46 protein-coding genes (1 of these 46 running past the window's edge) are annotated in these 57,671 nt (G+C 63.4%); 26 read left to right on the forward strand and 20 right to left on the reverse strand.

The window, feature by feature from the left end; genetic code table 11:
- Positions 1–67: 67 nt before the first annotated feature.
- The 6 genes from FS665_RS19785 to FS665_RS19810 all read right to left on the reverse strand — a co-directional run bounded on the left by FS665_RS19785 (position 68) and on the right by FS665_RS19810 (position 8,850).
- Complete coding sequence (locus FS665_RS19785) at positions 68–997, reverse strand: hypothetical protein (protein ID WP_145192359.1); 930 nt, start codon at positions 995–997, stop codon at positions 68–70.
- The gene (locus FS665_RS19790; protein ID WP_145192362.1) at positions 994–3,078 is read right to left on the reverse strand and encodes a type VI secretion system Vgr family protein; all 2,085 of its coding nucleotides are present in this window, start codon (positions 3,076–3,078) and stop codon (positions 994–996) included. Before FS665_RS19790 ends, FS665_RS19785 begins: the two co-directional genes overlap by 4 nt.
- Before the next feature lie 103 nt (positions 3,079–3,181).
- On the reverse strand, positions 3,182–3,826 hold the full coding sequence (gene alkB / locus FS665_RS19795) for a DNA oxidative demethylase AlkB (RefSeq protein WP_145192365.1): 645 nt from the start codon (positions 3,824–3,826) through the stop codon (positions 3,182–3,184).
- A gap of 82 nt (positions 3,827–3,908) precedes the next feature.
- Positions 3,909–4,484, reverse strand: a complete 576-nt coding sequence (gene mobA / locus FS665_RS19800; RefSeq protein WP_145192368.1) for a molybdenum cofactor guanylyltransferase MobA — start codon at positions 4,482–4,484, stop codon at positions 3,909–3,911.
- A gap of 62 nt (positions 4,485–4,546) precedes the next feature.
- On the reverse strand, positions 4,547–7,669 hold the full coding sequence (locus FS665_RS19805; protein ID WP_145192371.1) for an efflux RND transporter permease subunit: 3,123 nt from the start codon (positions 7,667–7,669) through the stop codon (positions 4,547–4,549).
- A gap of 11 nt (positions 7,670–7,680) precedes the next feature.
- Positions 7,681–8,850, reverse strand: coding sequence for an efflux RND transporter periplasmic adaptor subunit (locus tag FS665_RS19810; RefSeq protein ID WP_145192373.1), 1,170 nt, complete (start codon positions 8,848–8,850; stop codon positions 7,681–7,683).
- Between the two features lie 160 nt (positions 8,851–9,010).
- Between FS665_RS19810 and FS665_RS19815 the strand changes: the two genes are divergently transcribed.
- Positions 9,011–9,712 (forward strand): response regulator transcription factor, encoded by a 702-nt coding sequence (locus FS665_RS19815; RefSeq protein ID WP_145192376.1) that lies wholly within the window; start codon positions 9,011–9,013, stop codon positions 9,710–9,712.
- 6 nt (positions 9,713–9,718) lie between these two features.
- Entirely contained in the window at positions 9,719–11,020 is a 1,302-nt protein-coding gene (locus FS665_RS19820; RefSeq protein WP_145192379.1) for an ATP-binding protein, read from the forward strand.
- Between the two features lie 35 nt (positions 11,021–11,055).
- Here FS665_RS19820 and FS665_RS19825 read toward each other — a convergent pair whose 3' ends face one another.
- Genes FS665_RS19825 through wecB form a run of 5 tightly spaced genes read right to left on the reverse strand, consistent with a single transcriptional unit; the run spans position 11,056 to position 19,320 of the window.
- Positions 11,056–12,135, reverse strand: coding sequence for a diguanylate cyclase (locus FS665_RS19825; protein WP_145192382.1), 1,080 nt, complete (start codon positions 12,133–12,135; stop codon positions 11,056–11,058).
- Between the two features lie 30 nt (positions 12,136–12,165).
- Positions 12,166–13,005 carry a DUF4434 family protein gene (locus FS665_RS19830; RefSeq protein ID WP_145192385.1) on the reverse strand — a complete coding sequence of 280 codons (840 nt, stop codon included), beginning with the start codon at positions 13,003–13,005 and terminating at the stop codon, positions 12,166–12,168.
- Positions 13,005–15,998, reverse strand: a complete 2,994-nt coding sequence (locus FS665_RS19835) for a phage receptor (protein ID WP_145192388.1) — start codon at positions 15,996–15,998, stop codon at positions 13,005–13,007. The genes FS665_RS19830 and FS665_RS19835 overlap by 1 nt, the downstream gene beginning before the upstream one ends.
- Complete coding sequence (nrfB, locus tag FS665_RS19840) at positions 15,995–18,169, reverse strand: cyclic di-3',5'-guanylate-activated glycosyltransferase NrfB (protein ID WP_145192391.1); 2,175 nt, start codon at positions 18,167–18,169, stop codon at positions 15,995–15,997. The genes FS665_RS19835 and nrfB overlap by 4 nt, the downstream gene beginning before the upstream one ends.
- Complete coding sequence (gene wecB / locus FS665_RS19845; protein ID WP_145192394.1) at positions 18,166–19,320, reverse strand: non-hydrolyzing UDP-N-acetylglucosamine 2-epimerase; 1,155 nt, start codon at positions 19,318–19,320, stop codon at positions 18,166–18,168. The genes nrfB and wecB overlap by 4 nt, the downstream gene beginning before the upstream one ends.
- A gap of 161 nt (positions 19,321–19,481) precedes the next feature.
- On the opposite strand from wecB, the gene FS665_RS19850 reads away from it, so the two are divergent.
- From FS665_RS19850 to yiaY, 3 genes are all read left to right on the forward strand, one after another.
- A complete protein-coding gene (locus FS665_RS19850; RefSeq protein ID WP_145192397.1) occupies positions 19,482–19,913 on the forward strand; it encodes a PACE efflux transporter in 432 nt (143 codons plus the stop codon).
- A 184-nt stretch (positions 19,914–20,097) separates the two neighbouring features.
- A complete protein-coding gene (gene ilvA / locus FS665_RS19855; protein ID WP_145192400.1) occupies positions 20,098–21,660 on the forward strand; it encodes a threonine ammonia-lyase, biosynthetic in 1,563 nt (520 codons plus the stop codon).
- Positions 21,661–21,737: 77 nt separating this feature from the next.
- Positions 21,738–22,886 carry an L-threonine dehydrogenase gene (gene yiaY, locus FS665_RS19860; RefSeq protein WP_145192404.1) on the forward strand — a complete coding sequence of 383 codons (1,149 nt, stop codon included), beginning with the start codon at positions 21,738–21,740 and terminating at the stop codon, positions 22,884–22,886.
- Positions 22,887–22,900: 14 nt separating this feature from the next.
- On the opposite strand, the gene FS665_RS19865 is transcribed toward yiaY, so the two are convergent.
- The gene (locus tag FS665_RS19865; protein ID WP_145192407.1) at positions 22,901–24,088 is read right to left on the reverse strand and encodes a hypothetical protein; all 1,188 of its coding nucleotides are present in this window, start codon (positions 24,086–24,088) and stop codon (positions 22,901–22,903) included.
- Between the two features lie 98 nt (positions 24,089–24,186).
- Positions 24,187–25,806, reverse strand: a complete 1,620-nt coding sequence (locus FS665_RS19870) for an NADP-dependent glyceraldehyde-3-phosphate dehydrogenase (protein ID WP_145192410.1) — start codon at positions 25,804–25,806, stop codon at positions 24,187–24,189.
- 138 nt (positions 25,807–25,944) lie between these two features.
- Between FS665_RS19870 and FS665_RS19875 the strand changes: the two genes are divergently transcribed.
- The 8 genes from FS665_RS19875 (at position 25,945) to FS665_RS19905 (ending at position 34,836) form a co-directional block, all read left to right on the forward strand.
- Positions 25,945–27,546, forward strand: a complete 1,602-nt coding sequence (locus FS665_RS19875; RefSeq protein ID WP_145192412.1) for a bifunctional diguanylate cyclase/phosphodiesterase — start codon at positions 25,945–25,947, stop codon at positions 27,544–27,546.
- A gap of 263 nt (positions 27,547–27,809) precedes the next feature.
- The gene (locus FS665_RS19880; protein ID WP_145192415.1) at positions 27,810–28,964 is read left to right on the forward strand and encodes a hypothetical protein; all 1,155 of its coding nucleotides are present in this window, start codon (positions 27,810–27,812) and stop codon (positions 28,962–28,964) included.
- Between the two features lie 53 nt (positions 28,965–29,017).
- Complete coding sequence (locus tag FS665_RS19885; RefSeq protein ID WP_371921303.1) at positions 29,018–30,124, forward strand: glycosyltransferase 61 family protein; 1,107 nt, start codon at positions 29,018–29,020, stop codon at positions 30,122–30,124.
- Between the two features lie 172 nt (positions 30,125–30,296).
- On the forward strand, positions 30,297–30,473 hold the full coding sequence (gene eppA, locus FS665_RS23445; RefSeq protein WP_178108378.1) for an EPS-associated small membrane protein EppA: 177 nt from the start codon (positions 30,297–30,299) through the stop codon (positions 30,471–30,473).
- A gap of 283 nt (positions 30,474–30,756) precedes the next feature.
- On the forward strand, positions 30,757–31,299 hold the full coding sequence (locus tag FS665_RS19890) for a polysaccharide biosynthesis/export family protein (RefSeq protein WP_145192421.1): 543 nt from the start codon (positions 30,757–30,759) through the stop codon (positions 31,297–31,299).
- 20 nt (positions 31,300–31,319) lie between these two features.
- Complete coding sequence (locus FS665_RS19895) at positions 31,320–32,438, forward strand: hypothetical protein (RefSeq protein ID WP_145192424.1); 1,119 nt, start codon at positions 31,320–31,322, stop codon at positions 32,436–32,438.
- 20 nt (positions 32,439–32,458) lie between these two features.
- Positions 32,459–34,021 carry a Wzz/FepE/Etk N-terminal domain-containing protein gene (locus FS665_RS19900; RefSeq protein ID WP_145192427.1) on the forward strand — a complete coding sequence of 521 codons (1,563 nt, stop codon included), beginning with the start codon at positions 32,459–32,461 and terminating at the stop codon, positions 34,019–34,021.
- Positions 34,022–34,032: 11 nt separating this feature from the next.
- Entirely contained in the window at positions 34,033–34,836 is an 804-nt protein-coding gene (locus tag FS665_RS19905; RefSeq protein WP_145192430.1) for a CpsD/CapB family tyrosine-protein kinase, read from the forward strand.
- 61 nt (positions 34,837–34,897) lie between these two features.
- Here the strand turns inward: FS665_RS19905 and galE are convergent, their stop codons facing one another.
- The 3 genes from galE to FS665_RS19920 all read right to left on the reverse strand — a co-directional run bounded on the left by galE (position 34,898) and on the right by FS665_RS19920 (position 40,070).
- Complete coding sequence (gene galE / locus FS665_RS19910) at positions 34,898–35,863, reverse strand: UDP-glucose 4-epimerase GalE (protein ID WP_145192433.1); 966 nt, start codon at positions 35,861–35,863, stop codon at positions 34,898–34,900.
- Positions 35,864–35,938: 75 nt separating this feature from the next.
- Positions 35,939–38,539 (reverse strand): glycosyl hydrolase family 5, encoded by a 2,601-nt coding sequence (locus FS665_RS19915; RefSeq protein ID WP_145192436.1) that lies wholly within the window; start codon positions 38,537–38,539, stop codon positions 35,939–35,941.
- Positions 38,540–38,543: 4 nt separating this feature from the next.
- Entirely contained in the window at positions 38,544–40,070 is a 1,527-nt protein-coding gene (locus FS665_RS19920) for an O-antigen ligase (RefSeq protein ID WP_145192438.1), read from the reverse strand.
- Between the two features lie 340 nt (positions 40,071–40,410).
- Between FS665_RS19920 and FS665_RS19925 the strand changes: the two genes are divergently transcribed.
- The 11 genes from FS665_RS19925 to FS665_RS19975 all read left to right on the forward strand — a co-directional run bounded on the left by FS665_RS19925 (position 40,411) and on the right by FS665_RS19975 (position 50,954).
- Entirely contained in the window at positions 40,411–40,557 is a 147-nt protein-coding gene (locus FS665_RS19925; RefSeq protein WP_256675115.1) for a hypothetical protein, read from the forward strand.
- Positions 40,554–42,020 carry an FAD-dependent oxidoreductase gene (locus FS665_RS19930; protein WP_145192444.1) on the forward strand — a complete coding sequence of 489 codons (1,467 nt, stop codon included), beginning with the start codon at positions 40,554–40,556 and terminating at the stop codon, positions 42,018–42,020. Before FS665_RS19925 ends, FS665_RS19930 begins: the two co-directional genes overlap by 4 nt.
- Before the next feature lie 120 nt (positions 42,021–42,140).
- A complete protein-coding gene (locus FS665_RS19935; protein ID WP_145192446.1) occupies positions 42,141–42,758 on the forward strand; it encodes an acyltransferase in 618 nt (205 codons plus the stop codon).
- Entirely contained in the window at positions 42,751–43,707 is a 957-nt protein-coding gene (locus FS665_RS19940) for a glycosyltransferase family 2 protein (RefSeq protein ID WP_145192449.1), read from the forward strand. Before FS665_RS19935 ends, FS665_RS19940 begins: the two co-directional genes overlap by 8 nt.
- An 8-nt stretch (positions 43,708–43,715) precedes the next feature.
- Entirely contained in the window at positions 43,716–44,261 is a 546-nt protein-coding gene (locus tag FS665_RS19945) for a serine O-acetyltransferase (RefSeq protein ID WP_145192453.1), read from the forward strand.
- 5 nt (positions 44,262–44,266) lie between these two features.
- The gene (locus tag FS665_RS19950; protein WP_145192455.1) at positions 44,267–45,244 is read left to right on the forward strand and encodes a glycosyltransferase family 2 protein; all 978 of its coding nucleotides are present in this window, start codon (positions 44,267–44,269) and stop codon (positions 45,242–45,244) included.
- Positions 45,245–45,251: 7 nt separating this feature from the next.
- A complete protein-coding gene (locus tag FS665_RS19955; RefSeq protein WP_145192609.1) occupies positions 45,252–46,199 on the forward strand; it encodes a DUF535 family protein in 948 nt (315 codons plus the stop codon).
- A gap of 22 nt (positions 46,200–46,221) precedes the next feature.
- The gene (locus FS665_RS19960; protein WP_145192458.1) at positions 46,222–47,424 is read left to right on the forward strand and encodes a glycosyltransferase; all 1,203 of its coding nucleotides are present in this window, start codon (positions 46,222–46,224) and stop codon (positions 47,422–47,424) included.
- Positions 47,421–48,608, forward strand: coding sequence for a glycosyltransferase family 2 protein (locus FS665_RS19965; protein WP_145192460.1), 1,188 nt, complete (start codon positions 47,421–47,423; stop codon positions 48,606–48,608). Before FS665_RS19960 ends, FS665_RS19965 begins: the two co-directional genes overlap by 4 nt.
- On the forward strand, positions 48,608–49,357 hold the full coding sequence (locus FS665_RS19970; RefSeq protein WP_145192463.1) for a WecB/TagA/CpsF family glycosyltransferase: 750 nt from the start codon (positions 48,608–48,610) through the stop codon (positions 49,355–49,357). The genes FS665_RS19965 and FS665_RS19970 overlap by 1 nt, the downstream gene beginning before the upstream one ends.
- Before the next feature lie 193 nt (positions 49,358–49,550).
- Positions 49,551–50,954 (forward strand): undecaprenyl-phosphate glucose phosphotransferase, encoded by a 1,404-nt coding sequence (locus FS665_RS19975; RefSeq protein WP_145192466.1) that lies wholly within the window; start codon positions 49,551–49,553, stop codon positions 50,952–50,954.
- Between the two features lie 21 nt (positions 50,955–50,975).
- Here FS665_RS19975 and FS665_RS19980 read toward each other — a convergent pair whose 3' ends face one another.
- Positions 50,976–51,896: a LysR substrate-binding domain-containing protein gene (locus FS665_RS19980; RefSeq protein ID WP_145192611.1), complete on the reverse strand. Its 921-nt coding sequence runs from the start codon at positions 51,894–51,896 to the stop codon at positions 50,976–50,978.
- Between the two features lie 168 nt (positions 51,897–52,064).
- On the opposite strand from FS665_RS19980, the gene FS665_RS19985 reads away from it, so the two are divergent.
- On the forward strand, positions 52,065–53,441 hold the full coding sequence (locus FS665_RS19985; protein WP_145192469.1) for an L-serine ammonia-lyase: 1,377 nt from the start codon (positions 52,065–52,067) through the stop codon (positions 53,439–53,441).
- Between the two features lie 24 nt (positions 53,442–53,465).
- Here the strand turns inward: FS665_RS19985 and FS665_RS19990 are convergent, their stop codons facing one another.
- The 3 genes from FS665_RS19990 to FS665_RS20000 all read right to left on the reverse strand — a co-directional run bounded on the left by FS665_RS19990 (position 53,466) and on the right by FS665_RS20000 (position 57,284).
- Positions 53,466–54,761, reverse strand: coding sequence for an FAD-binding oxidoreductase (locus FS665_RS19990; protein WP_145192472.1), 1,296 nt, complete (start codon positions 54,759–54,761; stop codon positions 53,466–53,468).
- Between the two features lie 13 nt (positions 54,762–54,774).
- A complete protein-coding gene (locus FS665_RS19995) occupies positions 54,775–55,863 on the reverse strand; it encodes a polyamine ABC transporter substrate-binding protein (RefSeq protein WP_145192475.1) in 1,089 nt (362 codons plus the stop codon).
- Between the two features lie 62 nt (positions 55,864–55,925).
- Positions 55,926–57,284 carry a glutamine synthetase family protein gene (locus FS665_RS20000; RefSeq protein ID WP_145192478.1) on the reverse strand — a complete coding sequence of 453 codons (1,359 nt, stop codon included), beginning with the start codon at positions 57,282–57,284 and terminating at the stop codon, positions 55,926–55,928.
- Between the two features lie 150 nt (positions 57,285–57,434).
- On the opposite strand from FS665_RS20000, the gene FS665_RS20005 reads away from it, so the two are divergent.
- Positions 57,435–57,671, forward strand: the start of a protein-coding gene (locus FS665_RS20005; RefSeq protein ID WP_145192614.1) for a helix-turn-helix domain-containing protein. 672 nt of this gene lie beyond the right edge of the window; the window shows 237 of its 909 coding nt (coding positions 1–237); its start codon is at positions 57,435–57,437; its stop codon lies beyond the right edge, outside the window.

The following is a 57,671-nucleotide window of genomic DNA, read 5'->3' on the forward strand; positions in this document are numbered from 1 at the left end:
CAGGCCTTGCAGCGGTGCAAGGGCAGGGAAGACTCGGCCACGGCGATGGCGATGCGTTCGGAGATGTTCATGGGCGGCCTGCGGACTGTGCCAGCAGCGCTAGCCACTGTCGCCAACTGGCATCGGAAACCCGACTCAGCATGGGCGCGAGCGGGCGCTGTTGCTCAATCACCTGGTCGAGCATTGCGCGTATGGGTTGAAGACCTTCAAGCTCCGGGTGCACGCATAGCCAATGCAACACCAGCACCTCGATGTCCGCGCTGGTGCTCAGGCCGAGACTGCGTGCTCGGGTTACGCAGCGTGAAATGTGGGTAGCGGCCCCGGCAGGCAATTGCAGCGGCGGCCGATCACCGCGATCGCCTAGCAGAATGCGCCAGGCGATCAGAATGTTTTCGATCTGCGCCACGTCGTTGTGCAACACGCTTGGATTGGCCAGCGTCTGCAATTGATGTTGCGCCTGTGCCTGCCCCTGTATGACGGTCAAGTGCCCGGCGCTGTCAAGGAACAACCACTGCTCGATTGGCCACCAAGGACCTTGGTCGGGCTGCTCAAGCTGGGCGGCCAGCAGCTCGAGACGCAGCGGTTCGTAGATCGGACAGAACGTGCGCGGGCCCGCGCCGATTGGCAGCTGGCAGAGGTCGAGGATCTGAGCGGCGACCGTGTCCAACGGCGCTGCACTGAGCAGCCAGCCACAGATCAAGCGTCTGCGGCGTGACAAGTCGCGGTGCGCCACCTCGGCGGTAAGGCTCAGTAATGGCACAAACGCCGTTTGCGCCACCGAGGACAGGCATGCAAGCACTGGGCACAGCGTTGTACGCGGGTCCAGGTCTGGGCGCACCAGCGCGATCATCTGGTCGTTGCCGATCACCTGTTGCAGGTGCGCAAGTAGCGAGTGCTCGCTGTCCGTCGGCCGGGCCAGCAAGTCGATCAGCACATAGCAGTGCACGCCCGGCCTGAGATGGCTACTGATCCGCTCGGTCACACTGCAGCGGCTCATCGCTTGAGTTCCTGGCAGCCGGCGCTGCGCTCGGCCTGCAGATCCAGGCTCAGCGCGTTGCTTGATCCGCCGGCGCTCGCGCTGGTCGGCCCTTGCAGGGTCAGGGCCAGGCCATTGAGGGTGATGCCTTGCTGATCCAGCACCAGGCTGCCGCCAGGTGTCACCAGCTCGATTCGTTGACTGGCCTGCAGCCGGTACGTGCTGGTTTGCACGGTCACGCCACCGCCAATGGTGGCGGTCGCCTCGCCTTTGATCAGCACCTCGCTGCGCCCCCCGACCGTCAGCTGCTGGTTGGCACCGATGGACTGCAGTTGGTCTTTGCCGACCTGCACCAGGCAGTCTTGGCCGATCTCGAGTCGGCCGCTGCGCCCGACGCGATCGGCCCTATCGCGGCCAATCCGGCATTGCAGGTCGCGGCCAACTGTCAGATGATCGTCGCGGCTCACCTCATCCGCCCGGTTACGCCCGACCCAGGTGCTCTGGTCATGCTTGACCACGGTGTTCTGGTCCCGCTCGGCGTGCAGGTACAGCTCCTGCTTGCCCAGCTCATCCTCGAAGCGCAACTCGTTGAAGCCATCGCCTTTGTGGGTCTGGCTTTTGATGGTCATGCGGGTCTTGTGTTCAGGCAGGTCATAGGGCGGCAGTTGATTGCCGCAATAGGTGCGGCCGGTGATCATCGGTTGGTCCGGGTCGGCATTGACGTACTGGACGATCACCTCCTGGCCAATGCGCGGAATGGCCATCGAGCCCCAGCTACCGCCGGCCCAGCCTTGCGACACCCGCACCCAGCAGGAGCTGAACTCGTCGTCCTGGCTTTCTCGGTCCCAGGGAAAGCTGACCTTGACCCGGCCCCATGGGTCGCAGTAAATCTCTTCACCGGCAGGGCCAACCACCGTTGCCATGTGCGGCCCATCGATGCGCGGTTTGGCCAGCGGCGCCGGGCGCCATTCGATGCCGCGCGGAACCAAGGTGGCGCACTGCTGGTAATGGCTGCCGCGCTGGGCACCGCTCGCTTCCTCTTCGAGGCTGGTGAACTGGCTGCCTTCGTGGCATACGGCGGTGATGCGCCAATGGGCGTTCAGATCCTCGCGCGGATGGCCGATGAGGGTGAAGCTCAAGCCCGCTTGCAGGCGTATGTCGTCGCCTTCGACCTCAGCGATGCAGGCATCGTGACGCAAGGCATTGAGGCGGGTTTCGGTAAACGGCTTGCCGACGGCATCACGCTGGTAACGCCCGGGATAATCGAACCGTTCGTAGTCCGCAGATGGCTGCGCAGCGCCGCTGGCGCAGGCTTGATGCTCCTGGCGATAGGCAGGATTGGTGAAGGTGTAGTCACGCTGCACCTGCCGAACGCTGCGCACCTGTTGGCTGTAACGCAAGCGCCGCAGGCACGGCTCAGCTTGCTCGCCGCCGCTGCTCGCGCGGTACAGTACCTGATCGGGGCCAGCCTCCCGGGCATCTTCGTCAAGCACCACGTGGTCGTCGGCCGGCTTGATCAGGCCATGGCTGATAAGCCCGAAGGTCACCAGGCTATCGGTGATGATCAAGGCATGCTGCCTGGCACTGTGGGCGAAACGGTAGACGAAGCCTTCTTCGGCCAGCAATCGCGCAATGAAGGCAAGGTCGGTTTCGCCGGCCTGCACGCAGAACTCGCGCTGCGCGTGAGGGACGGTGGCGATTATCTGCGTATCGGTGATGCCCTGACGTTCGAGCATCGCCTGAACGATCTGCGGGACAGCCTTGTGCTGAAAGATGCGCCAATTGGACCTGAGGTTGGCGCGTGCCAGTTGCGGCTCCACGAGGGCACGGTAGCGTGTGCGGCAGAAGCCGGTTTCACCCTGGCTGAAGCTGCTGACCAGGCCGTGCACGTAACGCAGCGGGCGTTGCCCTTGCCAGAGGGTGAACAGCGCCGGCTGGTCGAGCAGCCGGGTGAAGTCGACATCGTCTTGATGGCTGACGAGTTCAAGCTGCAACTGAAAAGGCTGGCTCAAGGCTTCATCGAAGGTGAACGACACCACTTCGAATTCGGTATCGGCTGCCAGTGCCTGAAAGCTGTAGCGCAGAGCGGGTTGAATGGACAATGGGCATCTCCCTGAAAAACCCGCTCGAACACTATCGAGGAATGGCTTCTCAGGGGAGGGTGGCGCTTCCCATAAGCCTGTAGGAGATGTCGACGGGAGCGGTTTAGCCGGCCTTGCGCAGGGTCAGGTTGATGCGCCGTTCGCCCAGACGCGGGTGCACACCGGGTTTGATCGGCAGAACGCCGTGAAAACGCAGTCGGTCTTCACCGCCCCACACCAGCACATCAGCATGGTTCAGAGCGATGCGTTGGGTACGCTCGGCGCGCTGCAGCCCGCCGAACAGGAAGACGGCCGGTAGGCCGAGGGAGATCGAGACGATCGGCTGAGCTAAATCTTTCTCGTCACGGTCCTGGTGCAGGCTCAGGCGAGTGCCGGGCAGGTAGTGGTTGATCAGGCAGGCGTCCGGTACGAATGCGTCGAACCCAGCTGTGCCGGCAGCGCGACCGGCGAGGTCGAGCAGCACCTCGGGCAGCGCCGGCCAGGGTTGGCCGCTCAGCGGATCGGTAGGGCTGTAGCGGTAGCCCCTGGCATCGCTGACCCAGCCTAATGTGCCGCAGTTGCTCAGGGCCACGGCCATGTTCAGCCCCCCCGGCGTCTGCATGTGCCGGAACGGCGCGGCGCGCAGCACCGGTCGCAAGGCGTCGAGCAATGGCTCGACCACGTCCAGGGCAAAGCCAGGCAGCAGCACGGTATGGCTGGCCAGGCGCTGCGGCTGTGGACCGAACAGATCGAGATCGGACTGGATCATGATTGAACGCTGGATGGCACGGGCATGGTGCATTGTAAGGCACATCGGCAATGCCCGCGACGCCGGGCGTCAGCCCCGTGGCTCACTCCTGCAAGCGCTCGGGGCTGTTGAAGTTGCTCAGGCGCAGGTCACCCTCGGCACATGCCAACCCCTGCAGCGGCTCGTGCAGCAGGGCTTTGTGCAAACTGCGTTCGCCGCTGGCCCAGGCCTGTTCAAGCAGGGGCAGCAGCCGGCGCGGCAGTACGCTGAACATGGGCTGCCAATAGCCACCCTGGCGCACCATGGCGGCGCTGGCTGCGGCCACGGCCTGCTGGCGCAGCGCTGCGATCAGGGCCTGATCGATCAACGGTGCGTCGCACCCCAGCACCACCAGCCAGTCATGCCTGGCTACCTTGAGCCCGGCGATGACCCCGGCCAGCGGGCCAGGGAACCCCGCCTCCGCATCGCCTACCAGTTGGTCGGCAAAACGGCCGTAAGCCTGCTGGTTGCGGTTGCAAGAGATCACCAGATCGTCGGTGAGCGGCCGCACCGTGCGGTGGATATGTGCGATCAGGGCCTCGCCGCGCCAGGGCAGCAGGCCTTTTTCGCGACCACCCATGCGCTGGCCGCGACCGCCGGCGAGGATCAGGATGGAGCAGGGGGGCAGGGTCTCGGTCATGTAAAAAAGGGTCCCGGGCAGGTAGGCCCGGAACCCTCTCATTCGACGCGCAGCTTGTCCAGTCAGGCTTGCTCAGGCGCTGCCCGCTCAGCCTTGGCTCGAGCACGGCCGGCCAGGCGCATGACCACGACGAAGAACACCGGCACGAACACCACCGCCAAGGTCGCGCTGAGCATGCCGCCGATCACCCCTGTACCGATTGCCTGTTGACTGGCCGAGCTGGCGCCGCTGGCGATGGCCAATGGCACCACCCCGAGGATGAACGCCAGCGAGGTCATGACGATCGGGCGGAGTCGCAAGCGCGCCGCCTGGACTGCAGCATCGGCAGCATCCATGCCCTGATCGACCAGGCTCTTGGCGAACTCGATGATCAGGATCGCATTCTTCGCCGACAGGCCGATCAGGGTGATCAGTCCCACTTTGAAGAACACATCGTTAGGCATGCCGCGCAGCGTGACCGCCAAGACCGCACCCAACACCCCCAACGGCACCACCAGCAACACGGCGGTGGGGATCGACCAGCTTTCGTACAGCGCCGCCAGGCACAGGAACACCACCAGCAGCGACAGCGCCATCAGCAGCGGTGCCTGGCTGCCGGACAAGCGCTCCTGCAGGGACAGACCGGTCCACTCCAGGCCGGCGCCAGCGGGCAGCTGCGCAACCAGCCGCTCGATCTCGGCCATGGCCTGACCGGAACTGTAGCCGGCTGCCGGCTCGCCGGAAATCGACACCGCCGGGTAGCCGTTGTAGCGGGTCAGTTGCACAGGCCCACTGACCCACTTGGCCTGCACGAACGCTGCCAGTGGCACCATCTTGCCGCTGCTGTTGCGTACGTGGATCTTCAGCAGGTCCTCGACCTGGCTGCGCTGATCGCCCTCGGCCTGCACCACCACCCGCTGCATGCGCCCCTGGTTGGGGAAGTCGTTGACGTAACTGGAGCCGACCGCAGTGTTCAGCACCGAGCCTATGTCCGCGAAGGACACACCCAGGGCATTGGCCTGGCGGCGGTCGACCTCCAGCTCCACCTGGGGGCTTTCGGCCAGCGCCGCTTCACGCACGTTCACCAGTATCTTGCTCTTGCCCGCGCCCTCCAACAGTTGATCGCGAGCGGCCATCAACGCTGCATGGCCCATCCCGCCGCGATCTTGCAGGCGGAACTCGAAGCCGGTCGATTCGCCCAGGCCATCGATCGGTGGCGGCAATACGGAGAACGCCACCGCGTCCTTGAGCTGGGAGAACGCCATGCTGGCGCGGTCGGCGATCGACTGGGCGCTGTCCTTGGCGCCGCGCTCGGACCAGTCCTTGAGCGTGGTGAAGGCCAGTGCCGCGTTCTGCCCGCTGCCCGAGAAACTGAAGCCGAGGATCACCGTGGTATTGCCCACGCCGACCTCGCCGCTGTTGTGCGCCTCGACCTGTGCGGCGACCTGCTCGGTGCGCATCCGGCTGGCCCCTGGCGGCAGTTGGATATCGGTAATGGTGTAGCCTTGGTCTTCGGTGGGCAGAAACGCCGTCGGCAGTTGGCTGAAGCCAAAGCCCAGCACGGCCAGCAACACGCCATACACCAGCAGATAACGGCCGCTGCGTCGCAGCGCCTGCATGACCCAGGACTGGTAACCGTCGCTCAGACGTTCGAAACGGCGGTTGAACCAGCCGAAGAAGCCCTTGCGCTGATGCTGCTCACCCTTGTCGATAGGCTTGAGCAGGGTCGCGCACAGCGCTGGCGTCAGGCTCAGGGCCAGGAACGCCGAGAACAGGATCGACACCGCCATCGACACCGAGAACTGCTGGTAGATGACGCCGACCGACCCCTGCATGAAGGCCATGGGCAGGAACACGGCTACCAGCACCAAGGTAATGCCGATGATCGCGCCGCTGATCTGGCCCATGGCCTTGCGCGTAGCCTGCTTGGGCGCCAGACCCTCCTCGGCCATGATCCGCTCGACGTTCTCCACCACCACGATGGCGTCATCGACCAGGATGCCGATCGCCAGCACCATGCCAAACAGGGTCAGCACATTGACCGAGAAACCCAGCGCCAGCATGACGGCAAACGTGCCCATCAGTGCCACAGGCACCACCAGGGTAGGGATCAGCGTGTAGCGCAGGTTCTGCAAGAACAGGAACATGACCGCGAAGACCAGCAGCATGGCCTCGAACAGGGTGCTGATGACCTGCTGGATCGACACCTTGACGAACGGCGAGGTGTCGTAGGGGATATCGTACTTGACCCCTTCGGGGAAGTAGCGCGACAGCTCCTGCATTTTCGCCCGCACCAGGGTGGCGGTCTGCATGGCGTTGGCACCGGGGGCCAGCTGCACGCTGAACGCCGTGCTCGGTTTGCCGTTCAGGCGCGTGCCGTACTGATAGTCCTGGGCACCGACCTCGACCCGCGCGACATCGCCAACCGTGACGGTGGAGCCGTCCGGATTGGCCCGCAGGACAATGGCGGCGAACTCTTGCGGGGTGCTCAGCTGGCCCTTGACCACCACGTTGGCGGTGATTTCCTGAGTGTCACGCGCGGGCAGGTCGCCAATGCTGCCGGGAGCGACCTGGGCGTTCTGCGCCGCGACGGCCGCCGACACATCGTCCGGGGTGAGATTGAGGCCAATCAGCCTGGCCGGGTCGATCCAGATCCGCATGGCCCGTTCCGAACCGTACAACTGAGCCTTGCCGACCCCCTTCAAGCGCCGGATCTCGTTCATCACGTTGCGCGCCAGCAGGTCGGACAACGCCGTTTCGTCGAGGCTGCCGTCCTCCGAGGTCAGGGTGCCAAGCAACAGGAAACCGGTCGATACCTTCTCGACCTGCAAACCCTGTTGGGTCACCTGGCGCGGCAAACGCGACTCCACCACCTTCAGGCGGTTCTGTACGTCGACCTGGGCGAGATCCGGCTGGGTGCCCGGCTCGAAGGTCGCGGTGATGGTGGCGCTGCCCAGGCTACTCTGCGACTGGAAATACAACAGGTTGTCGGCACCGTTGAGCTCCTGCTCGATCAGGCTCACCACGCTTTCGTCCATGGTCGCCGCCGAGGCGCCTGGGTATACGGCATAGATCTCGATCTGCGGCGGCGCCACGTTGGGGTATTGCGCCACCGGCAGCTGGGGAATGGCCAGGGCGCCGGCAAGCAGGATGAACAGCGCCACCACCCAGGCGAAGATCGGGCGCTCGATGAAGAACTGCGGCATGGATCAGGCCCTCATTGGCCGTTGTGCTGGACGATGGATGGGGTATCGGCGGCGATCTGAACCTGATCGCCGGCCTTGACGTGCTGCAGCCCCTCGACCACTACCCGCTCGCCGGCGCGCAAACCTTCGCTGACCACCCAGCGATCGCCCTGGGCGCTGCCCAGCACTACCTGGCGCTCGCTGATCCGCGCCTGGTCATCGACCACCAGCACCTTGGGTACGCCGGCACTGTCGCGCAGCACGGCCCGTTGCGGCACGCTCAGGCCATCGCGCTGCACCGCTTGTTGCAGGCGCACCCGCACGTAGCTGCCAGGCAGCAGGTCAAGCTGAGGGTTGGGAAACTCGCTGCGCAAGGTGATCTGGTTGGTGCTTGGGTCGACGCTGATATCGGAAAACAGCAACTTGCCTGGCAGCGGATAGACGCTGCCGTCGTCCTGGATCAGCGAAGCGCGCGCCTGGCCTTCATCGACCTGTTGCAATTCGCCGGCGCGCAGGGCACGGCGCAGGGCAGTGAGTTCACGGGTCGACTGGGTGACGTCGGCATGGATCGGGTCGAGCTGCTGGATGGTCGCAAGCGCCGTTGGCTCGTTTTGCCCGACCAGCGCACCTTCGGTAACCAGGGCGCGGCCGATGCGCCCGGCGATCGGCGCGGTGACCGTGGCATAGCCCAGGTTCAGGCGTGCACGCGCAAGCGCCGCCTTGGCTTCGGCCACGGCGGCATCGGCTTGCAGGAAGGCCGCACGGGCGTTGTCGTATTCCTGGCGGCTGACTGCCTTGTCGTCGACCAACTGGCGGTAGCGCTGCTCTTGCAGGCGCGCCTGATAGACGCTCGCCTGCGCCTTGGCCAGCACGGCGCGGGCGCTGTCGTAGTCGGCCTTGAACGGTGCCGGGTCGATCAGAAACAGCACGTCGCCCTGTTTCACATCGCTACCTTCGCGGTAGACGCGCTTGAGCACCACGCCAGCGACCCGCGCGCGCACCTCGGCGGTACGCGGCGCAAGAATACGCCCGCTCAGCTCGGTGCTGATGGCCAGGGCCTGGGGTTGCAGGGTTTCGACCCGCACCTGCGGCGTGGGCGGTTGAGGTTGCTGGTCGGCGGCGTCGTCGCAGCCGGCCAGCGACAAGGCGAACAACGCCGCCAGCGCGACGCCGCGCAGGCGTGGGGGGAGGGTGGTAGGCATACGGATCTTCCGATAATGACCGGCCTATCCTAAGGCAAGCGTTCCCTGGATTGCTGTTAGCAGCTGTAGGACCTGTGTGAAAAAGTGTTAAGAACAGTCCTGCAGGTGAGTAGCTTTCTATACTCTGCACGGCCAATCCCCCACCTCTGTCTTGCCGCCTATGCCCAACATCCTCCTGGTCGAAGACGACAGCGCGCTGTCCGAGCTGATCGCCAGCTACCTGCAACGCAACGATTTCCAGGTGCGCGTCATCGCCCGCGGGGATCAGGTCCTGGACGCCTTCAGGCAGGAAACCCCCGACCTGGTGATCCTCGACCTGATGCTGCCGGGCATCGATGGGCTGCAACTGTGCCGGCTGCTGCGCCAGGCCTCGCTGAGCTTGCCGATCTTGATGCTGACCGCGCGTGACGACAGCCACGACCAGGTGCTGGGCCTGGAAATGGGGGCTGACGATTACGTGACCAAACCCTGTGAGCCGCGGGTGCTGCTGGCCCGTATTCGCACCCTGTTGCGCCGCAGCAGCGTCAACGAACCGCGCCTGGACAGCCACCAGATCCTCATCGGCGGCTTGCGCATCGATCTGGCCGAGCGCCTGGTCAGTTGGCGCGGCGAGGAGGTCGAGCTGTCCAGTGGCGAGTACAACCTGCTGGTGGTGCTGGCGCGCAATGCCGGTGAAGTCCTCAGCCGTGACCGAATCCTTCAGCAGCTGCGTGGCATCGAGTTCAACGGCACCGACCGCTCGGTGGACGTGGCCATCTCCAAGCTGCGGCGCAAGTTCGATGACAGCGCTGGTGAAGCGCGCAAGATCAAGACCGTGTGGGGCAAGGGCTATCTGTTCAGCCGTGTCGAGTGGGAGTGCTGAGCGAGCATGCTGAAGATCCTGATCCGCCTGTATCTGCTGATCATCGTCGCTTATGCCGGTGCGTTGCTGCTGATTCCGGATGCGATCGTCGGCTTGTTCCATGAGCGCTTCATGGCCTACAACCTGGATCAGACAAAGGGCGTTCAGTCACTGATCGTGCGCCAGTTCAGGCAGGTTCCGCGGGAACAGTGGCCAGCCGTGCAACACGAATTGGCCGAAGTATTCGCACCCTTGCAGGTCGATCTGCTGCGCATCGATCAAGCGGGGCTCAGCGCCCAGGAGAGGGCGCGCCTTGAACACGGTCAGTACGCCGTGCGCATCGCCGACTGGGGCTACTACGAGACGGTCCTGGCGCCGTTGGACGAGCAGTGGCTGGTACGCTTGCATGCAGCGCCTGACCCGCTGGACATCAACGTGCTGTCCTGGGGTGTGACGGTGCTGATCGGCGCTGCGCTGCTGGGCTGCCTGCTGCTGTGGGTATGGCCACACTGGCGCGACCTGGAGCGCCTCAAAGAAACTGCCAGGCGTCTGGGTCAGGGCCAGATGGCCGAGCGCACGCATATCTCGCCGCACTCCAACATCGGCGAACTGGCCGGGGTGTTCGACACCATGGCCACTGACCTGGAGCGCCATGTCAACCAGCAGCGCGAGCTGCTCGATGCGGTCTCTCACGAGCTGCGCACACCGCTGACACGCCTGGATTTCGGTCTGGTGCTGCTGTTCGACGAGGTGCCTGCGAGCAGTCGCAAGCGTCTGCTGGAACTGGTCGGGCACGTGCGCGAGCTGGATGAGCTGGTGCTGGAACTGCTGTCCTACAGTCGCCTGTACAATGCCGATCAGGCCAGGGAGCGGGTCGAGGTGTCTTTGTTGGAGCTGGTCGACAGCGTGCTTGGCGGCTTTGCCGAGGAGCTCGAGGCCAAATCAATCGAATGGGAGGTGCAGGCCGAAGGCAACCTGCCGCGCTTCGTGCTCGACCCGCGACTGACGGCGCGAGCGGTGCAGAACCTGGTGCGTAACGCCATGCGCTACTGTGACCGCAGCTTGCTCCTGCGGCTACGCCTGGAAGCAGACGGCGCCTGCCTGTTGACGGTGGAAGACGACGGCATCGGCATTCCGCCTGAAGAACGTGAGCGCATTTTCCAACCCTTTTACCGCCTGGACCGCAGCCGTGATCGCAGTACCGGCGGCTTTGGACTGGGGCTGGCGATCAGTCGTCGGGCGATCGAAGGGCAGGGCGGAACCCTGAGCGTGGCGCAGTCGGCCCTGGGCGGCGCGCAGTTTCGGATTCGCCTGCCCCGTGGTGGTTGATCACAGGCTGCGGCAGCGGCGTCGCTGCCATCCGCCTACTGCTCAGGCCGCCACAGCGCGAAACGGTCCTTGCCACTGCGTTTAGCCTCGTACAGTGCCTGATCGGCGCGTACCAATGCCGTGCTCAGGCTTTCATCACCCAGCACCGGCGCCAGGCCGATACTGATGGTTACCGGTGGTTGCCCAGGGTCTTCCCTCACGCGCTGGCACAAGGCGGCAACGTGCTGCTCGGCTGCACCCTGCTCAAGCCCTTCATAAAAGATCGCGAACTCTTCGCCGCCCAACCGGCCGAAGGCATGGCCGCCCACGCCTGCGCGAATCTGTTGCGCAACCCGCTTGAGCACCTCGTCACCCACGTCATGACCGAAGCGGTCGTTGACCCTTTTGAAATTGTCGATGTCGATCATTGCCAGGTATTGCCCAGGTATTGCCGAACGCAAGCGGCGCTCGGCCTGGGTCATGAACGCGCGGCGATTGGGTATTTCGGTCAGGGCATCGACGTAGGCCTGGTCCAGCAGCACCTTGGAAAAATAGAAGTTGTGCAACTTGGCCCGACGCATCTGCAGGTAGCTGTAGCTCACCAGGGCACTGAGAAACACTGCGTAGCTGACCAGCATCGCGCCTTCGAGCTGCGCGAGGGTGATGCGCGTGTGGTAGAAGGGGTTGAGCATCGCCCAGGTCGTCAGCATGGCGCAGAAGAACGACCAGCGCCGCACCGGTAGCAGCGACAGCGCATACAGCACCGTGGATACGCCCAGTACCAGCCACACCGGACGCAGCGCCACCGGTATGCCTTCGATCACCAGGCGCATGCCCAAGGTGATCACGGCGATGAACAGCAGGTTGAGCACATCGAAGTGCTGGCTGCGCCAGGTGAAGTGCAGGATCACGGTAAGCCCGCAGAGCAGGGCGATGAACAGGCACGAGAGCCAGGTGAAGCCCTGGCCACCGAGAAAGCTGACGATCAGGTCGAACACCAGCCAGATGAGGATGCTGACCGAGAACACCAGCCGGCAGAACGGGCGCATGGCCACGAACTCGTGCTGGCGGAACTCGGCCCGCAGGGACGCTGGGGCGACGCGTTGGCGCACGTGTTCTTCAAGGGTGTCGAACATCCGTGGCTCCTGGTCGCAAGCGGGGCGAATTCAATTGTAGTGCAGCACGCCCCTTGCCCAAGGCCGATAGCGCAGGGAGAACACCGCTTCGGCATGGCAGCCGTTGGCGTACTGCGGCGCCATCGGCTCGGCCTTGAAGGCCTGGCCTGGCGCACTCACCTGGCGAAACGCCTCGCGCACCACACCGATCCGGCAGGGCAGCGCCTGCTCGTAGCTCTGTCGCACCAACGCAGATAACTGACCGGTGCCAGCGCCGTCCTGCCACCAGACATTCAAGCCCAAGCCGGCCAGTTGATCCAGCCAGGCCCCGTTGACTCGCGCCGACAAGTGCCCAGCGCTGAACGCACTGAGGTGCAGTGGCTGGTCCAGGCGCCGGGCGAAGACCCGCAACTGATTGCGTAGCGCCTTGCGCCGGTCGGCATCCTGAAAGCGCAGGTCATCGAGCTCCATGGGCAGGTACCAGCCGACCGCCGGCAAGCGCCACGCCTTGCGTAGTTGCTGATATTGGCTAAACGAACGGCCCAGCTGGGCCTTCCAATAGCTGCTCAAACCAGCGCTGTCGAGGGTCTCGATTCGCTGGTAGTACGCCGGGTCCATGTACAGACCCAGCACCAGCTCCAGCCCTTGGTCTTGGGCTTCGCGCAGGCTGTTGGCCAGCCAGCCCTGGGCACCGCCGAAATCGCTGTCGCCGTGGGCGGTCCACTGCACGATCAGGGTGTGTCCGCCTTGGGCCCTGGTCGCGCGCCACAACTGCCGCCACTGCTCGGCGGTGACGCTGGCATCGCGGTTCAACGGCTGGTACAGCAGGCGCTGGTCGGCCATCGTCGGCAGGCACAAGGCCAGCAGGCAGAGCGCAAGCAAGGTACGCATCAGAAGGTCATCTCCGCACCCACCAGCACGCCGTTGGCCCGCTCGTAGAGATTGCCGCCCAGCGACTGCTGGTATTCGGCGCGCAGCTTGAGCGAGCCGCGGTAGGCATTGTAGCGGTCCTGGTCGAACCACCACTGCCAGCGCACACCCACCCCGGCGCGCGCATCCTGGCGCCAGTCGTTGCTCGGGTCCTGGCTGGCGAACTCGACGAAACCATAAGGCATGAGGGTCTGCGCCGCAGTGCCCGGCAGCTTCCAGGCATGGCCTTGTTGATAGCGCGACAGCCAGGCATGGTCGCCCGCGCGTGTCCACCAGGCGGCATCGAGGTAGAGGAAGCGCTCGTTCCAGTCATCCTGATCGACGCGCCAATCGTTGCGCCACTCGCCCTGGTCGAGCAGCGACGCGGTGGCGCGCAGCAGCAGGTCATTGCTGGATGTCGCATGGTGGCGCAAATCGCCCCAGTTGCCGCCGACCTTGGCCGGACTCAGCAGCTCGCCCAGGCTCAGGCCGTTGTCGTGGGCCTGGTCGATTTGCCGTTGGTGGTACAGCTCGGCGTACAGGTTCAGGTTGGCGTGACCCAGCGGCTTGTAGCGCAGACCCAGGCCAGTGCCCAGGCTCTGCCCGTAGTCGCTGCGGCCTTGGCCGCCGAACAGCACGCGGCCGTAGACCGACACGGTGCTGCCGTCGCGGCTCGGTTGGTCGCCCAAGGCATGGTCCCACATGGCCATCTGCACGTTCTGCGAGCGGGCCCGCCGTTTACCAGTGCTGCGCTCGCCGTCTTCGAGGAAACGGTCGTTGGTCGAGCTGCCGCCCGGCGACCAGGTGCTGGCCAGGGTGATGGTATCGCGTCGCGACAACGCTTCATGGGCGCGGCGCTGGCGGTATCGGCGGGCTTCGAGGCTGCCATATTCATCGTCGCCGTCGACCACCTGATCTTCCACGTCCAGCACACGGCGCAACTCACGCCGTGCCGCGGCGCTGTCCTGGGCCTCGTCATAGCGGACCGCCAGGGTTTCACCGAGGCGGTAATCTTCCGGGTAGTCGCGTGTCGCCTGCTGCAGGTACGGGATCGACGCCAGGCGCTGGGCCTTGTCCGCCGAGCTTGCCAGGCGCATGCCGTAGTCGGCGCGGTAGCGCGGCTGTGTCGGTGCCAAGCGCACGGCCTCGGCCAGCCAGGCGCTGCTCTGGGCGCTGTCGCCTGCCAACTGGGCCGTGCTGGCCGCTGCGTAGTAGTGCTCGGCCTGCGGCTGGTGTGCCAGCGCCTGGCGCTGCATCGCCAAGGCCTCGGCGCTCTGCCCTTGAGCCTGGGCAATTGCCGCGCCCAGGCTCCAGTCGTCAGCGCTGCGGTGTGTCGCGGCATCCCAATAGTGGCGGGCCGCGGCGCTGTCCCCGGCGTTCAACGCGCCGCGCGCGGCGGTCAGGCGTGCATTGTCGTTCCAGGCCGCGGCCGGCAGTTCGCGCCAGATCGCCAAGGCACCCTGGGAATCGCCGGCCGCTTCCAGGGCATAGGCCAACGGCAAGCGGCTGTCACGATCGCCCAGGCGTTCGGCTGCCTGGTAGTAGACCACGGCTTCGCCTGGGTGCGCGGGCATCGCGCAGCGGCCCAGGGCGCGGTATTGGCCTGCTTCGCTGGGCTTGCCGACGATGGCCTGTTGGACGGCATCGCACTGTTCGTTTTCGGCCAGACGACCAAGCAGTTGCGCGCGGGTCTGGGCGTCGACCTTGGGCGCCAGGCTGACCATGCGCCGGCTGTCGAGCGGGCCGTCGTCACGCGCGTACAGATTGCCCAGGCGCTGCAGCAGCGAGGCGGTCAAACGCCCGTTGCGGCGGTCGTAGGCCTGTTCGAGCAGGCGCCGGGCATGCTCGCGCTGACCTTGCTCGAGCAACAGGTAGCTGGCCTGCTCCAGGGCCTGCAAATCACCGCTTTGCCGGTAGCGTTGCTCCCACTGGCGCGCCGTGCGCGGCTGTGGCGGATCGCCATACAAGCGCTGGCGCAATACCGCGTAGGCGCGTGGCTCGGCGTCTGTGCTGCAGCCCTTGAACTGTTCGCGAGCCAGCACTGGGTCGTGGTGCGACAGCCAGTCGACGGTTTCCAGGCACGGCCGCTGCAGGTCGTTGCTCAGGCGCAGGACCAGCGCCGCGTCATCGCCTTCGCGGGCCAGCTCCCAGAGTTGCTGGCGTTGCTCAGGTTGTTGCAATTGCGCTTTGGGCAACTGTTGCAGCCAACGCTGGGCCTGCTGGTTGTGACCCACGGCGATGGCGCGGTTGGCCATGGCCAGGCGGTAGCGGTTGGCGATGGCGGCAGACGGCGCACTTTGCAGCAGGCGCTGCAATCCCTGGTCATCCAGTTGCTGGACATAGGCGTTGGCCAGGCGCTGCCAGTCTTCGACCGGCAGTTGCCCCTTGGCCGCCAGGGGCTGCAGTTGCTCGACGGTCTCCTGCCAATTGCGCAACTGCTCGGCGAAGTTGGCCCGAGCCAGGCGCAAGGCCTGATCGTCGCCATGGGCCGGCAACTGGTTGAGCCAGGCCAATGCCTCACTGGCCCCGCCGTGCCTGGTCAGGCTCAGGCTGTAGGCTTGCCACAGGCGCACGCGCTGAGCACCGGCACTGCTGGCCAGCCAGGCTTCGACGCGGCTGGCTGGCGGCGGATCCTGCGCGATCCAGGTCAGGCGCAGCTCCAGCAAGGCGTCGGCGTTCTGCGCATCGTCGCTCAGTTGCTGGGCCTGGCTCTCGGCGTCCTGGTAGCGGCGTTGATGGGCCAGCGCCTCGATCAGCAGCGCCCGGGCCTCGTCGTTGCCGGGCACCCGCGCCAGTACATGACGGGTCAGGCGCTCGACCTCGTTCCAGTTGTCCTTCTTTGCTTCGCGATAGCCACGCTCCATGAACGGGTAGCTGGTGAAACGTTGAAACTCGGTCAACGGTGCGGCCAGGCTGGGCAGGGCGGTGGAGCACAGCAGCAGGCTGGACAGGGTGATGGACAGGCGCGGCTTCATGCCACCTCCCGGGTCAGGTCATAGGCAGCTTGCTGTTCGCTGGCCTGTTCGGCGAGCGCTTGTTGCAGCACGTTCTCGGTGATGATGCCGCGGGCGATGAGGTGCTCGCCCAGGCTCTGGCGCTCGGCATCGAAGTCGATCAACGCCTGGTTGAACAAGGTGACTGGCACCATACCGCGCAGCTGCAGCAGGCCGCCGAGCATCACTTGATGCTGGCTGACCCGTTCGATCAAATCGGCGTCGTCCTGATGACGCTCCAGTACCTTCAACATTTCGTGGGTTTCCGGCTTCTGCCAACGGCTAGGGTAGTGATAACGCAGGCCCAGTGTGACGCGGCCCTGGGGCGCCAGGCGGCAGCTGACCGGGCGCTTGAGCTGCCGGCTGATGACGCCCAGCGACACCTGGCTGACCGGGCTTTCGCTGGCCAGAACCAAGGTCTTGCCGTCTTCGGCCACCGGCAGCACGCCATAGTGCGTGGCCAGTCGGCGTGGCAGCTTGGCGATCAACTGAGCGTCCAGTTTGAAGGGGTTGAGCGGCGCCCAAGGCATGTCCAGTTGCTCGGCCAAGGTCTGCACCAGCTGCTCGCTGGTCAGCCAGCCGCGCAACAGCAGCTCGCGACCCAGGCGGCGACGCACCGGGCTGGTGATGGCCTGCTGCAGTTGCTGCTCGCTGATATAGCCTTTTTCAATCAGGCGCTGGCCTAGCGGTGTGCGCCGTGGCGAGCCCAGGGCCGGGAATTCATGGGTGGTCTTGTCCCATGCCACGCGCCGCGCATCGCCCAGTTCCATGACCTGGCGCAGGGCGCGCAGGTTGGCGAAGAAGTTGACGAAGTTGCTCCACATCATGCGCGGTGCCGACAGCAGGCCCTCGAACAGACCGTAGTAGCGGGTCACGAACCAGCCGCGTTGGAACAGGCGGTTGATCAGCAGCACGCCGTTGAGCCAGAGCAGGGCGGTGAGCAGTTGGCTGTCGCTGAGAATCGACATGAAGCGCCAGGCGTCGGGCGCGATCACCGTCACCAGCCACATGGCCAGCAGGACCAGCAGCAGCAGGTTGACCAGAAAACTCAGCAGGTAGGCGAACAGTCCGCGGCGGTCGCGCCAGAGGAAGTAGTTGAGCGCCGCGGTGCGGCTCCAACCCAGCGAGCTGGTGCCCTGAAACACGATGCCGACGATCCACCGCGACTTTTGCCGAATGGCGTGATGCCAATCGCGGGGAAAGTGCTCGCGCACGCAGATCACCTGCGAGACGTGACGGCTCATGCCCAGGCGCCAGTCATGCTTGAGGGCCAGCGCCGGGTCGGTCACCGAATAGCGGGCGAAGATGCACTTCATGCCCTTCTGCTTGAGGCGGAAACCGATGTCATAGTCTTCGGTCAGGCTCTGTACGTCGAAGGCGATGCCATCACCTTCTTCGAGCAGTGCACTGATGGCCCGGCGGCTGAAGCAGGTCCCGACCCCGGCACTGGGCACCTGGCCGGTCAAGGCTTCGCGCACGATGACGTCCTTGCCGTGGTTCTCGGCGAACTCATCGACATAGTGCCCGGCGGTGAAACCCTTCCACTCCGGCGCGTACGGGTACACCGGAATCTGAATCATGTCCTTGTTCGGCAGCAGGTAATTGAACAGGCGCAATTCCATGGGCGAAATCACGTCTTCGGCATCATGCAGGATGAAACCGGCGAACTCGATACGGGCGTCGTCCTGAAAGCGCAGAATGGCGTCGATGATGTTGTTCAGGCAGTCGGCCTTGCTGGTGGGGCCGGGCCGCGCGCAGATCACCTTGTGCACGTTGGGGTAGTGCAGGCACACCGCATCGACATCGGCCTGGGTCTGCGGATCGTTGGGGTAGGTGCCGACGAAGATCTGGTAGTTCTCGTAGTCGATGGTCGAGGCGGCCAGGCGCGCCATTTCGCCCACCACGCCGACCTCGTTCCAGGCCGGCACCATGATCGCCAGCGGTTTTTCGGGCACCTCGAACAGGCGCTTCTCGTCGGCGCGCTCGTGTTTATCGTAGATGCGAAAGCGCCGCACCAGCTTGCGAATCCAGTAGCACAGGTCGATGAACAGGTCGTCGAGGCCCAGCAGGAACATCAGCGAAGCAAGGACGATTGCCAGGGCTTTGAGGCCAAACAGGACATAGGTGATGAAATCGATGAAAGCCAGGCTCATGCGTCTTCTCGTGGAGTATGGGTTTGCGCGAACCAGAGGCTCAGGCGTTCAGCAATGCGTTCGCTGGCATGGCCGTCGCCGAACGGTGTGTAGATACGCGCCATGCGTGCGTATTCAGCCGGGTCGTCGAGCAACAGACGGGTGTGGGCCACGATGTGCTCGGCCTGGGTGCCGACCAGCTTGACCGTGCCGCCTTTGAGCACGGCCGGGCGTTCGGTGACATCGCGCAGCACCAGCACCGGTTTGCCCAGCGCCGGAGCTTCCTCCTGCACCCCGCCCGAGTCGGTGAGGATCAGGTAGGCGCGGTTCATCAGCCAGACGAAGTGCTGGTAGTCCTGCGGTGCGATCAGGTGAATGTTGTCGCGCTTGGGCAAATGTCCATACACCGCGTGCTGCACCTGCGGGTTGAGGTGCACGGGGTAGACGAACTGTACATCCGGGTACTGCTCGGCCAGCTGCGCCAGGGCCAGGCAGATATGCTCGAAGCCGGGGCCGAAGTTTTCCCGGCGGTGACCGGTGATCAACACCACCCGTTGCCCAGGGTCGAGCGCGCTCAATGGTGATTCGGCGCTGGGTTGCCATTGCTGCTCGGCCAGGTGATCGCGCATCCACAGCAAGGCATCGATGACCGTGTTGCCGGTGACCTCGATGCGCTCGGGCGGTACGCCTTCGCGAATCAGGTTGGCGTCTGAATCTCGGGTTGGGGTGAAGTGCAGGTCGGCAAGCACCCCGGTCAGGCGCCGGTTGGCTTCCTCGGGCCAGGGCTGCTGGAGATTTCCAGTGCGCAGGCCGGCTTCGACGTGACCGATCGGAATGTGCCGGTGAAACGCCGCAAGGCTTGCGATGAAGCTGGTGGTGGTGTCGCCATGGACCAGCACGATGTCAGGCTTGACCTGTTCATAGGCGTGGTCGAGCTTGTCGAGCAGGTCGCGCGACAGGCTGTTGAGCGTCTGGTTCTGGGTCATCACCTGCAGGTCCTGATCGACGCTCAGGCCAAACGCGGTGAGCACTTGTTCGAGCATTTCGCGGTGCTGGCCGGTCGAGCAGATGTGCAGCTCGACCTCCGGCCAGATTCGCAGTACCCGGGCCAGTGGCGCCATCTTGATTGCTTCGGGGCGGGTACCGAATACCATCATCACGCAGTACGCCATGGTCAAAATCCTTGTGCAAATTCCTGAACGAAGTTCTCTGACAGGTACCCCACTCGAAAGTTGTATACCGATTTGGGCATTTGCACAGTGCCGGCGGTCGCCCTTTTGCTTGCGCCGCGTATCGCGTAGTTTGATGGGCCGAATCCATGAAGGAGCTCATCATGCAAGGTAAGGCGCGCAAGGTCGTCCAGGCCATTCTCTACGAGGCCATCGCCGTGGCCTGTGTGGCGCCGGCGCTGGAGTTCGCCTTCGCTGCGGGGATGGCCCAGTCGACCGTGCTGTCGGTCCTGATGTCGGCGATCGCCATGAGCTGGAACATGGCCTACAACTGGGTGTTCGAGCGCTGGGAGGCACGCCAGGCGCAACGGCAACGCACACTGCTGCGGCGTGTCGTGCATGCGCTGGGCTTCGAGGGTGGATTGGTGCTGATCTTGCTGCCGTTGGTGGCCTACTGGCTGGATGTGACGCTGTGGGCGGCGCTGCTGACCAACCTGGCGCTGTTCATATTCTTCTTCGTTTATGCCTTCGTTTTCCAATGGGGCTTCGACAAGGTCTTCGATGTGCCGCTGTCGGCGCAACAGGCCAAGTGTTGACTTGCTCGTGCCGGGCGCGATAACGTCGCAACCCATGAACACTTTCCCGCACGTCAACGCCATTATCATTACCGCCATTATCAGTTTGGCGGGCTAGCGCTTACGTGCACCGAACCCGCCCTGGAGGCGGGTTTCTTATCTCTGACTCCTGGGCAACGAAACAAACGCCAAGGAGTTGCCTTCGATGACCAGCCTCAACGTCAGCCCCCGTACCTCTGTCAGTCCTCAGCAGCTGTTGTCCGAGCAGGTGCGACGGATTCTCTCTGCCCCTGTGTACGACCTGGCCATCGAAACGCCCTTGCAGCCCGCCCTAGCGTTATCGGCAAGCCTCGGCAACCAGGTGTTGCTCAAGCGTGAAGACTTGCAGCCGACCTTCTCGTTCAAGATCCGCGGCGCTTACACAAGGCTGTCGCGGCTGAGCCCCGAGCAGCGCGCGCGCGGCGTGATCACCGCGTCGGCCGGCAATCATGCCCAGGGGGTGGCGCTGGCGGCCGCCCACCTGGGCATCACGGCGACCATCGTCATGCCCACCACCACGCCGTCGTTGAAGGTCGAGGGTGTGCGTTCGCGGGGTGGGCAGGTGCTGCTGCAGGGTGACAGTTTCCCGCATGCCCTGGCGCATGCGCTGAAATTGGCCGACACACGCGGCGCGACGTTCGTGCCGCCGTTCGATGACCCGGACGTTATCGCAGGGCAAGGTACCGTGGGCATGGAGATTCTGCGCCAGCAGCCAGGTGCGCTGGATGCGATCTTCGTTCCGGTGGGCGGCGGCGGCTTGGTCGCAGGCATCGCCGCCTACGTCAAATACTTGCGCCCGCAGGTCAAGGTGATCGGCGTCGAGCCGCACGACTCCAATTGCCTGCAGGCGGCCATGGCAGCCGGTGAGCGGGTGATCCTGCCGCAGGTCGGCAGCTTCGCCGACGGCGTGGCGGTGGCGCAGATCGGGGCGTGCTGTTTCGAGCTGTGCCGGCACTTCGTCGATGAAGTGCTCACCGTCAGCAATGACGAGCTGTGCGCGGCCATCAAGGACATCTACGACGACACTCGCTCGATCACCGAGCCTTCCGGTGCGCTTGCCGTGGCCGGGATCAAGCAATACGTAGCCCGCGAAGGCGTGCGCGGGCAGACCTTGGTGGCGATCGACTCTGGCGCCAACGTCAACTTCGATCGCCTGCGTCACGTGGCCGAGCGTGCCGAACTGGGTGAGCAGCGCGAAGCGATCATCGCCGTCACCATCCCCGAACGTCCCGGCAGCTTCCGCGCGTTCTGCCAGGCGCTGGGCAAACGCCAGATCACCGAATTCAACTATCGCTGTCAACCCGGCAAGCCAGCGCAACTGTTCGTCGGCGTGCAGACCCACCCCCAGCACGATCCGCGTGGAGGTTTGCTGACCAGTTTGCGCGAGCAGGGCTACCGCGTGCTGGACCTGACCGACAACGAGCTGGCCAAGCTGCACGTGCGTCACACCGTCGGCGGGCACGCCACGCCCGGCACCGATGAGCGCGTGCTGCGCTTTGAATTTCCCGAGCGGCCCGGGGCTTTGCTGGGCTTTCTGGAACGCCTGGGCAAGCGCTGGAACATCAGCCTGTTCCACTACCGCAACCATGGCGCGGCCGAGGCGCGGGTGTTCGCCGCGCTGGAGGTGCCGGCCGATGAACAGCCTGGTTTTCCCCAGGCGCTGGAGCAGATGGGCTATCGCTATTGGGATGAGACCGCTAATCCGGCCTATCGGATGTTCCTGGGGTAACGTTGCCTTGGGTCAATATGCCAGTATTTGAATGACGGATGCTCGCTGTCAGACAGACCTGCCAGGAGGACCCGGTCATGAGCAGCACCTTTTTCATTCCGCCCGTCAACATCATGGGCATCGATTGCCTCGAACAAGCCATGTCAGCGGTTGCCGGGTATGGTTTGCGCAAAGCCCTGATCGTCACCGACCAGGGGCTGGCCCAGGCCGGGGTGGCTGCGCGCATCGCCCAGAAGCTGGCCCTGCAGGATATCGACTCGGTGGTGTTCGACGGCGCCAAGCCCAACCCGAGCATTGCCAATGTCGAGGCGGGCCTTGCGCTGCTGCAGCGCGAGCGTTGTGATTGCGTGGTGTCCCTGGGTGGCGGATCGCCCCATGACTGCGCCAAGGGCATCGCCCTGTGCGCGACCAATGGCGGCCATATCAGTGATTACGAAGGGGTCGATCGTTCGCGCAAGCCGCAGTTACCGCTGATTGCAATCAACACCACCGCCGGCACGGCCAGCGAGATGACCCGCTTCTGCATCATCACTGACGAGGCGCGCCACGTGAAAATGGCCATCGTCGACCGTAACGTCACGCCGATACTGTCGGTCAACGACCCGGCCCTGATGGTCGCCATGCCCAAGGGCCTGACCGCCGCCACGGGCATGGATGCCTTGACCCACGCCATTGAAGCCTACGTGTCCACCGCGGCGACGCCGATCACCGATGCCTGCGCCCTCAAGGCCATCAGCCTGATCAGCGAAAACCTGCGCCAGGCCGTCAACGATGGCACTGACCTGCAAGCACGTGAGCGCATGGCCTATGCGCAGTTTCTCGCCGGCATGGCCTTCAATAATGCATCGCTAGGTTACGTGCATGCCATGGCCCATCAGCTGGGCGGCTTCTACGACTTGCCCCATGGCGTCTGCAATGCGGTGCTGTTGCCTCATGTCCAGCGCTTCAACGCACAGGTCAGCGCCGTGCGCCTGCGCGATGTCGCCAAGGCCTTGGGGGTCAAGGTCTGTGGGCTGGACGCCGAGCAGGGCGCCGCTGCGGCAGTGTCGGCCATCGAACACCTGGCCGCGGCAGTGGGGATTCCGGCCGGTTTGGCGGAGCTCGGCGTGCAGCTGGAAGACTTCCCGGTATTGGCGCAGAACGCCCTCAAGGACGCCTGTGGCCTGACCAACCCACGGGTGGCCAGCCAGGAGGAGATCGAGGGCCTGTTCCGGGCAGCCTTGTAGGTCATGGCCGCGTCCTAGCGCTCACGCATGAAGAACCCTGCGACATACTTGCGGAAGGTTTCCAGGCTTTTGAAGTCGGCGTAGCGCTTGAAGTTTTCCGCATCGGGCTCCGGCCCGAGCGGTTGCTCGAGCAGCGACACCGACAACACCCGATCCTGATCCGAGGTCAGCACCAGCTCATCCATCACCTGGCCGCCGATCACCGGCCGGCGCATCTGCACTTTGACGCCCTTGCTGGCCATCCAGTCGATCAGCGACACCAGGGCCTTGAGTGGCTCACGCTCTTCGTCACGGTAGATCGGAAACAATTGCCCGCGTGACAGCACCGGCAGGCTAGCCACGTGAATCAGCTCGTAAAAGTGACTGCCGGCAGTGGCGGGCGAGTACAGGGCCAGCGCCAGCAACGGGCCGGACGCCCGGCTGCCGCCCCAGTACAAATGGTGCCCCTGGAAATCGAAACTCTCTTCGCTGCGGTTGTTGAACACCTTGCGCCCTTTGATCTGGTCGACGCAATCCAGCAGCAGGCCGTGCCGACGGTGACTGCCGAACACCGTGGCTTCGCGCAGTCGCGACTTGAGCATCATCATGTGCTTCATGTCCAGGCGCGTTTCCAGGTAATTGGCAGCCGGCACCCGCTCGAGCAACGGGTAGCGCGCGGCGACACTGCGCAGTTCGGCAAACTGGGCCGTGAGGTCTTTTTTCAGGTGCGTGGCATACAGGTTCAGGCCGCTGGTTTCAACCCAGCTCAGCAGCAAGGACAACAGCCGTTGCTGCTCGCGGCGTTCGCTGCCAGTGCCTGATCCGCCTGTGACCTGGTCGGCCGTGCGGTAATCGCCTATCAGGCGCAGTGGGGTGTCCGGCGCGAGCCAGGCTGCCGGTGCGAGCGGTGGCGCATCGCGTTCACTGGCCTCGCGCTCGTCCTTGCTGAAGGGGCAAGCGCGGGCATGTTCGGCGGTGCCTGGGTTGTTCTTCAAAAACAGGGTGCCGGTATTGCCGTTGAGGGTGACGTTGAGCACCGGTAAGGCATCCTTGCGGCAATCGCAGGCCAACCATTGGTTGGCACTGCGTACTTTCATCAGCAACTGGTTGGCTTGCAGAAGGCGGGGCCCGGTGAGGCTGGCGCTGACGAAACCGATCAGCAGTTCTTCTTCGGCGGGGGTCAGGCTGCGCACCTGCGCGGCGGTTTTGTCGATGATTCGCATCGGGCAGCTCCAAGCTACGAGGCTTCAGCTTGGAGCTTCGAAGCTTGAGCGGCAAGTTGCAAGTGGCAAGCTTCAAGCCAAAGCGTATCGAACAGCACTTAGAAGATGTAGTCGGTGGTCAGGAAGCTCGATTGGCGGTTGCGGATGATTTCGCTGATCAGGGTCTTGTTCGCCTCCTGAAAGCGTGTGGCGACCAGGGTGCGGATCGAGAACACGCGCAGCGCATCGTGCACCGACAGCGTGCCCTCGGCGCTGTTCTTGCGGCCATTGAACGGGTAGGTGTCCGGGCCGCGCTGGCACTGGGCGTTGAGGTTGATGCGCCCGACCTGGTTGGCGAAGATGTCGACCAGGCTGCCAATGGTTGCAGGGTCGGTGCCGAACAGGCTCAGCTGCTGGCCGTAGTCGGAGTCCAATACGTAGTCGATCACCGTTTGCAGGTCGCGGTAAGGCACCACCGGTACTACCGGGCCAAACTGCTCCTCATGGTATACCCGCATGGCCGGGCTGACCGGATAGAGCAGGGCAGGGTAGAAGAACGAGCCGCGGCTTTGCCCGCCGCCTTCATTGATCACTTGCGCGCCCTTGGCCTTGGCATCGGCCACCAGTTGGTTCAAGTAGTCCACCTTGCCTGGCTCTGGCAGTGGCGTCAGCGCCACACCTGGCTCCCAGGGCATGCCCGGTTTGAGCGCGGCCAGCTTGCGCTGGAACTTGTCGAGAAACGCCGCCACGACATCTTCGTGCACGAACAGAATCTTCAGTGCCGTGCAGCGCTGGCCATTGAACGACAGGGCGCCGGTCAAGGCCTCCTCGACGGCGTTGTCCAGGTCGACCTGCGGCAGCACGATGCCGGGGTTCTTGGCGTCCAGCCCCAGGGCCGCGCGCAGCCGGTGCGGCCGCGGGTGCAACTTCTTTAGGTCGCTGGCGGCCTTGTGGGTGCCGATGAAGGCGAACACATCGACCTTGCCGCTGGCCATCAGCGCACTGACCGTTTCGCGACCCCGCCCATAGATGACATTGATCACCCCAGGCGGGAAGCTGTCGCGGAACGCTTCTAGCAGCGGGCGGATCAGCAACACGCCGAATTTGGCTGGCTTGAATACCACGGTATTGCCCATGATCAGCGCCGGAATCAGCGTGGTGAAGGTTTCGTTGAGCGGGTAGTTGTAGGGGCCCATGCACAAGGCGACGCCCAACGGCGCACGGCGAATCTGGCCCAATGTGCCCTGTTCCAGCTCGAAGCGGCTGGAGCGTCGGTCCAGGTCCTTGAGGGCGTTGATGGTATCGACGATGTAGTCGCAGGTGCGATCGAACTCTTTTTCCGAGTCCTTGAGGTTTTTGCCGATCTCCCACATCAGCAGCTTGACCACGGCCGTGCGCTGCTCGCGCATAAGGCCCAGGAAGGTCTCGACATGGGCGATGCGCTGCGCCACGCGCATGTTGGGCCAGGCGCCGCGGCCTTTGTCGTACGCGTTGACCGCAGCATCCAGAGCGCTCAGGGCGGTCTCGGCGTCGAGTAACGGCGCACTGCCCAGCACCACCTGACGCTCGTCGCCGTTTTCCTTCAGCCAAACCGGGCTGCGCACTGTAGCCAGCGGCCCCTCCCAGCGGCGCAATTGGCCATTGACCAGGTAATCGCGCTGTTCAAGTGGCGCTTCCAGGCGCCAGTTGTGGGGAATGGCGTCAACGGCGGGAAACAGCGAATCGAGCAAATCTTGCATGGCTACGGCACCTCACGTGGAAGGGTGGGTGAAACGCTTCAGCCTCGAGCATGCACCCTGAGCAAGAAAAACACCAGTCTGGCTCAATATTGCGCCACGCGCGCCGATACAGGGGCAATTGCTGATGTTTGCAGGCCTATGACCGCGTTCAAACCCCCGAAGATCTGCGAACCGACGCTCTGTGCAGCAGCGCCGCGCCTGTTGCTTGGCCGGCTGCTGCCGGTCGGTGTGTCCCTGACTGGCGTTGGCGTGTCGCTCGCCCTGGGGCATGTCGATATCCAGCGTCAACATGGCGACCATGCCGCCAGCGTGTTGCATTCCTCGCTGTTCTGGTTTGCGCTTGTTTGCAGCGGCCTGCTGAGCCTGTTCGTAGCCCAGGTCAGCCGCAAGCAGCGCCAGTTGCAACAACGCAACCTCGAGTTGCAACGCTCGCAGGCACAGCTCGAGCGCCTGGCCCATTACGACACCATCACTGGCCTGCCCAATCGCGTGCTGTTTCAACGGCAGTTGGCCCAGGCCACAGCCCTGGGACAGGGGCTGGCAGTGCTGATGCTGGACATTGACGGCTTCAAGCAGGTCAACGACAGCCTTGGCCACGCCATGGGCGATCTGTTGTTGCAGCAGGCCACCGCGCGCTTCTTGCAGGAGCTCGATAGCAGTGACCGGGTATGTCGGCTCGGCGGCGACGAATTCGTATTCATGTTGCAAGGCACTCAAGGCCAGGTCAGCCAGCAATTGCGGCAAATCTTGCGCTGCTTGCAGCGGCCGTTCGATCTCAACGGCACCGCTGCGCTGGTCACTGGCAGCATCGGCCTGGCCTGGTGTCCGCAACATGGCGAGGACGTCGACAGCCTGCTGCGCCATGCCGACACCGCCATGTATGCGGCCAAGGAAGCCGGGCGTAATGCGTGGCGGCCTTATCACCCCGACATGACCGCACGCTTGCAGCAACGTCTGGAGCTTGAGCGCAACTTGCGCCGCGCGCTGGAAGACAACGAGTTCGAGCTGTGGTATCAGCCCAAGGTCGACCTGTTCAGTGGCCAGCTCGAAGGCGTCGAGGCGCTGCTGCGCTGGCGCGATCCGCATGCCGGGCTGATCTCGCCGGCTGCGTTCATTCCGCTGGCCGAGCGCACCGGGCTGATCATTCCCTTGGGCGAGCGGGTGCTGGACCTGGCCTGCGCGCAATTGGCCGCCTGGCGCGCTGCGGACTGCTTGCCGGGGCCGCTGGCAATCAACGTCGCGGCTCTGCAGATCGAGCGCAGCGATTACGTTTCGAGCCTGGCCATGGCCCTTGAGCGCCATGACCTTGCGCCGAACCTGCTGGAGGTGGAGATCACCGAGAGCCTATTGATGGAAAGCCAGCAGCAGGCTTGTGCGGCCCTGGCTCAGTTGCAGGCAATGGGCGTGGCTACCGCGGTCGATGACTTCGGCACCGGCTATTCGTCACTGGCGTACCTGCGCGCCTTGCCGATCGACCACCTGAAGATCGATCGAGCGTTTATCAAGGATCTGCCCGACGACGACGATGCGGTGGCCATAGCCCGAGCCATCATCGATCTGGGGCACGCCCTGGGCTATCGCATCACCGGCGAGGGCATCGAGACCCAGCAGCAGTATGATTTCCTGCGCAACGCAGGGTGTGATCAAGGGCAGGGCTATCTGATGGGGCGGCCCATGCCCGCGGCTGAATTACAAAGTTGGATCTTGCGCAATCCGCTCAGGGCCCGTTTGCCCGGTTAATGCCAAGCCAAATGCTCAAGTGGGCGCTACAGGAAGAGAAACGTTGGAAGGCGCTGGCTCGACATTAAATTGGCGTCATGTTTTGTCGATAAATGCTGTCAAAATGCCGCTTGCCAAGCGCCGCTGCTGCATCTTAAATTGTTACTTAATGTGAAGTAATAATCTTCAGTAGAAGTCTTGTGAATCAGCATGTTGGCTGGCTTTCTTGCCGTGCTTTCGTTTCGAACTGCCCCATAGACTCAGCAAAGGATGTCGAAGAAGCCATGAAAGAGAACTTGGCGGCGGTTGCGCGAAAAGTGGTGTCACCTTCGCTGCGCCATGACATTCGCACCGTCTCGAGCAAGCTGCGGGAGGCTCTGGCCCGTACCTGTTTCTGGCGCTGGGAGGTTTCCCGTTTCAAGCTGCAACAAGCCAGTGCGTACGAGATCCTCTACATCGGCAGAAAACAACAGCGAGAGATGGCCAAGCTGCTGATTGGCGGTAAAGGCCAGCAGCCGGTAGCCGATGCGGGGGACCAGGCGCAGTCGCCGGCCGTGCGTCATGTGGTGGTGGTCAGCGAGATGCCTACCTCCGGCTCGTTGACCGTACCGCATTATCTGAGCGCCGTGGTGCCGCTGGGGCGGCCGCTCGATGAGATCACCGCGCGCTACGACAGCGAGCTGCGCCGCAGCATTCGCAAGCACCGTCCGCTCTATCAAATGCGCCAGACCCTGTCTGATGACGAGATCGCCATGGCCGACCGACATCTGCTGCGCCCGTATGCCACGGCGCGCCAGGGCATCCACGCAGCGCAATTTCCCACCGAAGAAGTGTTCCGGCTGGCCAAGGGTGTAGGACGTCTTGACCTGATCACCTGCGGTGATGAAGTGATCGGCTGTCACCTCGGTTGCGAGATCACCCGCGACGGCAAACGTTACTGGAGCACCCTACGCTTCGGCTACTGTGAAGCGGTGTTCAGCGATCCCAAGCGGCTACGCGAAGTCAATTCGATCACCACCTTCATGGCCCTGGAGTGGGCATTGGCCAACGGCTATGACTATTACGATATCGGTCTGTGCCTGGCCCGCCCGGACGACGGACTGCTGAAGTGGAAGCGTCGGCGCGGCGGCGATATCGACGAGCTGGGTAACCATGCCTATATGTTCGTGCGCTTGCCGCGTACCGGTACAGCGCAATTCCTGTGGGATACCCCGCTGTTTGCGATCGAGGGCAACAAATTGACGCTGCATCTGGGCCTGCCTGACGGCCCCAGCGATGAAGAGGTCGCCCGGCGCTATCACGAAATGGTGTTCGGTGGGCTGCACAAAATCTATGTGTACGGCAGCGCTGACACGGGCGCGTCGTTTATCGACAACCTGCGCAGCCGTTACGCGAACCTGCAGTCACCGCCTGCGATGGAACGGATCGTTTCCAGCTGAGGCGCTTGCTGGGTCAGGGCTTTCCTTCGGAGGGGCGGTGTATGGATGGCGGCATGTCCAATTTTTCCGGTGCCTCGGCTACCCGCCAGCGTGGTTGGTCGCTGGCGGCCTATCGGCATATCCTCAGAAAACGTCTGGGACGCCAGGCCGACCGCGATATCAAGTGTCTCGCTGAAAAAACCTGGGATATCGCGCCCGGTGAAACCACCGTTTCGCCACCTGCCTTTTACCTGCCCGGCCAACTGGAGCGCGTCACTGGCTGGGAGGGGCAGCGGTTCTACCCGTACGTGCATCCAGCACGCACCATGGAAGGCGGCGTGGTGACCGAGCAGGGGCCGACCCGTGGCTATCTGCTCAAGGATGTGTGGCTGATCGACGGCGCCTTGTACAAGGACGATGCCAGCCACTGGTTGTCGCTCAAGCCAAGCCGCTTTCCTGGCGTCAACGTGCAGCACGAAATCGACCGCGCAGCCATTTACTGCACGCAGAATGGCAACACGTGGTTTGGCACCTGGCTGATGGAAAACTGCCCCACCTATGCCCTGGCCCGCGAGGAGGGGGTGCCGGTCACTACGGCGCCATCGCCTCGCTATCCCTTGTTCACTCAAGGGCCTGCCTACGAGCGTTGGCTCGACATGCAGCCGTTGCGCACGCGTGGCGCCTACTTGCGTGAAGTGGTGTTGTTCGACGATGTCAGCAATAACCGCAGCCGTCACCAGCGCTACCAGGCAATGGGCGAGAAGCTGCTCTCCCATGTCGAGCATCGGCCGCACCCAGGCGTGTTCCTGTTGCGCGGCAGCGCCGGTGACTTGCGGCTGATGCGCAATGAGCTTGAAGTCGCCGCTTACCTACAGTCGCAGCACGGCTTTCGCGTGGTCGATCCACTGCAAACCGACGTGCCCGGCATCGTTGCCGCCTGCGCCGGCGCGAAGGTAGTCGCAGGGGTGGAGGGCAGTCAGCTGGTGCACGGGGTGAACGTGCTGCAGCCAGGCGGCGCGCTGCTCACCCTGCAGCCGCCTAATCGCTTCGTAAGCTATTACAAGTACCTGACCGACCGTGACCACCAGCATTTCGGCTTTGTCGTCGGCTCGCCGCAGGGCGATGGCTTCAGCATCGACATCGGTGAGCTGGAGCGGACGCTGGCATTGTTTCCTCGTTGAAGCAGTTGCAGATTCCTGCTGACGGCATTTTGACGAAAACCCACCCGGTCGATTGATTTTTATTATGGTGTCGGATCATTGACGTAATGTCATTGTGCCCATAAGCTCAAGCCTACACCCACCCCACATTCCGCCTACCTATTTATTACTTTCCTCTTCGCAGGAGGGGATCATGCGCTCGACTCTGTTCATCAAGGCAATCTTTTTATTGGTGTTGTTAACGGGTGCAGCGCGCGCGGCCGATTCCTATCTCACTGAAAACAATATCGTTCCGCTGTCCACGGCGGGCTGGTTATTTGCTGCGGCGGTCATTGGTTTCATTGCAGTTGCCAACAGAAAGAAGATTTGAATCTGTTGCCCAACAGCGGCGCCAAATGCTTGACGCTGAATAATGGCCATTTGTTATTTTTGCAGTTTGATTCGCTTGTCAATTTTACTGCTGTTGCTATATTCCATTAGCCAACGCGCACGCGCGAGCAGCGGTTAACAGACGGGCAGGGCGCCATCGCGGTAGAGGCCTCACAGGTGACTGAGGCCATCGCAACCAGACGGTTGCGAAGCGGAGCGAGAGGTTCGACGTTGTACTCATTCAGTGCTCTAACACCTGGGCCGTCAGGCCGGAGGGATCCCTCATGACACGTTTGCTGATGTCCGTTCTCTGCGCCTTGGTTGCATGCTCGGGCGCTTTTGCCGCTGAATCCTCACCGGCTTACCTGCTGAGCCCGGGTGACAAGGTCATGATCTCGGTCTGGCAAGAGGACACCCTGCGCCAGGAAACCGTGGTACTGCCCGATGGCAGCATCACGTTCCCTCTGGCTGGCCGGGTCGACGTGGCTGGCCTTGAGGCCACTGCCGTGGCGCGCAAGATCGAAACCGCACTCAAACCGTACCTGGCGCAGCCCAACGTCAGCGTGGTGGTGACCAGCACGGCTGGCAACCTGGTGTATGTGCAGGGCAAGGTGATCAAGCCAGGCCCAGTGCCCATGGCAGGCCCGACCGCTGTGTTGCAGGCCCTTAGCATGTCCGGTGGGATGGACAAGTTTGCCGATGAAAGCGCCATCAAGGTCATCCGCGGGCAACGGGTCATGCCGGTACGCTACAAAGACCTGATCTCCGGGCGGGACATGTCGACCAACTTCCAATTGCAGGCCGGCGACACGCTGGTCGTACCTTGACCCTCCAATAAGAACGACCCGTGCCTATCTATAGAACGACCAGTGTTGCGACGGCGATCATGATGATGCCGTTCTCCGGGGTGGTTAGCGCCGCCAGTTGGCAATCTTCGGTCCAGGTGCCCTCGACCGTCGAGTACGACAGTAATCCACTGCTCCTGACGTCCAAGGAGAAAGGTGTGACGCGTACCATCATTGCCCCTGACTACACTTTGGTAGGTCAGTTCGATCGCGACCAGCTACGCCTGGGCCTGGGCCTTCATGTGCTGCGCTCCTCCGACCGCTCGGTGATGGACGACCGTGAAGATCCGCACCTGAGCCTCGGCTGGCAGCGCGAGACCCAGACCGGCGGCTTCGGCCTGCTGGCGCAGTACGACGAAAGTTCGACACTCTCGGGGGCGGTGCAGGATACCGGCGTGGTCACCACCACCGATGGCACGCAGAAAATGACGCGGCTGTCGGGTAACTGGAGCAGCGCCATCAGTGAGCGCAGCACCCTGGCCAACGAACTGCGCTACTCGCATGCCACTTACGACGTCAGCTCGCTGACGGGCTTCGACGAGTATGCCAACGACTTTACCTGGACCTATGCCTTCAACGAGCGCACCGACATCATCAGCGGTTTCGCCGTGCGCCGTTACCAGCCCGATGACAGCAGCGTGGCCACTGCCACCACCAGCTATGTGCCCACCATTGGCATGAAGTACCAGTTCTCCGACAGCCTGGTCGGCGCCGTACATGTAGGCGTCAACCAGACCGACGGCAACGGTACCCGGCGCCGTGGTGAGGGTGGGGCTTCGCTGACCTACAGTGGGGCGCGTAGCGAAGCGACCCTCAGCGCCGACCGCACCACGCTGTCGAACGGTGAGGGCGGCGCCGCCCAGCTGGACATGCTGCGCGCGGGCTGGAGCTACCTGGTCACCGAAACCACTCGTGTCGGCGCCGATGCCTGGTGGCAGGACAGCAAAGGGCAGAACCCCAATACCTTGCAGACCTACAGCGTGTGGGCCAGCCGCGCCTTCTCGCCAGCCTGGGACCTGCGCCTGTCACTGATGTACAAGCAGCGTCGTCAGGATGGACTGCCTGACGCCGAAGCCACCATCGCCGGCCTGACGTTGACCTACAGGTTTCCAGACATCTGAATCGCACCCCGGTGGCCTCTATGAAATCTGAGTACGAGCTGTCCATAAAAGATTACATCGCCATCCTCAAGGACCGCGCCTGGTTGTTGGGTATCGTCATGGTGGTGGTGCTGGCGGCCACCGTGGGCGTGGCGATTTCGGTGCCGCCGATCTACCAGTCCACCGGCACCATCCTGGTCGAATCGCAGCAGATCTCGCCTGACCTGGTTTCGGCCGGCAACAACACCTTCGCCGATGAGCGCATCGAGGTCATTCGCCAGCGCGTCATGACCCGTGAAAACCTGCTGCGCATCATCGACAAGTATCGCCTGTTCGCCGACCGCGGCAGCTTCAGCGAGAGTGACAAGATCGAGCAGATGCGCAGTGCGATTGCCGTGGCAACCCTCAGTACCTACGTCAAGGGCCGCGGTGAGGCGACGGTGGCGTTCACCGTGTCGTATGAGGACAAGCACGCAGATGTCGCCAAGGAAGTGGCGGATGAGCTGGTGTCGCTGTTTCTCAACGAAAACATGAAGCAGCGCACCGAGCGTGCCACTGAAACCACCGAGTTCCTGACCCAGGAAGCGAACAAGCTCGGGGCCGAACTCGCCTCTTTGGAAAACCAGCTGGCCGACTTCAAGCAGGCCCATGCCAATGCCTTGCCGGAAAACCAGCAACTGCGCATGAGCATGCTGTCGCGCTCTGAGCTGGAGTTCCGTGAAGTCGATCGTGACTACAAGGCGGCCCAGGAAGAGCTGCGCTATCTGGAGCTGGAGTTGTCGGCAGCCAACAGCGGCGCCGCCACTGCGCCCGCCAATGGCAGGCCCGCCGCGGCTGATCCGCAGGACCTGCCAAGCCTCAAGGCCGAATACGCAAGGCTGTTGACCCGTTACACCGAAGCGCACCCTGACGTGGTGGCGATCAAGCGCAAGATCGACGTACTCCAGGCCTCCGGCGAGAAAGGTATCGCCGCGGCAGCTGCGGGTAATCTTGACGCTGCCCGCGTGCGCACCAAGATGGCCGCTGCGCAATCGCGGATCGCCTCGCTGGCCGAGCAGAAGCGCCAATTGACCAGCAAGATGGAAGCCTACGAGGCCGATATCCTGGAAGCGCCGCAGGTCGAGCGTGGCTTGGTCACCTTGATGCGTGACCACGACAACGCGCGCAAGAAGTACGAAGAGATCCGCAACAAAGAGATGGGCGCGAAGATCACCGAGAGCCTGGAGCAAGAAAACAAGGCCGAGCGTTTCGTGCTGCTCGAGCCACCGCTGCTGCCAGAAAAACCGGTCAAGCCCAACCGCAAGAAGATCGTCGCCCTGGGCCTGGTGCTGGCCCCGGCAGCAGGCGGCGGCCTGGTGATGTTGCTGGAAATGCTCAATCAGCGTGTGCGCGGTGTCGGCGCCCTGGAAAGTGTGCTTGGGCGGCGAGTGCTGGTGGCCGTGCCTTATATCCAGACCAAGGCAGACAAGGCCAGGCGCAAGCGACTGGTCTCGCTGTTGATCGGCGCTGCCCTGCTGCTGGTGGCAATCCTGTTGGTGGTCGTCCACATGTTCTACATGCCCTTGGACCTCCTGCTTTTCAAAGCTATGGCTCGGTTTGAATAGGAAGCGCAGCGATGGACAGAAATACGCCGACTGGCAAGAACATTCATCAGGTTTCACCTGCGCCAGCCGACACGCCCAAGGTGCCGACGGTCCGAGAAAGACCGGGCGAGATCGGGCAATTCGATTACGTGCAAACCAAAGTGGTGCCGCTCAACCCGGAACACCTTGAGCGTAACCGCATCATCTCCTTCAACAAGAACTCGAACATGAGCGGGGCGATCGACCTGCTGCGCACCCAGGTGCTGCAGGCCATGGAGGATAACGGCTGGCGCACGCTTGCCATCACCTCGCCGACGCCGGAGGCGGGCAAGACGGTGCTCGCGGTCAACCTGGCCATGAGCATCGCCCACCACACCACCAAGACCGCCTTGCTGGTCGATTTCGACCTGCGCCGCCCGCGTGTTGGCAGCAGTCTCGGGCTGCCGATGGAGAAGGCCCTCAACGATGTGCTCGATGGCAATGCCTGGCTCGAGGAAGCGCTGGTCAATCCGACCCTGCCACGTTTCGTGGTGCTGCCGACCCGCGAGCCAGTGCCGATGTCCACCGAGGTGCTGTCCTCGCCCAAGGTCGATCACCTGATCAGCGACCTGCGCGACCGCTACGATTCACGCATCTGCATCTTCGACCTGCCGCCGTTGCTGAGTTCGGACGATGCGATGACCGTGCTGCCGAAATTCGACTGCGTACTACTGGTGGTAGCCAACGGCATGAACAGCAAGAAAGACATCGAGGATTGCCTCTACCACCTGGCTTCCTCGAACTTGGTAGGGGCGGTGCTGAACAAGGCGGACGAGCCGCTGCGTACGTATTACTGAGGCTGCTTGATTCTCCCAGCCCGCTAATGCGGCTCGCCAATGAGCCGCTCGCCTGGGCAGCTCATTGGCGCCATGGGTATCTCAGCTCCCACTCCCACGCATGCGCCACGATTTCCTCCAGCGACGTGATCTGCGGCTGCCAGCCGAGCACCGCACGGGCTCTGTCGGCATCGGCCACCAGACGAGGCGGGTCGCCAGCGCGACGCGGTGCCTGAATGACCTCGATGGGCTTGCCGGTGACGACCCGAGCCGTTTCGATCACTGCCTGCACCGAGAACCCCAGGCCGTTACCCAGGTTGAATGCTGCCGTGGCGCCGCCAGCGTGCAGATAATGCACGGCCAGCGCGTGCGCTGAGGCCAGGTCGGTGACGTGGATGTAGTCGCGAATGCAGGTGCCATCGGGGGTGTCGTAATCGTTGCCGAACACCGTCACCGCCGCGCGGCGTCCCGCTGCCGCCTGCAGGATCAGCGGGATCAGGTGGGTTTCCGGTTCGTGACACTCGCCCAGTTCGCCCTCAGGGTCGGCACCTGCGGCATTGAAATAGCGCAAGCACACCGAGCGCAGCCCGTAAGCCCGGTCGAAATCCTCGAGCATCTGCTCGAGCATCCACTTGCTACGCCCATAGGGATTGATTGGCAGCTTGGGATGGGCTTCGTCGATGGGCACGTACAGCGGGTCGCCATACACGGCCGCGGTCGAGGAGAAGATCAACTGCTTGATACCTGCACGGACCATGGCCTGGAGCAGGCTCAAGGACGCGCAGACATTGTTCAGGTAGTACTTGCCCGGATCGCACACCGATTCACCCACCTGGATGAACGAGGCGAAGTGAAACACCGCATCGAAGGCATGCTCACAGAACAGCGTGTCTAGCGCCTGGCCGTCGGCGATGTCCAGGTGCACCCATGCAACGCCCGACGCGGGCGGCTCGAGGTCTGCCACTACGACCTCATGGCCTGCGCGCAGCAGGTGCTTGACCATGTGCGAACCAATGTAGCCTGCACCGCCGACAACCAAGTACTTCATCCAATTCTCCTGGAACCGAAGCCGCGTCGAATGCCTGGCACGCAGGTCATCAGAGAGGGTAGATGGCCATATGCCTTATTTCAAGAACAGCCAATTGTCCATGCGCTTGCCATCGAAAGTGATCAGGTATTGGCCGTTGTCGAAGCGCACCGGCAGGGCGATTTCCTTGCCGTCGGCGCTGCGCGCGTAGAGTTTCAAGCCGGCCGGCGCCTTGATGCTCAGAATGCCTTGCAGCGGCTCGACATGGAACGGGGTCATGTCGTCCGGACGCGGAACCGCGCGGCTGCCCAGGGATATCAGCAGCTTGCGCGACTGCGTCAGCGGCTGTTCGTCCAGGCTTTGCACGACGACGCTGGCATAGCGGGTTTTCAGCTGCGTCTGGATACCCCCGACGCTGAGCGATTGCCCGCCCAGCCAACCGGTTAGCGCTTGGGTCATGGGCGTGTCGATGGTGTACAGCCCTTGCTGCCAGTCGTGGCGAAGCTCGCCGGTGTCAGAGACGGCTGCATGGGCATCGTCTGCCAGGAGCGACTGGCCTGGGTCCTTCAGCACCTGGGCATCGGCGGGAATCTGGCTGGCTTGCAACCAAGGCAGTTGCGTCGTCGCCGGCATGGCGATCTGCAGGCGGCCCTTTTCCGTGGCCGTGCGCAGCAGCGCCGAGTTGGCCGGCGAGATTTCCTGGCCATAGAGCATCTCAGCTGACGGCGCGAACACATAGCGGGTAGTGGCCGGGTGCACATCCTGGCGGCGATAGAGCAGTGCCGCCGCCGGCAACGTGGCGAGCAGTCCGGGGTCGCTGTAAGCGTTCCAGTTGTCGGCGCGCACCCACCCTTCGTAGAACACTTGCTGGCTGTAGGCATATTGCATGATCGCCGCCCAACCTTGATGACTGCCGGTGCCTGCCACGTAGAGCGGCAAGCTGTGACGGTCGGGCAGGGGGAAGGGCTCGGCGTTCCATTCGGTGACAGTCATGGGTTTGCCCACGACCTGCGCAGCCGCCAGCCAGTCGATCATGCCATCGCTGCGCAGTGGGTTCTTCTCCAGCTGGCCGATACCGCCGTAGGCATGGGCATCGACCACGTCGCCGGCAGTCAGCGCCGGTAACGAGGACAGCCCATTCAGGCCCCAGGTGCTGGTAGTGGCGATCGGCACCTTGACCCCAAGGTCGCGCAGGTAGCCGATCATGTCGGCGTAGAAGCGTTGCTCCAGGTCATTGAGAAACAGCTTCGAGGGGCCGTGCTCCCAGGCCCGCCAGGTCTTGTCGGCCGGCAGCTCATGGCGGCTGGCGAAGGCCTTGGCCAAGTCCATGTACAGGCGGTTGTGCTTGGGTACGTTCTTGTCGGGCAGCAACGCATTGCCAAAGTGGTGGGTGACGTCGTTTTCGTTGGTGATCAACACCGCCGCGATGGCCGGGTCATCCTTGTAGGCAAGGCCGGTGTAGCGGTTGACGTGGGTCAGGTACTGCTCGGCGAAGCGCTTGAGCGCCTGTTGCAGGGTCACGTTGACGAACAGGTAGCCCTTCATGTCAGCCACGCCATGGGCCTTGGGCAGTTCGTCGAAACCATAGATGCCATCGGCGGCGGTCACCGGCCGCTGCACATGCAGGTCGAGCCAGACATAAATGCCTTCGTCCTTGAGGCTCTTGATCCACAGGTCGATTTTCTCCAGCGATTCTGCGCTCAGCTGCTGGGTGTTCTTGAGCGTCTGCAGATCGCCGAAGATGTTCGGGGTCACCCAGGGCGAGTCGTGGTGGTGCAGGCGCACGAGGTTGACGCCAAGGGCCGACAAGCGCTTGGCCTGTTGCTTGATTTCCTCGTCAGGGGTGCGGAACAGTGCGTAAGCCGACACATTGGTGCCCCAGAAGCGCGCCACGGTGCCATCGGCGAAGCGCAACTGCTCGCCGTCTGCCTTGACGAAGCCGCGCTTGCCCGCCGGTTTTTCCGCGGCGTTGAGAAACGACAGGTCGACCGGAGCGGTGCGCCAGTTCAGTTGGTCATCCGGCCAGTTCGACGGGTCGGCCATGCCGAAGCGTTCGCTGGTCGTCGGGCCAATGTCGATGTCGCCGGTGACGCTGAGCTGCGCCTTTATCTGCTGGCGCCCAGGTTCAATCGGGTCGCTGTAGAAGAAGGTGCGCACCTCGCTGCTGTCACCGCGCTCGAAGTACACCTTGGCCAGCGCTCTGTCGAAGCGCATTTCTACCCGTGGCCCCTGCGGGTTCTTGCCCCAGGCCCAGCCACGGTTGTCCTCCAGCAGAACCGGGTCGCCCATTTCGCCGGCAATCAATGCCGGGTCGAAGCGCCAGATGATGCCGCCGCCCTTGACGCCGGTTTGGCGGCTGCGCGCTTGCAGGTCGAAGTCCCAGGTCAGGGTTTGCGCCTGCGGTCTGGCGATGGCCGCTTGAATATCGAAATCCAGCGCCTTGTTGCTGCCGGTGAGGGTGTAACGGTAGGGGCCGTCGATCTTCACGCTCGGGTAATAGCCGGTCCATGACCAGTCCGCGCCCCAGAAATCGAAGCTTGGAACGAACGCAGGCGCACCGCCGTGGGTCATGCTTGGCAGGCCGTTTTGTTCGTTGACGCTCACCACCCAGTCTGCTGCCCAGGCGTGCCATGGGCCTGTCAGCAGGCCAAGCAACAACGTTATGCAGGTCCATCTACGCAGGCGAAGGCTAGGCATCGAGCTACCTCGGTTGAAGGCTGGCGGTGGTCGCCGGGGCGCTGACGGCAACCACCAGGCGACGCATCATCTGGATGTAGGCGACGCTGAGCCCGCCAATCGACCAGTACACGATCGGGATGACGGTGATGCTGCTGACGGTGAAGATCGTCACCAGAATCCCCACCAAGGTAGCAAGCAAGACCCGTCCCAGCAGGTGGTACGGGTCGGCCTTGTCAGCCACCTGGCGCATGCCTTTGCGAATACCCAGCAGGATGCAGACGAAGAAGCCCATGAACAGCCCCAACCCCACCAAGCCGACCCGCAGGGCCAGGCCGACGTAAGTGTTGACGATGTCGATGATGCCTTCGCCCTGGATCATCGATTGCATTTCCGGGGTATTGCGAAAATCGAAAGAGCCGAACAACGGATTGCGCTGGATGACGATCCAGGAATTTTCCAGCAGCCGCTCGCGGTAGGTGATGTTCTCGGCCTCGACCTTGCCGATGAAGGGCAGTAGATCGAGCACCTTGTCACCGCCCGGCAGCACGCTCAGCAGCGGGATGCTCAGCACCCCGGCCAGCGCCAGCAGCGCCAGGCGCGGCACTGCGCGTCGGCCGAGCGCGATGAACACCACGATGATGATGACCGCACCGATCCATGGGCCGCGCGACACCGGCGCAAATAAACCGGCAGCCAGCAGCAGGGCGCCCATATAGCGGTGTGCAGGTTTGCGCACGAAGTGCTGGACGAACAGGAACAGGCCGATGGCGACCGCCATCACGTAGCCGAGTACGATGGCCTGGCCGGTGGTGACGCTGGCGCGCAACGAGCCGCCACGGCTCAGATAGCCGCGCAGGTCCCACTGCAGGCCCAAGGCATCGAGCACGGCGTTATACAGCAGCCAATGGCGCACGTATTCGGTCACCCCCAGTAGCGCCAGGACGAACGCTACCAGCACGAAGGCAAGCAGCACGTCCTTGAAGTCAGCGAGCTCGCGCACGCCCCGGCTGGCCACGTAGTACGGCAACAGCACGTCGATGTACAGGCTGAGCATCTGGCGCAGCGTATCGGTCACAGTGGTTTCGCGCAGCGCCAGTGCACTGGTCAGCGCCAGGCCAGCGAGCAGCAGCTTGTCCGGCAGCAACCGCCCCAGGGGGACACGCCCAGGCTGCTTGCGCAGCGCCAGTGCTGCCGGTAGCAGCACGCACAAGGTCAACAGGCGTTGATGGTTGATGTCGAACAGGTAGTTGATCACGCCGAAGCCAGGAATGGCGGCAGTGGCCGGCGGGATCAGGAACAGCAACATGAAGAACAGCGCCAGCGGGTTGTGCTCGCGGCGCTGGGCGACCAGCAGGATGAGCGTTGCAGCAGCCGCATACAGCCAGAAACTGTGGGCCAGAAAAGCCACCAGGGTCAGGGCGAACCAAAGGTTACGACGCCGCTTGAAGTCCGCCAGTGGAATCAGGTCGGTTGCCGGGCGGCGGGCCATGAAAAAAACCGCGCTGGCCACAACCACGATGACGACCAGGGCTCTAAGATGTTCGGGCATGGAGTATTGGCACCTATCCCTCGGTGGGGTGGATGAAGGCTAGCATCATGGCTAAATGAAACTATAGTGACTTCTATCGATTCGGTCAGCGTTAAATGGCGTGCAGACGATTGAAGCCGTGGCACGGCAAAATTTCCAGCAAAAGCGCGTTGTAGTGCTACGCCTAAGCGTGCCGGACAGGCATTATGTGCCGTGCCGTCGATGCGCCTGGCGCTGGGCCCAGATGGTCTCCCGACAAAGCCCGCAGTGCATCGCGGGGGTATAAGAACATAATTGGTATGGGGCTGTGATCATGGGGAAGTTGCGGTTGTGCGCTCCGCTGGTGGGACGCAGGGGATTCATGCGCAATTGTGTTCTGCTGGGAGCCGGGCTGGCAGCGTTCGGCGCCGGCGCCAGCCCCACGCGCAAGCCGCCAGTGCCCACGGGTTTCGTCCTGATCAATGGCTGGGTATTGCCGGTCGAGTACTTCCAGGATGACAAGGCATGATCAAGGACTACCAGCGCGATAAATCGCTGCGCAGTGCTTATGATCTGTGCATCGTCGGCGCAGGGCCGGCCGGCATCACCCTGGCCTTGCGCCTGGCCCAGGCCGGCTGGCGCGTGGCCTTGCTCGAGGGCGGCGGGCATGAGTTCACGCCGCGCTCGCAACAGCTGTACACCTGCACCTCGACTGGGCTTGAAATGTACGCCCACGAAACCCGCCTGCGCTATCTGGGCGGCACCTCCAATCATTGGGCGGGTCGTTGCCGGCCATTCACTGCCTCGGATTTCGCCGTGCCGCCGCCGGTCGATGTACCCGGCTGGCCCATCAGCTACAGCGACATCGAGCCTTACCTGGCGGGCGCCATGGACATCGTCGACTTGCCGCAGGGGGCGCAGTTTCACGCCATCAATGAGGGTCTGGACGGTGGCGAGTTCGAGGCTGACCGCTTCTTGCTCAGCCCGCCGACGCGTTTTGCACAAAAGTACGCCTCGGCGCTGGAGGATACCCCTGGTCTGGACGTGTTCATCAATTGCAACTGCGTCGACCTGCTGTTCGATGAGGGCGCGGGCCGCTTGCAGGCGGTGCTGGTCAGCGATTACGACGGCAAGCGCCAGCAGGTGAAAGCACGTAACTACATCCTGGCCATGGGCGCCATCGAGAATGCCCGGCAGTTGCTCAACAGTGGCTCGCTGGCCGCCGCAGGTGTGATGCGCAAGGATGGCCTGACCGGGCGCTGCTTCATGGAACACCTGAACATCGACATGGGTACGTTCATCCTCAAGAGTGGTGAAGGCACCGATCCACGCCAGTACTTCACCACCGATGCTTTCGTAGCCGAGTATCAGGCCGGCAAGGGCAATGTGCAGGCGGCAGTGCTGGCCGATGTGCAGACCTACGGCCGCACCGCCGAGGTGAAGCATTTTCTGGAAAATCTCGCCTGCGAGATGGGTGTGTCAAGCAAGATCGAATTCGTCGCCAAGTTCAGCTGCCCGGGCGATGGCGTCATCAGTACCCTGATCGAGCAGTTCCCCAATGCGCAGAGCCGCATCTCGCTGCTCGATGAGCGCGACGAGCTGGGCGTGGCCAAGGTCAACGTGAACTGGGTGCTGAGCGATCACGACCGCCATACCATCAAGTGCATTGGCAGCGAACTGGCCAAGCAGTTCGCGGCCACGGGCCTGGGTTTCGTCAAGCTCAACGATTTCGTCTACGACACCAGCCTGCCGCTCAAGCTGTCGCCGCACGCTCATCACATGGGCACCACGCGCATGGCGGCATCTGCAGAAACAGGCGTGGTGGACGCTGATTGCAAGGTCTTCGGCACCGATAACCTGTATGTCGCCGGCAGCAGTGTCTTCGCCACCGGAGGGGCTTCCAACCCGACCATGCCTTTGCTGCAGTTCGCCTTGCGCCTGGCCGAGCACCTCGACCAGAAGCTGCGGCTGCAGCACGGTGCGGCGGCGTGATGGGGCAGGGCGGTGGTAGCGCTGTGAAAGAGTGAGTGCGACAGGGTCAGCATCAACAAGAACGAGACCGTGTTCGGCTCAGGGATAGTCCAAGGTCGCTTGAATTGCGAGGCTTGCCATATGTTTGGATGGATACGCAGTGCGATGGCGCATTACGCCAACACGACCGGGCGTGGGGTTTCTGCCTACAAGAAGATCTGCAACCCGACGCCCCGGCAGTGGGGTGAGTACCAGAGCCGCTGGGGACGGTTTTATTCGGTGGGCAACAACTTTCACATGAACGTCGGCTGCAACGTCACCGACCCGGCCCTGGTGCGCATCGGCAGCAACGTCGGTCTGTCCGACTGCACGCTGATCGGCCACGACGGCGTGGTGGCGTTGATCGAGCTGTGCTACGGCACACGCCTGGACTCAGTCGGCGTGATCGATATTCGTGACAACAGTTTCGTCGGCCACGGCGCGATCGTCATGCCGCGGGTGACCATCGGCCCTGATTCGATCGTCGCCGCAGGCGCCGTGGTGACCAAGGATGTGCCGCCTGGCACGGTGGTCGGCGGCAATCCGGCGAAATTCATCTGCACCACCGAGGACCTGATCAAGCGCGTCGAAGAGCGCTGCAACGCCTATCCTTGGATGGACCTGATCAAGCAGCGCCAGGGCTCGTTCGACCCCACCCTGGAACCGACCCTGGCCATGCACCGGCGCCGCTATTTCTTCGGAGACGGCAGCAATGGCTGATAAACCGGTGGATGTGATGGTCGTCAATTTCAACACCGCCTCCTTGCTGCAGCCGATGTTCGACGCGCTGCGTGCGGCCGGCGGTGAGACTTTGGCCAGTTATCTGGTGGTCGACAACGCCTCGAAGGATGATTCGGTGCAGCGTCTGGGCGAGGTGTGTCCGCAGGCGCTGTTGGTCAGCAATACCCTCAATGTCGGTTTTGGCCGAGCCAACAATCAGCTACTGTCGCACCTGACGGGCAAGTACGCGCTGCTGCTCAACACCGACGCCTTCGTCGCCACCGACAGCCTGCAAAAAACCCTCGACTACATGGACGCGCACCCCGAGTGCGGCATCCTCGGCGTGCGCCTGGTGGGCCGTGATGGCGATTTGCAGCCCAGTTGCCGGTACTTCCCCACGCCGGTGAACGTGTTCATCGCACGCACCGGGCTGCGGCGCTTGTTCCCTGGCGTGAAGATGGTCGATGACATGGACTGGGACCACGCCTCGGTGCGCGAATGTGACTGGTTGCCGGGCTGTTTCTATCTGGTGCGCCGCGAAGTGCTCGAACAGGTGGGTTTGTTCGATCCGCGTTACTTTCTCTATTACGAAGAGGTCGACCACTGCAAGCGGGTCAAGGCAGCCGGTTGGAAAGTGGTGTTCTACCCCGATACCACCGTGGTGCATATCGGCGGGGAAAGCTCCAAGTCGGTGGCCGAGCTCGAAGCTGCAAGCCGGCAGATCTCCGCTTACCAGATCGAAAGCGAGCTGCTGTATTTTCGCAAGCACCACGGGCTCGCGGGCCTGGCCTTGCACATGCTGCTGGTGAGCGTGGGCGACCTGGTGCTGGCGCTCAAGGCGCTGCTCAAGGGCCGCGGCCTGGGGGCGATCACGGCCTGCTGGCGGCACACCCGTGCGACCTGGTCGTTGTTGTTCAAGACCCGATTGGCCCGCCAACCCACACGCTAGGTGAAATCATGTTCGATAACATCCGTGCCGATCTGCGCGCCCATGGCGGCGATTGGGGCGCCCAGGGCTTCTGGGTGCTGCTGGTCTACCGCTTCGGCCGCTGGCGCTACGGCGTGCGCCCGGCGTTGCTGCGCAAGCTGCTGTCGGTGATCTACAAGGTGTTGTTCAAGTTCGTGCAGATCATCACCGGGGTCGAGTTGCCCTGCGAAGTGGTGATTGGTCGCAATTTCGTCATCGACCATTTCGGCGGGATCGTCATCAGCGGCTATGCTCGGTTTGGCGATAACTGTCGGATCCGTAACGGTGTGGTGGTGGGCCTGAAGAACGTCGAAGAACCTATCGCACCGGTGTTCGGCGACAACGTCGACATCGGCGCAGGCGCCAAGGTATTGGGCAACATCCGCATCGGCAACAACGTGGCCATTGGCTCGAATGCAGTAGTGTTGATCGACGTGCCGGACGATTGCCTGGCCGTTGGGGTGCCGGCGACGGTCAAGCCGCGCAAGCGCGCACAGCCCATCGACACCCCTGTAGCAGCACAAGCCGCCGAGTGAGGCCCATGGAAACTGGCATTGGAGTGGTGGTGATCGGCCGCAATGAAGGGCAACGGCTGGAGCGCTGTCTGCGCTCGCTGTTGGGGCGGGCAGACCAGTTGGTCTATGTGGACTCCGGCTCCACCGACGGTTCGGTGCAGTTGGCGCACGCGCTTGGCGTCGAGGTTCTGGCGCTGGACATGACCTTGCCGTTTACCGCAGCGCGTGCGCGCAACGAGGGCTTTACCTGCCTGCAGGGCGTCTGTGCAGGTGTGCGTCATGTGCAGTTCGTCGACGGCGACTGCGAGGTGGACCCGGCTTGGCTGAGCAAGGCCCAGGCGTTTCTCGATCAGCACCCGCAGGTGGCGGTCGTCTGCGGGCGCCGCCGCGAGCGCTTTCCGGAGCGTTCGGTGTACAACCTGCTGTGTGACCTGGAGTGGGACACGCCGATTGGCGAGACCAAGTCCTGCGGCGGCGATGCGCTGATGCGCGTGGATGCATTCATGGCGGTGTCTGGCTTTCGCCCGGATCTGATCGCAGGCGAAGAGCCTGAGATGTGCGTGCGCCTGCGTGCCCGCGGCTGGAAAATCTGGCGCCTGGCGGAGGAAATGACTCTGCATGATGCAGCCATCACCCGCTTCGGCCAATGGTGGCGGCGCAGCCTGCGCGCCGGCTATGCCTACGCCGAGGGCGCCTACCTGCACGGCGCCACGCCGGAGCGGCATTGGCTGCGCGAGTCGCGCCGCGCCTGGCTGTGGGGCCTGAACCTGCCGTTGGCGATCCTCGTCGTGAGCCTGGTGAGCGGCGGCTGGGGGTTGTGGTTGTTGCTGATCTACCCCCTTCAGGTCGTCCGCCTGGCGCGCCGTGGCACGCGTTCGGCGCGGGAAAACTGGTGGCAGGCGATATTTCTGGTGCTGGGCAAATTTCCCGAGATGCTTGGCCAGGCTCGGTTCCTGCTGAACCGGCGTGCAGCCGGCAAGCCGATGCTGATTGAGTACAAATGACATGTCGATGACGTTGAAGGCGCTGAGCAAGAGCGTGTTGACCCTGCAACCGGGCTATTCACCGCGCGCGCTCAACAACAAATTCAAGCTGTCGCTGGCGATGGCCAGGCAGTGGCCCGAGCTGCAGGCGTTCGCGCGGCGCATGACTGAGGCGCTTGGCCCTGTGCGCTTCGAGCGGCTGGGCGTCGATTGCATCGGCGTGGTGCAGTGGCCCTACATCAGCAAGACCTGGAGTGCAGTGCAGCGCTTGCAAGCGGTGGCTTCGCATTACGAAATCGTCACTGCCCAGTGCGCGCCGCTGCTGTTGCTGGGGCGTGAGGAGCAGCGCCTGCTGTGCGACCTGTCCGCTTACAGTGGCGGCTGTAGCCTGGTACTCGACCGGCCGATCTGGTTCAAGCGCGAAGGGGAGTTGGTGATCAACCTGTTTCAAGGAGATCTTCGCGTTGCTTCGCTGGCGTTCACCTTGTCTCGCGAGGACACCGGCGTGTGCCTGTTCATCGGCGCCGTGCAGGGCATTCACAAAGGCATCGACAGCGACACATCGCTGAACATCTACCGCGAGTTGACCAAAGATTTCGAAGGCTTGCGCCCGCGCAGTCTGCTGATCGAGGCCATCAAATGCGTGGCGCGCTGCCTGGGTGCCGTGAGCATCTATGCCGTGGGCGATGCACATCGCCATCACCGCCATGCCTACTTCGGCGCCGACAAGCACCAGGATCTGGCTGCCAACTACGATGTCATCTGGCAGGAGAACGGCGCCGTAGCGTCGCAGCGCGCGGACTTCTTCAGCATCCCGCTGGCGCCCGCGCAGCGCGCTGCCGAGCAGATCGCGGCGAAGAAGCGCGCCATGTACCGCCGGCGCCATGCCTTGCTCGACGATGTGTTCGACCAGATACACACCGCCCTTGCCGGTCGCCCGCTGCCCTCTGGCACGGCCGAGCTGGCCCTTCAGTAAACGGACACCGATTCGGGGCTTTATGCGTATCGCTTATTTCGTCAATCAATACCCCAAGGTCAGCCACAGTTTCATCCGCCGCGAAATCCTCGCGCTGGAGCGCCAGGGCCTGGAGGTGCAACGCATCGCCTTGCGCGGTTGGGACGCCGAGCTGCACGACCCGGAAGACCACGTCGAGCGCGGCAAGACCCGCTACGTGCTGCAGGCGGGGATCAAGGGTTTGCTCGCGCCGACGCTGCAGGCGCTGCGGGCGCAACCCGGGCGGTTCTTCAAAGCGTTGAAGCTGGCACTGCGCCTAGGGCGTCGCGCCGATCGTTCCTGGCCTTACCACCTGGTGTATCTAGCCGAAGCGTGCCAGGTGCTGCAGTGGTTGCAAGCCTCGGCAGCCGAGCACGTACATGCGCATTTCGGCACCAATTCGGCTGAAGTCGTCATGCTCGCCCAGGCGCTCGGCGGGCCTGGCTACAGCTTCACCGTGCATGGCCCGGAAGAGTTCGACAAGGCGCAGGCACTGCACCTGGGCCACAAGGCGAGTCAGGCAGCTTTCGTCGTTGCCGTCAGTTCATATGGGCGCAGCCAGCTGTTTCGCTGGGTCGACCCTGCGCATTGGCCGAAGGTCAAGGTGGTGCACTGCGGTCTGGAGCGCAGTTTTCATGAAGGCCGGGGATCGCTGGTGGCCCATGCCCCGCGGTTGGTGTGCGTGGGCCGCTTGTGCGAACAGAAGGGCCAGTTGCTGCTGATCGAGGCAGCCCATGCCTTGGCCAGCACAGGCGTGGATTTCGAGTTGGTCCTGGCAGGTGACGGCGAAATGCGCGGCCCGGTCGAGGCCCTGATCGCCCGTTACGGCTTGCAGCGCCAGGTGCGAATCACCGGCTGGATCGGCAGCGCGCAGGTGCGCGACGAAATCCTGGCCGCGCGGGCGCTGGTGTTGCCCAGCTTCGCCGAGGGCCTGCCGGTGGTGATCATGGAGGCCATGGCCCTGCGCCGGCCGGTGCTCTCGACCTATGTGGCCGGCATTCCTGAACTGCTGCGCCACGGCGAGAACGGCTGGTTGTTCCCGGCCGGCTGCGTTACGGCGCTGACCCAAGCCATGCGCGAATGCCTGCAACAGCCCGTGACAGTGTTGCAGGCGATGGGCGAGGCGGCTCATGCGCGGGTGTTGCAACGCCATGATATCGACCACGAAGCGGCCAAGCTGATCAGCCTGTTCAAGGGGGCGGCATGACCACGTTGCTGAGCCTGTTGCTGGGCCTGGCGGCGCTGCTGGTGCTGTTGCCAGCAGCAGTGCTGTGCGCCCAGGTGGTCTTGGCCTGCCTACCGCCCAAGGCCGGTCCCGGTGGACGGTTGCAACGAGCGCGGATCGCCGTGCTGGTGCCTGCTCATAACGAAGCGTCGCTGATCGTTTCGACGCTCGCCAGCATTGCTGCGCAACTGCGCGACGGTGACCGCTTGCTGGTAGTTGCCGACAACTGCACCGACCAGACCGCGGCCTTGGCCCGCAGCGCTGGCGCCGAAGTGGTCGAACGTCTGGACCAACAACGGCGCGGCAAAGGCTATGCATTGGACTTCGGCGTGCGTCATCTGCAGCAGTCGCCGCCCGAGGTGCTGATCATCATCGATGCCGATTGCCAGGTCGGCGCCGCCGCTGTCGAGCATCTGGCGGCGACGGCGCTCGCCAACGCCAGGCCTGCGCAAGCGCTGTACCTGATGAATGCTCCGGCCGCTGCCGGGTTGAAGGTGCAGGTCGCGGCATTCGCCTGGCGCATGAAGAACCTGGTGCGCCCTACGGGCTGGGCGCGAGCAGGCCTGCCTTGTCAATTGATGGGCGCCGGCATGGCCTTCACCTGGGATGACCTGGCCAGGGTTGACCTGGCCACTGCTCACCTTGTCGAGGACCTCAAGCTGGGGTTGGAATTCGCGGCCTTGGGCAAGGCGCCGCTGTTCTGCCCGCAGGCAGTGATCACCAGCCAGTTTCCCAGTAGCCAGGAGGGCCTGAACAGTCAGCGCAAACGCTGGGAGCATGGGCACCTGGGCATGGTCCTGGCCGAAGGGCCACGGCTGCTGGGACGCGCCGTGCTGCAGCGCAACTGGCTCTTGTTGGGCATGGCGGTAGACATGATGATTCCGCCGCTGGCGTTGTTGACCTTGCTGAGCGTGGCGGTATTGGCGATCAACCTGCTGGCCGGCGCCGTGTTCGGGCTGCTGTGGCCTGCGCTGCTGGCGGGCTTGGCGTTGTGCTTGCTGGGGGCGGCGGTGCTGTTGGCCTGGGCGCGCTTTGCTCGGGCATCGATGCCGTTTTCGGTGCTGCTTTACGCCCCTTTCTATGCGGCCCGGAAGATCCCCCTGTACCTGGGGTTTCTTCTCAAGCGCCAGGTCGACTGGGTACGCTCCAAACGGGATGACAACTGATGGCTAACCGGGCTTGGCTGCACCGCTGGAAAACCCTCTTGGCCACGCTGCGAACCGTCGAGAATGATGCTGACGCACAGCGCTTGCTGCTGACCCTGAGCAACCCCCAGCGCAGCACCGTACTGGGTTTCGTCAACGCCCATGCCATGAACCTGGCGGCGGTCGAGCCCGACTACTGCCAGGCACTGGCGAGCGCCGATGTGCTGCTGCGCGACGGCGCGGGCATGGCCATTCTGCTGCGCCGTCTGGGGCGCCAGCCAGGCCTCAACATGAACGGCACCGACTTCATTCCCCAGCTGTTGCACGCCTACAAGGGCAGGCCCGTGGCGTTTTGGGGAACGCGTGAACCATACCTGGCACAGGCTGCCCAGCACTGCCAGGCGGTGTACGGCGTGCGCATGGTGTCCCAGCATGAAGGTTTCGCCGACTTCCAGACCTACCTTGACCTGGCGCAGGCCCAGCGGCCAGCGTTGATCGTGCTGGGCATGGGCATGCCCAAGCAGGAACGACTGGCCGCACAGCTGGCGCAACTGCCGACCCCGTGTCTGATCATCTGCGGCGGAGCGATTCTCGACTTCCTCGGTGGCAAGGTGACCCGCGCCCCGCATTGGCTGCGGCGGTTGAACGCGGAGTGGCTGTTCAGGTTGCTCAAGGAGCCCAGGCGTCTGTTTGTGCGTTACGTCATCGGTAATCCGTTGTTCATCCTGCGCACGCTGTTGTATATCAGAGCAGGGCAGCACCGCGTCTGAGGCTAATGCCGGATGCAGGTGGTCGGCACGCGTGATCTGCTCCGCAGCGACCGTCCAGTGCTGCTACAGTGATATCAATTGCTTCAGCGCGCTGTACGAACGAAATTCAAGTGTTATCAGGTATCTGGGGCGAGTTGCTGGCGCCCCGCGGTGATCATCTGGCAGTTGGCATACACCTCGTGAGGCCTTACGCATGGTTTTTGAGCCCAGAAGCAGTCGGTCGTTGCTCCAACGAAGAAGTAGCGTGAGTAACGCCGTTCAAGCGGGCCTCGATGGAATCGCAGTTACCGGTGTGGCGTGGTACCTGATTTACGATCAGTTCGGCTACATCACCTCCGACTACGTGATCATGCTCTTGTTGTTGATTGGCGCGTTGGCGGTGATCTACGACCACTACGCGATCTATCGCAGCAATGTCGGGCTGTCGGTCAAGGCGTTTCGCTTGTTCAAGGCCTGGTCTGCGACCTTCTGCTTTCTGGTGGTCATCGCCTTCCTGACCAAGCAGAGCGAGACCTACTCGCGGCTATTGGTGGTGCAGCTCTATGTCATCGGCTATGTCGTGCAGCTGTTCCTGCATGTGGCCATGCGTGAGTTGCAAAAGCGCTTCACTGCCCACGCGCGTTTGGACAATGCGCTGATTATCGGCAATGGCGACCTGGCCAACTTCCTCTACCAGAAAATCAGCAGCAACCCGTGGTTCGGCGAGCGGGTGGTGGGTTGCATCTGGGTCGACCAGGAGGAGGACCAGAGCCGCGATGGCTTGCGCATGCTTGGCAGCATCGCTGACCTTGACCGCATCATCGCCGAACATGGCATCCGTACCGTTTACCTGGTGACGCCGCTGGGCGGCTCGGCGGTGATTCAGGATGTTTACCTCAAGCTGCTGGACAAGTGCATCGCGGTCAATTGGGTGCCGGACATCTTCTCGCTGCGTCTGATCAACCACAGCGTGCGAGAAATCGCCGGCATCCCGGTACTGACCTTGTCGGAAACACCCCTGACCGGCACCAGCCTGTTTCTCAAGAACCTCGAGGACCGGGTGCTGGCTGCGCTGATTCTGCTCCTGGCCTCCCCGGTGCTGCTGCTGGTGGCCGTGGTGATCAAGCTCGACAGCCCAGGGCCGGTGTTCTTTCGTCAGGACCGCACCGGCTGGACCGGGGAATCGTTTCGGATCTGGAAGTTTCGCAGCATGCACGTGCATCAGCCCGAAGGCGGGGTGGTGGCCCAGGCCCAGCGCAACGACCCGCGCTTGACCCGCGTCGGCGCTTTCATTCGGCGGACCAGCCTGGATGAGCTGCCGCAGTTGTTCAACGTGCTGACCGGCGACATGTCACTGGTCGGGCCGCGGCCGCATGCCTTGCAGCATGACACCCTGTATTCCCAGGACATCGTCGATTACTTCGCCCGCCACAACATCAAGCCCGGCATGACCGGCCTTGCCCAGGTACGCGGTTACCGTGGCGAAACCAAGGACATCGAACAGATGATCCAGCGCGTCAACTCCGACATCGAGTACATCAACAACTGGTCGTTGTGGCTCGACTTCGTGATCCTGGTGCGCACGCTCAATGCCTTCACGGGCAAGCAGGCGTACTGAGCGCGGGGCGCAGCGGCCCGATCAGCTGGCCAGCGCCAGCGGGTGCAGCGCCCTGAAGCTCTGCGCTTCTTCGACCAGCCAATCATGCACGGCGCGTGCGCCAGGTTGGTTCAAGCCGCCAGGCGGGTAGTGCAGCATGTAGCGCTTGTGGTTGGCGATGGGATGGCCGAACGGCACGATCAGGGCGCCGCGCTCCAGTTCATCGTTGAGCAGCGTGCGCCGGGCGATGGCCACGCCAACACCCGCGATGGCCGCCTCGATGGTCAGGTGGTTGCGGTTGAAGGTATGCCCCCGGCGCACGTCCAGGCCGCTTGCGCCGATGCCCTCCAGGTAGAACTCCCATTCTGCGTATTCCGAACTGCCGCGCCAGGCGGTGATGTCGTGCAGCAACGGATAGTGCGCAAGGTCCGCAGGCCCGTGCAGGGGCGGACGGCCGCGCAACAGCCCCGGGGAGCACACCGGAAAGATCTGCTCGTCCAGCAAGGGCGTGGACAGCATGCCTGGGTAGCTGCCGTCATTGAGGTCGATGGCCAGGTCGAAATCGTGCGGGTCCAGTGCGTGGGCACTGTCCTCGGCCACCAGGCGCAGTTCGATGTCCGGGTAGCGCTGCTGAAAACGCGGCAAGCGGGGCGTCAACCATTTGGCCAGAAACGATGGGATCGAGCGCAGGCGCAAGGTACCGCGGATCTCCCCGGCATCCAGGCGCAGCAGCTCGGCTTCGATGCTGGCGTATGCCTCGGTCACCGTTTGCGCCAGGCGTTGGCCCTCGGCGCTCAGCTCCACCCCGCGCGCGCGGCGCAGGAACAGTCGATAGCCCAGGCGCTCTTCCAGCTGGCGCATTTGCTGGCTGACCGCTCCCGGCGTGATGTGCAGTTCTTCAGCGCAGCGGGTGAATGACAGGTGGCGCGCTGCGCAGGAAAACACGTGCAACCAGACGAACATCTGGCCGTTGAGCTGACGCATCGTTTAGCTCCGCTAAAGGCTTGCTTAGGAAGTTTCGTTGGTCATACCCCGATGACGGCGTCAGTATCGCGCCAATCGGCATTCCCGTACAAATTCTCCAGACAACCGTGCGACCGCCGCAAGCGTTCGACGCGGTCAGGCATTAGCATGGCTATCAGTGTTTTCGACCTTTTCAAAATTGGTATCGGTCCCTCGAGTTCCCACACCGTCGGGCCGATGCGCGCCGCCGCGACCTTTGCCCAGGCCCTGCGCGAACAGGGGCTGCTGGCGCAGGTGAGGCGTATCGAGGTGCGCCTGTATGGCTCGCTGTCCGCCACCGGCGTCGGTCATGCCACTGACCGCGCCTGCTTGCTGGGCTTGATGGGGCAGTGGCCTGACCGCATCGACCCTGCCACGATCGAGCCGCGTATCGCGCAAGTGTTGCATGAGCAGTGCCTGATCCTCGACGGCAGCCAGCCGCTGGCCTTCGACTACGCCCGCGACATGCTGCTGCTCGACGAAAGCCTGCCCTATCATCCCAACGCCATGGGCCTGGAGGCGCTGGGTGAGCAGGGCACCTTGCTGCAGCAGACCTACTACTCGGTCGGTGGCGGCTTTATCGTCGAGCAGGGTGAGCTGGATGCGCCGCCAGCGGACAGCCATGCGGTTAGTCTGCCTTACGAATTTTCCAGCGCCGCCGAGTTGCTTGCCCTGTGCAAGGCCCATCAACTCAGTGTTGCCGAGCTGATGATGGCCAATGAGCGCGCCTGGCGTCCCGAAGCGGAAATACGCGAAGGGCTGCTGCGCATCTGGGCGGCCATGCGCGACTGCGTCGAAAACGGCTTGCGTCATGAAGGCGTGCTGCCTGGTGGCCTCAATGTGCGCCGCCGCGCTGCGCGCTTGCACCGCAGCCTGCAGGAAATCGGCAAACCCAACGTGATTGGCTCGACCCTGAGCGCCATGGAATGGGTCAACCTGTTCGCCCTGGCGGTGAACGAGGAAAACGCCGCAGGCGGGCGCATGGTCACCGCGCCCACCAACGGGGCTGCCGGCATCATTCCCGCCGTGCTGCACTACTACATGAAGTTCGATCCCGGCGCCTGTGACGACGATGTCGTGGCATTCCTGCTGGCAGCCGCTGCGGTGGGTATCCTGTGCAAGAAGAACGCCTCGATTTCCGGTGCCGAGGTTGGCTGTCAGGGCGAGGTGGGTTCAGCCTGTTCGATGGCTGCCGCGGGCCTGGCCCAGGTCCTTGGCGCAACGCCCCCACAGCTGGAAAACGCCGCCGAGATCGCCCTTGAGCATAACCTGGGGCTGACCTGCGACCCCGTGGGCGGGCTGGTGCAGGTGCCCTGCATCGAGCGCAACGCCGTCGCCGCGGTCAAGGCTATCAACGCCGTGCAGATGGCCCTGCGCGGCGACGGCGAGCATTTCATCTCCTTGGACCGGGTCATCCGCACCATGCGCGACACCGGTGCCGATATGCACGCCAACTACAAGGAAACTTCGCGCGCAGGGCTGGCGGTTGCGTTCGTTGAATGTTGAATTCGCTCATCCTCAAGCGCCTGCTTAGCCCAACTTCTCGCGCAGTCGATACCACAGCATGCCCAGCGCCAGCAGCGGTGAGCGCAGGGCCTTGCCGCCTGGAAAGGTCAGGTGCGGCACGGCACTGAAAATGTCCAGCCCCTGGCTTTGGCCCAGGGCGATGCCCTCGGCCAGCAACTTGGCCGTCCAGTGGGTCACATTCAGGCCATGGCCCGAGTAGCCTTGGGCATAGAAGACGTTCGGCTGCTGGCTGAGTCGACCCACCTGGGGAAAGCGGTTGGCCGTGATGCCAATCATGCCGCCCCAGTGGTAGTCGATGCGTACATCGCGCAGTTGCGGGAACACCTTGAGCAGTTTGGGCCGCATGTAGGCAGCGATGTCCTGAGGGTCACGCCCGGAGTAGTGACAAGCACCACCGAACAGCAAGCGGCGGTCGGCCGTCAGCCGGTAATAATCCAGGCCGACCTTCTGATCGCATAACGCCATGTTTTGCGGGATGAGCGTTTCTGCCAGGGCCTGTGGCAGGGGTTCGGTGGCCACAACGTAGCTGCCGGCAGGCAACACCTTGCCGCTCAGCCGTGGCTCCAGCTCATCGAGGTGGGCATTGCAGCCTAGCACCAAGTTGTGCGCACGTACTTTGCCCCGGGCCGTATGCAGCGTCACGCGGGGACCGTGTTCGATTCGCACGACCGGGCTTTGTTCGAAGATGCGTGCCCCCAGGCGCTGGGCAACGGCGGCTTCGCCTTGCACCAGATCCAGCGGATGCAGATGCCCCGAGCCCATGTCCACCAGACCGCCCACGTACTGGTCGCTGGCGACGACCTGGTGCATGTTCGCAGCCTCCACCAGCCGGGTTTCGTGGCGGTAACCGAGGCTCGCCAGGTCGTCCAGCTCGTCATTGAAGGCCGCGTACTGCGCTGGCGTGTTGGCCAGTTCGCAAAAGCCCCAGCGCAAATCGCAGGCAATGCCATGGCGCTCGATGCGCTGCGCCACCAACGCCACCGATTCGATGCCTGCCTGCTTGAGGTAGCGCACGCCGTCTTGGCCGACATGCCGGGCAAAGCCGCTGACATCATGGCCAATGCCGCGGATCAATTGCCCGCCGTTGCGGCCGCTGGCGCCCCAGCCGATACGCCGGGCTTCCAGCAGCACCACGTCGAGGCCGCGCTCGGCCAGTTCCAGCGCGGTATTGACCCCCGTCAAACCGCCGCCGACCACGCACACATCGGCCGTCAGCTCTTCCTCCAGGCTCGGATAAGGCAGGGTATGGCGGGCGCTGGCGGCGTAGTACGAGGCTGTATGTTGGGTATCGAAAGGCATGGGGCGTTCTCGGTCAGCGGTTGGACTTGATCTTGGTCCAGGAACGGGTCATGACGCGCATGATCTTCGGGCTCGGGGTGCTGGAGATGTACAACTTGTCGAGCACCTCCTGAGGCGGGTAGATCTCGGGGTTGTCGACCAGCGACCGGTCCATGTAAGCCTTCGCGTCGGGGTTGGCGTTGGCGTAGCCGACCGTGGCGCTGACCTTGGCAATCACCTTCGGGTCTAGCAGGTAGTTGATGAAGGCCAGGGCCTGGTCGGGGTTGTTGGCGTCCTTGGGAATGGCCAGCAGGTCGAACCACAGGTTGCTGCCTTCCTTGGGAATGCTGTAGGCGATCTTCACGCCGTTCTTGGCCTCCACAGCACGGTTGGCCGCCTGGAACACGTCGCCGGAATAGCCGAACGCCACGCAAATGTTGCCGTTGGCCAGGTCAGAGACGTACTTGGAGGAGTGGAAATAAGTGATGTACGGGCGCAGCTGCAGCAAGCGCGCTTCGGCCTTGGCGTAATCGGCCGGCTTTTCGCTGCGCGGGTCCATGCCCAGGTAGTTGAGCATGGCAGGGAACAGCTCATCGGGTGAGTCCATGAAGGCCACCCCACATTGCTTGAGCTTCTCCAGGTTCTGCGGCTCGAACAGCGTGGCCCAGGAGTCGATGCGCTCGATGCCCAGCGCAGCCTTGACCTTGTCGACGTTGTAACCGATGCCGTTGGTGCCCCACAGGTACGGCACCGCGTAGCGGTTGCCAGGGTCGTTCTGTTCGAGCTGCTTGAGCAGCTTGGGGTCCAGATGCTGCCAGTTCGGCAGTTTGCTGCGATCGAGCGGCAGGAATGCGCCGGCCTGTGCCTGGCGCGCGAGGAAATGATTGGAGGGGACCACCACGTCGTAGCCGGTGCGGCCGGCCAGCAATTTGCCCTCCAAGGTTTCATTGGAGTCGAACACGTCGTAGATGACCTTGATCCCGGTGCTGGCCTGGAAGTCGGCCAGGGTCGTATCACCAATGTAGTCGGTCCAGTTGTATACGCTGACACTGGGCGCTGCGTGGGCGGCGGCGCCGAACAGCAGGGCGCACGTGGCGGGAATCAGGGCTTGCAGATGACGCATGTCGACACCTCGTTGGTCTTGTTGTTCGAAGCAGTGCAAGGGGCGCACCGCGCCCCCCCAGGTCACACGCTCAGCAACAGGAACTCGCGTTCCCACGAGCTGATGACGCGCTTGAAGTTTTCGTGCTCGGCGCGCTTGACCGCCACGTAGCCCTGGACGAATTGCTTGCCCAGGTAACGCTGCACGGTCTGGCAGTCTTCCATGTGCTGCAACGCGTCCTCGATGGTGATCGGCAGGCGCAGGTTACGCCGCTCGTAGGCCCGGCCCTGCACGGGCGCGCTGGGCTCGATGCGCTCGATCATGCCCAGGTAGCCGCACAGCAGGCTGGCCGCGATCGCCAGATAGGGGTTGGCATCGGCGCCAGGCAGGCGGTTTTCCACGCGCATCGACTCGGGGCTTGAGGTCGGCACGCGCAGCCCGGCAGTGCGGTTTTCTTCGCCCCACTCGACGTTGACCGGGGCCGAGGTATCGGGCAGGAAGCGGCGGAACGAGTTGACGTTGGGCGCGAACATCGGCAGCAGTTTGGGGATGTACTTCTGCAGGCCGCCGATATGGTGCAGGAACAGCGCGCTCATGCTGCCATCGTCATTGGCGAACACCGGCTTGCCGGTGGCGATGTCGACCACGCTCTGGTGCAGGTGCATGGCGCTGCCGGGTTCGTCGGTGATCGGCTTGGCCATGAAGGTCGCGGTGACGTTGTGCTTGAGCGCCGCCTCGCGCATGGTGCGCTTGAACACGGTGATCTGGTCGGCCAGGTCCAGGGCGTCGCCGTGACGGAAGTTGATTTCCATCTGCGCCGGGCCGTCTTCGTGGATCAGCGTGTCCAGGTCCAGCCCTTGCAACTCGCACCAATCGTAGACGTCTTCGAACAATGGATCGAATTCGTTGGCCGCGTCGATGGAGAACGACTGACGCCCGCTTTCCGCGCGGCCCGAACGGCCCAGCGGCACTTGCAAGGGCAGGTCGGGATCTTCGCAGCGCTTGGTCAGGTAGAACTCCATCTCTGGCGCGACGATGGGCTGCCAACCTTTGTCGGCGTACAGCTTCAGGACTTTCTTGAGCACGTTGCGCGGCGACAGCTCGATCGGGTTGCCTTGTTTGTCGAAGGTGTCGTGAATCACGATCGCGGTGGGTTCGATGGCCCAGGGGATCTGGTACACCGCCGAGGGGTCGGGCCGGCAGATCATGTCGATGTCGGCAGCGTCGAGCAGGCTGTAGTAGATGTCGTCATCCACGTAATCGCCGGTGACCGTCTGCAGCAGCACGCTCTCTGGCAGGCGCATGCCGCGTTCATGCAGGAACTTGGCAGTTGGCGCAATTTTGCCGCGGGCGATGCCGGTCAAGTCGCTGATCACGCATTCGACTTCGGTGATGCGGTGTTCTTTCAGCCACGTGGAAAGCTGATCGAAGGGGGCGTTCATACAGACCTCTTGGTTGGGTTTTTATGGGGAAGCGTTTTCATGCCGCTTCCCAGGTGCCGCGCTGCGGACTATCTTGGGCGCAGGACAGTATGGTGATCTATCCACTTTCTGCGACTACCAATGCACCAAAAGAGTGCAATAGGACTTTGCGTGACAAACTCCCAAGCGTTGCAGGTTCAGGCGTATCACACGTGCGATGTCACCGAGCAGGTACGTGCCACGCCTGGCTGGCATCAGCACTACCGGCAAATGTCGCCGGGGCTGTTCAGTGGTCACTTGCGCTGCCTCGGGCTTGACGGGGTAGAGGTGTACGAAGAGCGTCTCAACACGCGGGTCGAGCAGTTCTTCCGTGCCCCTAGCGGTTCTTTGGCATTCTGTTTCGATCAG

Origin of the sequence: Pseudomonas sp. URMO17WK12:I11 (assembly GCF_007677725.1) — a bacterium.
GTDB lineage: Bacteria > Pseudomonadota > Gammaproteobacteria > Pseudomonadales > Pseudomonadaceae > Aquipseudomonas.

Bases quoted from the DNA above. Each gene is read 5' to 3' on its own strand.
- FS665_RS19785 (WP_145192359.1), bottom strand. From the start codon at position 997: ATGAGCCGCTGCAGTGTGACCGAGCGGATCAGTAGCCATCTCAGGCCG.
- alkB (WP_145192365.1), bottom strand. From the start codon at position 3,826: ATGATCCAGTCCGATCTCGATCTGTTCGGTCCACAGCCGCAGCGCCTG.
- mobA (WP_145192368.1), bottom strand. From the start codon at position 4,484: ATGACCGAGACCCTGCCCCCCTGCTCCATCCTGATCCTCGCCGGCGGT.
- FS665_RS19805 (WP_145192371.1), bottom strand. From the start codon at position 7,669: ATGCCGCAGTTCTTCATCGAGCGCCCGATCTTCGCCTGGGTGGTGGCG.
- FS665_RS19810 (WP_145192373.1), bottom strand. From the start codon at position 8,850: ATGCCTACCACCCTCCCCCCACGCCTGCGCGGCGTCGCGCTGGCGGCG.
- FS665_RS19815 (WP_145192376.1), top strand. From the start codon at position 9,011: ATGCCCAACATCCTCCTGGTCGAAGACGACAGCGCGCTGTCCGAGCTG.
- FS665_RS19820 (WP_145192379.1), top strand. From the start codon at position 9,719: ATGCTGAAGATCCTGATCCGCCTGTATCTGCTGATCATCGTCGCTTAT.
- FS665_RS19825 (WP_145192382.1), bottom strand. From the start codon at position 12,135: ATGTTCGACACCCTTGAAGAACACGTGCGCCAACGCGTCGCCCCAGCG.
- FS665_RS19830 (WP_145192385.1), bottom strand. From the start codon at position 13,005: ATGCGTACCTTGCTTGCGCTCTGCCTGCTGGCCTTGTGCCTGCCGACG.
- FS665_RS19835 (WP_145192388.1), bottom strand. From the start codon at position 15,998: ATGAAGCCGCGCCTGTCCATCACCCTGTCCAGCCTGCTGCTGTGCTCC.
- nrfB (WP_145192391.1), bottom strand. From the start codon at position 18,169: ATGAGCCTGGCTTTCATCGATTTCATCACCTATGTCCTGTTTGGCCTC.
- wecB (WP_145192394.1), bottom strand. From the start codon at position 19,320: ATGGCGTACTGCGTGATGATGGTATTCGGTACCCGCCCCGAAGCAATC.
- FS665_RS19850 (WP_145192397.1), top strand. From the start codon at position 19,482: ATGCAAGGTAAGGCGCGCAAGGTCGTCCAGGCCATTCTCTACGAGGCC.
- ilvA (WP_145192400.1), top strand. From the start codon at position 20,098: ATGACCAGCCTCAACGTCAGCCCCCGTACCTCTGTCAGTCCTCAGCAG.
- yiaY (WP_145192404.1), top strand. From the start codon at position 21,738: ATGAGCAGCACCTTTTTCATTCCGCCCGTCAACATCATGGGCATCGAT.
- FS665_RS19865 (WP_145192407.1), bottom strand. From the start codon at position 24,088: ATGCGAATCATCGACAAAACCGCCGCGCAGGTGCGCAGCCTGACCCCC.
- FS665_RS19870 (WP_145192410.1), bottom strand. From the start codon at position 25,806: ATGCAAGATTTGCTCGATTCGCTGTTTCCCGCCGTTGACGCCATTCCC.
- FS665_RS19875 (WP_145192412.1), top strand. From the start codon at position 25,945: ATGACCGCGTTCAAACCCCCGAAGATCTGCGAACCGACGCTCTGTGCA.
- FS665_RS19880 (WP_145192415.1), top strand. From the start codon at position 27,810: ATGAAAGAGAACTTGGCGGCGGTTGCGCGAAAAGTGGTGTCACCTTCG.
- FS665_RS19885 (WP_371921303.1), top strand. From the start codon at position 29,018: ATGTCCAATTTTTCCGGTGCCTCGGCTACCCGCCAGCGTGGTTGGTCG.
- eppA (WP_178108378.1), top strand. From the start codon at position 30,297: ATGCGCTCGACTCTGTTCATCAAGGCAATCTTTTTATTGGTGTTGTTA.
- FS665_RS19890 (WP_145192421.1), top strand. From the start codon at position 30,757: ATGACACGTTTGCTGATGTCCGTTCTCTGCGCCTTGGTTGCATGCTCG.
- FS665_RS19900 (WP_145192427.1), top strand. From the start codon at position 32,459: ATGAAATCTGAGTACGAGCTGTCCATAAAAGATTACATCGCCATCCTC.
- FS665_RS19905 (WP_145192430.1), top strand. From the start codon at position 34,033: ATGGACAGAAATACGCCGACTGGCAAGAACATTCATCAGGTTTCACCT.
- galE (WP_145192433.1), bottom strand. From the start codon at position 35,863: ATGAAGTACTTGGTTGTCGGCGGTGCAGGCTACATTGGTTCGCACATG.
- FS665_RS19915 (WP_145192436.1), bottom strand. From the start codon at position 38,539: ATGCCTAGCCTTCGCCTGCGTAGATGGACCTGCATAACGTTGTTGCTT.
- FS665_RS19920 (WP_145192438.1), bottom strand. From the start codon at position 40,070: ATGCCCGAACATCTTAGAGCCCTGGTCGTCATCGTGGTTGTGGCCAGC.
- FS665_RS19925 (WP_256675115.1), top strand. From the start codon at position 40,411: ATGCGCAATTGTGTTCTGCTGGGAGCCGGGCTGGCAGCGTTCGGCGCC.
- FS665_RS19930 (WP_145192444.1), top strand. From the start codon at position 40,554: ATGATCAAGGACTACCAGCGCGATAAATCGCTGCGCAGTGCTTATGAT.
- FS665_RS19935 (WP_145192446.1), top strand. From the start codon at position 42,141: ATGTTTGGATGGATACGCAGTGCGATGGCGCATTACGCCAACACGACC.
- FS665_RS19940 (WP_145192449.1), top strand. From the start codon at position 42,751: ATGGCTGATAAACCGGTGGATGTGATGGTCGTCAATTTCAACACCGCC.
- FS665_RS19945 (WP_145192453.1), top strand. From the start codon at position 43,716: ATGTTCGATAACATCCGTGCCGATCTGCGCGCCCATGGCGGCGATTGG.
- FS665_RS19950 (WP_145192455.1), top strand. From the start codon at position 44,267: ATGGAAACTGGCATTGGAGTGGTGGTGATCGGCCGCAATGAAGGGCAA.
- FS665_RS19955 (WP_145192609.1), top strand. From the start codon at position 45,252: ATGACGTTGAAGGCGCTGAGCAAGAGCGTGTTGACCCTGCAACCGGGC.
- FS665_RS19960 (WP_145192458.1), top strand. From the start codon at position 46,222: ATGCGTATCGCTTATTTCGTCAATCAATACCCCAAGGTCAGCCACAGT.
- FS665_RS19965 (WP_145192460.1), top strand. From the start codon at position 47,421: ATGACCACGTTGCTGAGCCTGTTGCTGGGCCTGGCGGCGCTGCTGGTG.
- FS665_RS19970 (WP_145192463.1), top strand. From the start codon at position 48,608: ATGGCTAACCGGGCTTGGCTGCACCGCTGGAAAACCCTCTTGGCCACG.
- FS665_RS19975 (WP_145192466.1), top strand. From the start codon at position 49,551: ATGGTTTTTGAGCCCAGAAGCAGTCGGTCGTTGCTCCAACGAAGAAGT.
- FS665_RS19980 (WP_145192611.1), bottom strand. From the start codon at position 51,896: ATGTTCGTCTGGTTGCACGTGTTTTCCTGCGCAGCGCGCCACCTGTCA.
- FS665_RS19985 (WP_145192469.1), top strand. From the start codon at position 52,065: ATGGCTATCAGTGTTTTCGACCTTTTCAAAATTGGTATCGGTCCCTCG.
- FS665_RS19990 (WP_145192472.1), bottom strand. From the start codon at position 54,761: ATGCCTTTCGATACCCAACATACAGCCTCGTACTACGCCGCCAGCGCC.
- FS665_RS19995 (WP_145192475.1), bottom strand. From the start codon at position 55,863: ATGCGTCATCTGCAAGCCCTGATTCCCGCCACGTGCGCCCTGCTGTTC.
- FS665_RS20000 (WP_145192478.1), bottom strand. From the start codon at position 57,284: ATGAACGCCCCCTTCGATCAGCTTTCCACGTGGCTGAAAGAACACCGC.